This window comes from Pseudoalteromonas holothuriae (genome assembly GCF_945859825.1).
Taxonomy (GTDB): Bacteria; Pseudomonadota; Gammaproteobacteria; order Enterobacterales; family Alteromonadaceae; genus Pseudoalteromonas; species Pseudoalteromonas holothuriae.
In genome coordinates this window covers 1-42,859 of the sequence record NZ_CAMAPC010000027.1, presented here as the reverse complement: position 1 = coordinate 42,859, position 42,859 = coordinate 1, and the positions used below count along the sequence as shown (strand labels likewise).

The window sequence follows — 42,859 nt, the reverse complement described above, 5'->3', positions numbered from 1 at the left end:
TACTGACATATCCTTCATATCTGTGTGCTTCCTCCCTTTGTGAGGAGTTAAGCACCTTCATCATCGGCAGTGCTCCCTGTAACGCATTTTGCGTGTACATCGACAACTCACACCCCCATACTTGCACCTGTTTTGTGCTTGCATCATGTGAGGCTATATTTTCTGCTGGCTGCCAAAGGCTACTATAACATTGTAACGTGTTCGCACTTCCCAAAGGACGCGTTTGCAAGCCCGACAACATCACACTCAGCTGACCCTGCTCATTAAACATACAGAGCGTAAATACCCCCGTATGTCCTTCTTCTTGACGAACCCACACCCACATTTTGGCACTAAGGGGCTGCCATTGATTTAAGTGCTGTAGATAAAATGGCACCAAAGCACCCGTTCCCCCTTGTTGCAAGTGCAAACACAAACAGCTTTGTAATGCACTGTCTAGCAAACCCGGTGGCAAGGTATACCCGACTGTATCCGAAACCTCTGCATATGCACTTAAATCTAGCTGGGTTAGTACTTCTGACACGCCGTGCCACACCTTTACTATCCCTTGATGAGATGGCCCATATTCAAATCCTAACTGCGCAAATTGACTATAATATTGCGCACCATTACTGGGCTCTGCGCTACATCGCGCTTGTATCTGATGGAGTGTATCGGTTATTGGAGCTCTCGTAGGTGAGTGTATCTGCAACATTCCGTGGCATAACGTTTCATCAGTATCATTCAATACTGTGAAACCATAGTGCGGCCCATCCGGTTGCAACGTCAGCTTTAATTGTGCTGTGCTATTGGCTACAACCACAAATGGGGTTTGCCATACCACCTCATGCAACGTGAGTTGTTGTTGCTCTGTAGCAGACAAGCTCAATGCATCGGCTAAGGCAACTCGTGCCATTTCTAAATAGGCTGCGCCTGGCAAGATACGTTTCCCAAGTATTGTATGATCTGCCAATACTGGCTGCTGCGCAGATAAGGTAGAGCTGTACATCTGCATGGTCATAGTTGAGCAATTTTTATGTACTAGTGGGTGTAATAATGTGCCATTAGCAGCCAAAGCTGAAGATCCGATAGCACTGTAATTGTGATCTACAAAAAATAATTGTTGCTCAAAAGGCTGGCATGGCATAGGTAGACGACGATAAAAACCACCTTTGCTCAACATATGAAAAGGCAGCGAAACACCACTAATATACAATTTAGCAAGCTGTTGAACGTCATCTTTACTCCACAACCAAAGTGGTTGTTCATTACAGATCAAATACCAAGAAAGTATCTCATCTTCCGCGCTATGCTCTTCCTGAACATGAGCATAAAGCAGATTGTTTGAATCATATTCATTTGACTCATTAAGCCACCTCTGAAGATACTTAATTAATCCCTCCATATCTTCCACAAGGCATGCAAGCCTCTGCGAGTGATGAACTCGTCCAGCTAATAATGTAAAACTAACATCCGTCAATTCATACTCTGGACTACGTGTTAGCTTATCCACTACTTTGCCAACGTACTTAGTCAGTTGTTGCTCACTATGAGCTGACAACACAATTAAGTAATATCCTTTCTGGTCTGTTTTATTGGTACCCAAAGCATCTGGTGCTTGTTCTAATATCGCATGTGCGTTTGTGCCACTAAAACCAAATGAACTAATAGCAGCTCTGCAAATGCCCCCCTCTTTTACAGGCCAAGGAGCTACTTGAGTGTTTACTTCAAAACAACTATCGTTCAGCACAATATGACGATTTAGCTTATTAATACCAATCGTTGGTGGAATAACCTTATGCTTAAGCGAAAGAATTACCTTAATCAACCCCGTCATGCCTGCCGCGGTTATTGTGTGCCCAATATTTGGTTTATGCGACCCTATAATACAGGTCCCTGTTACCCCTGAGAAAGCATTCTGTAACGCTTTGACTTCAATTGGATCACCCAATTTTGTACCAGTACCATGAAGCTCAATATACCCAACACTATGTTTTGAAATATCGGCTTTTTCATACAGTGAATTGATCAGTTCGGTTTGTGAGCGACTACTCGGGGCCGTAATCCCTTTGGTTTTACCATCTTGGTTAACAGCCGTTCCTCTGATCTGGGCATAGATATAGTCACCATCCGCAAACGCTTTGCTGGTTGGCTTTAACAGTACACAAGCAACTGATTCACCGGGAACAATCCCATCCGCCTCATCATCAAAAGTGCGACATACACCTCTGTCGGAAAGCATATTGGTTTTTGACGCCATGATGTAGAACTCTGGTGATGTTAACGTAAATACACCGCCAGCCAACGCTAATTCTGACTCTCCTTGCTGTAAGCTTTGACATGCTAAATGCACAGCAACAAGTGCAGAAGAACAAGCAGTATCTACCGCAAGACTTGGCCCTTTTAAATTCAGGTAATACGAAATCCGAGCGGCTAAAATTGCAGAATCATTGCCAAGAAAAGAATGCGAGTTATATTGTTTTATATTATCTAGATAACTGGATTGGCGACATCCGACATACACACCGACTGACTTTCCAGAAAAAGACGCTGGCGAATAACCAGAATCAGCAACACATTTATATGTTTCTTCTAAGAATAACCGTTGCTGAGGGTCCATCCTTGTTGCTTCTTTTGGGGATATATTAAAAAACAATGGATCGAAACCATATATTTCATCTAAAAACCCTCCCCATTTACTTACAGAAGTATTTTCAAGCTCATTATCTTGAGCATAATACGATGATTCTTGCCAGTTTCTTCGGTCGATTGGGTGAATACTGCTTTTTCCCGCAAGCAAATTATCCCAATATGCATCAACGCTATTGGCATCGGGAAAACGCCCAGCCATACCAATTATCGCAATCCCGTCAGAAAACTCCAGTTGCTCTGTATGCGATTCGCTTGTGCTTAAATTGGCATTAGTATCTTTTTGAGTAGTTATTAAAGCGTCTATGTAGGCCAATAACTCAGCTAAATTATCATGGTCAAAAATAGCTTCAACACCCATATTTAAATCAAATTGGTCATTGATATTTTCTATAAATTCTACAGACAAGTATGAGTTAATACCCAACTCTGCAAAACTGGTATTAGGAAGAATGTCTTCATCAACGGACAATAAAGATTTTAGTAGTCCTTTCAAAGCATTTATATCGGGATGTATAGAACGATTAAGTTGCGCAGGGCGTTTTTGGGCTTTACCTGTATTGATAGGGTTATCTTGGTCAGCATCTATAGGTTTAAGCTCGCGAAACTTTAACGTTTCACTGCCTATTAGCATATTAACGTTCTTTTTACCCCAACACATGAACAACTGTCGAAAAATAATTCTATCTTGATGCTTAAGCAACTTACTCCAATCCTTAGCTATAGTACTAAGGGTAGAACTAGGTAAATAACCAGCATTAACAAGCTTTGCAGGTATACCAATACCTTCGGATTTTAAAAATTGCTCCTCACCAATCAAACGACTGTGCGCATGTACCATATGCAGCTGTACATCATCATAGCCCGCACTTTGTAACACCATAGGCAATTGCCTACCTATTCTAGGGTGTCCGCCTTCATCTTCTCTTTGCTGGCAATATGCTTTATACAGATCCGAAAGGCCCGATACATAGGGGTATGTGGTCAAATGCAAGCCAAAATCATTGTCGATAAAAACCGCAATTCCACCTTCTTTAAGTATTCTTAAAACTTCCCATGCTGCTGAAATTGGCTCAGGCACATGCTCTAAAACTAGTCGACAAAATGCAAAATCAAAGCGATTACCCTCAAAGCCGGTATCTAACATTGATCGGTTTACTTGAGAAAAGTTTTTTAAGCCAAGGCTCTGTAGGTATTGTTTAGAGAACTTAAGTAAGTAGTCATCAATTTCGATCTGAGTAACGTGACAATTAGGGAAGTAAGTCAGTATTTTGGATGTTATATAACCAGGTCCACTACCTATTTCAACGATAGACATACCATCTTTTAGCCCGGCATCAAGCATCAGGTTGAATTCTTGCTCCCAAAACAAGTCTACCTGTGCATTTAACCTATCTACTTCATTGTCTACATTTTTTGCGATTTTATGAATATCGTAAGAGCGTTTATTTTTATTAGAGCCTTCCATTACTACAAACATCCAATTTATTATTGTTTTATGACATTAAAACTCATGTCTACTTTGTAACAAAACCTGTTGATTGTGGGCTGCTGCTCATACAAGCAACACAGATAAAAATGCGTATGTTTTTTATTGTTGCAAGTAATGTGAAAAAAAACGTTATCCACATTACTCACCATCATTAGTAACGAGCCTATAAAAATCAGCCAGTTAATTTGAATCTGTTAAAAAAAAACAAACGTAAATAAAGCAATGACCTACCCCATTGTGAACTTTTTTAAAACCCATGTCACTATCTTCACACCAAAAATGAGACTTAATATACTCTTTCTAATTAATTGGTATTTAGACCACCCAAACGAGTCGTTTATTGGAGGCAAAATAACAAAATCAAACATGCTTATCTCGGTTATAGGTAAGCTGATTCTGCGTGCACTTTTAGATACTGACTTACTCTGTATGAGTCACATAACTTAAAAAGTATAAGCAACTGTAAAATATATTAAAAATTAATAAATGGCAAAATTAGAGAACATATTTAAATAGTGTAATTGTGATCTGAATCGACCATATACATGGCCTAATAGGCCTAAATATATATAGACATATGCTTTTTGAAATACACCATTTTGCAATGCGAATTGATGACTTGAAATAGAGACTCACCGTTACAAGGATAAAGTAGCATACGCTACCCTAATGATGTAAAAAGTCGATATTAAACAACTCGTGCTGATCTTGACTATGTGTTTTTTCAGCAATCATTCGGATGCTTTAGCAAGGCAGAACCTGCGCCGCATAGTTACTCTATGTAAGTTAGGTGAAACGTAGAAAAATATCCGAATGGCACGCACTGACCAAACGGTTAAATCAAAGGCTTACACTATGAGCCAATTCCTAGTATTAACAGCCTTTGATTGAAAAAATCATACTTTAAAGGTCAACACGGCCTAGTTTATTATAGGCAGTGACTGCTTAAAATCTAAATAGTGTAAAATTGATCTGTATTATCGTCGATAATTAGAAAACATAGCTAGATCAATACAATTTACGATAGTCTAAGTGCTAACAATCGAATATTGAAACTTATGTCTAATGAATTTGGCTTGCGTCCACTTTTGCGCGATTTGATTTAAATATTAGCTATATTCTGCAATCCAGCCATAACGTTGAATTGCTTTCAACATATCAGCTCTTCTATGAAAAATTGCATTATCCATAATAATAACAGCCCCTGAGTTGAGTTTTGGCAACAAATTTTGAGTTAACCAAGCATGGAACACATGAGAGTTTACAGAGCAATTAAACAATCTCTTTTCCTTGCACCTCACACTCTTTTATGTGAGAAATAAAGGCATTAGGGTGTTTTAGCATTTTTTATAGCTAATATTGAGTTGTTTCAATGCATAATGAATAGTTGGCTAAGTAGCATTAAAATTATCCCACTGAGAATCATTGAGATAATTTTAATGCTATTTTCCAGCGATGCCATATCTACTTTGCTGGCTAGATTATTTCTTATTAAACAAGAGTCTAATTTATTTTTCCTGCGAAGTAGAGTGAATTTACTGATACTGAAGTGTTTAAAGGTCAGCTTTTATTTAGTACCTTGATAGCTGATATACCACATTAGACTGATTTAACTATAGTGCTTTTTTAATGTGGGAGTTAAGCACATTTACTAAATGGTGCAATACTGATCTGAACTAATAAAAGTGGCACATGGTATCACCTGACTCAAATTAAAACGAAAGCCATTAATAATCAAACATTTAAAATAAAAATGAAGACATAGAACGCCTCTAAAATTAGTCCATTCAAGTTATTAATAGAGGTGTGCTCGCCTCTATTAAATAGTGTAATACTGATCTGCACTCATACATTTGAAATGGTGCGAAACTGATCTACCTCTTCTTACCGGATAAGTTAGTTACCACAACCTTTATAATCCGCTAAAATAAGCTTCTCAGAGAGCAAGGCAGTACCACAAAAATACAAAACTAGGCGCTTTTAGCTTTAACTCGTTACTTTATGCCTTTATACCTGTGCATAAAGGCATAAAGTAATGGTGTAGATCTGATCTATATATAGTGCAGATCAGATCTACACTATAAAAACCGAGAAAAATGACATAATTCTGTGTATAAGATCTCAAATAAAATGGTGTACTTTTGATCTGAGCCCAAAATATGTTAATAACCCTGTTTATATCCTGTGAATAAAGAACCAATCATGAAAACATAAAAGTGTGATCATGATCCAATAAATGGTGAATAATGGATCTATAAATGGTGTAATATAGATCTGCCATAACTTATAATGTTCAATAATATCAGATAGATAAATGGCTATTTAATGATATTACCCTTAATACCTTAATACTTAACCTTAAAGAATTAACCTTGATTACCTTTTATATAACTTCAAGCATACTATGTCTTTACAGTAAAATATCGTTTAAACAAGCTATTGAAAGGAGTACATCAATTTCACTACAACTACATCAAATTAAATAAAAGACATGTTTTTTTGTGATTTTTATTGTAAAACCTGCTTTTCTGACATAGCATAAGGGAAAATATGCTGAGGATAATATAAGAATGAGTGTAGACTTCAATGCAATGGCTTTGCGCGCAAAGGAATCTTTAAGAGAATTAAGCGATGAAGTAGACCTAGTCAAAGCAGAAATTAACTTTGAAGGATTACCAACATACACAAAAGCAGCGGTATATAAGAATTTTCCCAAATTATCAAGAACATCTGTAGATAAGTACATCTCTGAGCTTGAATCAGAAGGTTATCAGTTCAAAACAAAGCAACATGGTTCAATAGGTGTTTTTAAATTAACTATTGAAGACATAGTTAAGATTTATGAACGTAAAGGAGAGCAGAAGTGGCGAGATAAGCACTCTACTGCTCAAGTTATTTTCACTTCTTCTTTAAAAGGAGGTGTGACAAAAACAGTATCTACAGTATCGATCGCTCAAGGTTTTAGGTTAAATCCTGAACTTGTTAAAGAAGATTTACGTATCGCAGTCATAGATATGGACCCACAAGGTTCTGCAACTATGTTCTTAAATCATCATTACACCATTAATAGCTTTGATTACACAGCTGCACAAATATGTATAAATCCACAACTAAGCAAAGAAGAAATTTTAAAAAATGGCTTTGTTGATACCACTGTACCGAACGTAAAACTTATGCCTGCATGTATTGAAGATGGTTTTATTGCAAGTTCATGGATGAAACTGCACGCAGAATTAAAAGATGAAGGTTATTCAACATCAACTTACGATCTTTTAAAAGTTAATTTAATTGATAAAATCAAACATGATTTTGATTTTATCTTTTTAGATACTGGACCGCATTTAGATGCGCTACTTTTAAACTCCTTAGTTGCAACAAACTTTATGATAATGCCAGCACCCCCTGCGCATGTTGACTTACATTCAACTCTAACTTTTGTCGAACGTATTCCATCTTTACTAACGCAAATTAAAGAATATGGCTCTGATGTTGATATTACAGGTTTTTACGGATTTATGACTAAGTTTACTGCTTCTCGTGAAGAGCATAGAACATCACAACGTCATTATATTAAAACCCTTGACGATATGTTGTCAGAATATTTACCAAATTTAGAAGCTTTTAACAAAGTAGGCCAATCATACGAAACTGTTTTAACTATTCAAGGAAAGGACTATCAAGGTTCACAACAAAGTCTTAGTAAAGCGGCTGAGTCGGTCAGAAAAATATCATCTGCACTTTTCATGCAAATAGAACGTGATTTAGAGAAGGTTAAATAATGGCGTTAAAACATAAAGGACGAATGAAAGACTCGCTTCCTGAAACAAAATTACCAGATGGTTCGATTGAAAAGTTAATGCCGAGCGGAAATAAAGTCAGATTCTATCCATTCGAAATTAAAGCTGAAGATTTACCAGAAATTGCGTCTCAGTCTAAGTTTAATCCAAGACGATACGAAGATTTAAAGTTACCAGCTGTTGAAGATATTTTTCCATCTATTAAAGAAAGTAAGCGAAATGCTTATCCCATTTATATTGTAGGGTCTTTAGATAACTTTAAAGTTATTGTTGGTTTGAGACGTTTTTTTGCTGTAAAGAATGTACCTGGTGCAGTCTTGGTTGGCTATCGCGTAAATCATCTAGAAAGCAGTGATGAATGTTACCTAGCCAAATGGTCAGATAAATATGTAGCACCATCTTTTGTTGATATTGGACTGACAATTAAAAAAGAACGCGATTTTTCTGAGTTAAGTGCTAGACAGTTAGCTGAGTTATTTGATGTTTCAAAAGATACTGCAAATATGGGGCAACGAGTTGCTAAATTGCCTAAAAGAATGTTTGAATTATTCCCAGCATATCAATATGTTACATTTAGATTTGTTCAAGAAGTATCTGGGTTAGAGTTACCTGAAGACAAATTAAACAATGTGATTGATATCACATATGAGAAATTTTTATCCGATATTGAAGACTATTCCAAAGAAGTTGAGTCTCCTCAATACGCAAAGCTCTCTAAAAGCATACAAAACTTTATTTTGAAGCAAATTCGAGAGCCTATAGCAAAACCTGAAAATCCTTGGCAAGATTTTGTCAAAGTGAAAAATATAAAAACAAAGGTAGATGCAAAAGGTCGCCTATCAATTACATTAGATGAACATGTTGAGCCTGCACTAATCGAAAAAGTCTTCGATTTACTCAATGAAGGTTTACGTTAATACAACTAAAGTTTTGAGATTGATATACCCTCCCCTACAATGGTGGAAAATGAGATGAGTGAAAGAACTTTTAAAGTTGGCAACTTGCCTGAGAGTATAAGGCAGGAAGTAAAGAAAATTCAAAGCGCTGAGGAAGTGCTTCAGCTCTCTCGCTTTGTAGGGACCGGTGCATTAGGTGAAAAATCTGGAATGGTGGTTTCTAACTCCTTTCAACCCTATGACTTATGGTCTAGGTTCGTAAGAGATAAGCGAAGGCCTATAGCATTTGTTAACGCAGATAAAAGAGTCGTGATCTCTCGACAATTATCCGAAAAGTTTCAACATAAGTTGTACCATGGTAATTTAGAGATCACGCCAGCTATTATTTCAAAAAAAGATACTGACTATATCGCCTACCCTTCCGATAGAGAGGAAAAGGTGGAGCGAGCACTCATTAGGTTAGCGTCAAAAGGAAATATTATCGCCATTAATGGCAAAATGGGACAACAATACGCGGTTTGTTTCACTTTAAAAGAGCTTCAAAATGAAATGAAGTCAGTCAACCAAACATTAAACCTTCCAGATCTAAAAGAGTCTCTGCATATTTTAAAAGGGGCTATGTTACGGATGACTTTGGATGTAGAGAATCCAGAAACTGGAACTGTTGAACATTTCGATACTACAACCAATTATCTAGATGCGGTTCATTTTTCTGGTGAACGTGGGCGCTCCAGCGTAAAATGTTTGGCAATTTTGAACAGTGTTGTTGCAGCAAAAATAGAAAATGTAGAGTATAGAGGCTATCTATTTGAGAGAACTCAAATTTTTAGCCGCTCTTTGTCAAGGTGGTTAGCGCTGCGGTTATACACCGTTTTTCGGTATGCTGCGCCAGGTAAAAATTATCATTTCCTGTTAGTTGATTTAATGATTCGCTTTGGAGCTATCGAAAATAAAGAGTTGTCTTGTAATAGGCTTGTTGCTATTCGGCGTGATATGACACAAACAATGCGTGATTTTATCGATGCTGAAATTATACTTAACTATGAAGTAGAAAACCGTAAGGATGATGACGGCCGGATTATTGATTATTTATATAAAATTTATCCAAGCGACCGATTTTCTCAAGAGGTATTAAACTTAAATAAGCAGGCTAAAACTATCGAAATGACCTTTGTGAATGAAGACGAGATAGAAAAGCTGATGGAGTAGATGCCATCTTTTGGCATCATTCTACTCTGTTGTGATTTAGTGTGTTTTTGTTGGGACGTTGTTAGCTGATGCAACCTCACCAAGCTATAATACTTTATATATTCAGCAAAATCATTTCTCATGTAATCGTCAGTAGTGCGTAGATCACCTCAAGCATTGACTTAGCATTGTGCAAACATATCTTTTACCTGCTTCCTAAAGTTATAAGCCTTAATTATGGTTCTAACGACTAAGTTAACTTAGCTAAAGCGACTGTTTTTTCTTAAATTCAGTTGTATATTTTTAGTTTTTTCATTTTACACCTCAATATTGGACTTTTCCCTGAACAATTACGGTGCTTTCAAGGTTGTTATCGCTTTGGCTGTTAAGCTGCTTCTTTTTGTTCTCTGGGTTTAACTCCATATTACTGATTTCATCCCATTCTAATGTTCATTGACCGGCGCTTAGGATGCTTTTCTTTTGCTTCGCTATATAGCTCACTGTGTTTTGCCAGTATCGCTTTATCTTCACCATTGTGGCGTTACGAATTTGATTCCATTATGTCTGTGCTCATTGTTGTACCACTTGCTAAAGTCTTTCACCCACGACCTTACATCTTCCAGGCTTTTAAAGCCTTCGATTGGCCTGCGGTGACAGTATTTAACTGTGCGAAACAGCGATTGTGAGTACGGGTTGTCATTACTGACACCCGGACGGCGACGAGAACCAATCACCCCCATATCAATCATTTTAGTTTGCATCAATAAGCACTTCATTGGGCTGCCGTTATTTGAGTGCAATACGACGTCTTTTTTTATGCACTTCTCTGCCCAAAGGCTGCGCTCAAGTAATTCAACTGCATACTCCCCAGACTCACTTTCATAAACTTCCCAGCCGACTATTTTTTGACTGAAAATGTCGATTATCATAGAGAGATAAAGAACCGGCGGTAATCCTCCCGAAAAATTGTTGACGCACAGTGGCTTATGCCCCTAGTCCACATTTGGTTTGTTGCTGTTGTTGTATACCCCTTAGGTTTAGTTCGACTACCTTTAGGTTTTGCTTTACCTCGATGGGTTAGCTGGCCATTGGCTTTCAACACACGATAAAAGCTCGATATTGCCCTTTATTTGCCTGCATTGGTACGATTTGGCTCGGTCCTAAATTGGCGTATTCTTCTTGGTTACAGGTATCTAATACCGCTTGCTGTTCTTCCTTTGTGAGCTTATTGCTCGGCTCTGGCCTATCCGCTGTTACTCTTTTATCAACACTGATTTTACCACTTTCCTGCCAGCGCTGTAACGTGCGTATCGACAAGTCAATTTCTTCACAGGCTTTCTCTTTTCTTGTTCCAGAGACAACGGCTTCATCAATCAAGGTTGCATAATGCTGCCTACCTGTGAGTGAGATTAATTGTCCTCGTCTTCCTCCCAGTAGGCATTTAACTTTTTTCTTAGCACCAACAAGGCCGCTGTTTCAGCAAGCGCAGCCTTTAGTTCTCTTTCTAACTCATTAATCCGTTTTCGGTCAGCTTTTCGCTCTTGAGTTAATTGCTTACGCTGCTGGGTTTTAGTTTGGTTTCCTGCAATGTAGCTTTGCTTCCACTTTTTAACTTGTTCAGGGTAAAGACCTTTGTTGCGGCAATACTCACTTAACTCAATTTCACTTTATGATTCGGTTTCTAAAACAATTGAGAATTTTTGCTCGGGTGACCAGCCACCTTAACTATTACTATCTGTCAAACTAGAACCTACTTTAAATACCTATCTCGCCATGAATACAAAGTAGATAAGTTGAGGCTTGCTAGCTTTGTGAATTGACGTAATGAAAAACCACTTTCAATCAGCTTTCTTATGATCTTCAGGATAATGTTTCACTCATAACTAACTTACCGCTCCCTGTTTTATTTTTATGAAAACTGAGGCGATAATTATCCTGACACAGAGGTTAGGAAGCCCTCGTTTTCATATTTATATCGAATTGGTCAATATAATGAGGTTGTAAATGATGTTTTCGACGCCCTGACTTAATCGGTACACTACTCTGCTTGGTTATAAACTCGATATTTATATCTGTTTGCATATTGATGTTGCCGTTGCGGTGATATTACTGTGAAATTTATATAGGTTATTTCAGATCGTACTGTTTCTCATTTTATTTCTTTATGTGAATAACATGAAGCTATGACTTTGCTATGTTTTCATCCATGAACTAGGTGTCGAGCGCTAGACACTCTAGGCGATGTTTTTTATCAAGATAAAACCAAAACTGACAAAGTTTATTTGATACGCTGTCGTAAAGATGAATATGATAAATGAGTAACTATCAACGAAGTTATTTTTTATATTCTGATCAGTTTTAATGGTAATTTAATTTTGAATAATCCAAAAGAACTGTTGACTTTTGAACATATAGTGCTCAACAGAGAAGTCATGAAGGTGCGAATACATCCGAGGCCAGAGGTAGATCAGCAATTTTAGCCCGTATATAAGCTAGCATCTAATTTCTTTTTGACATTTACAGGGAGTCCATATAAGCCGCTAGTGCTTGCTGCCATTTAATCCCGACGTTTGCTTTGCCGTTCAGTGTATTCTTAATATGTTGTATCTTCAGGAGAAGAAACAACTTGTGCGTTGGCCGTATCAGTATTAAGCGTGAGTCCGGTCTGTTTTGGTAACGCTATTTGCTTAGTAATAAAACTGTGTTTGAAATAACCATTAAAACGCTCCACTTTACTTTTCGATTTAGTATGGCCTTTACCCGCAATTGGATGTACGGGTGATGTTTCTTAAATCACAACTTACAGTGCTTCGAGCTATCGAGCTGTCACTAATAGTTCGGATACTTTGACTTTGTTTATGTTACACATGAATATCCATTAGTTCCTCATGATTTAACAATTACATCTCGACCACCATTTTTCATAGTGGGTGATCATTGTGCATCAGGTGGATCAATTTTAAATTGTCGTGAGTGGATTAGTTTTACGCTATCGATAACAGATATGAAATATAAACGGCGTGGTGTAACTTAATCCCAAACAGAATACCAAGTTTATATAATGTCATTAAAATGCTGTTATAAATGAACAAGCCTATCTTAGGTTGACATATTCAAAGCATTAGTCTAAATTCGGACTATTAGTCTAAATTCGGACTATTAGTCTAAATTCGGACTATTAGTCTGAATTCAGACTGATTTTATCTTTAACCAAAAAATAAACAGCAGCTAGCGAGGTTGTTATGAGAACGATAGCAAACATAAGTGATATGAAAGCGAGGGCTGCTAGCCTTCATGATGAACTGGGTTTTCAGCCCTTATTTGTTACGCAAAATGGACGAGAGTCTTTAGTTATTCAAACCCATGAGGCTTATCTATATCAGCAGGAAAAAATCGCTTTTATGGAGTTGTTATTAAGATCTAAAAAGGATGTAGAACAATGTAAAGTTGCGCCTCTTGATGATTTTTTAGATTCACTATAAGTCACATTGATGAAAGTAAATATTGTTATTTCGGCGTCAGCGCAAGCACAAATTAGAAATGTTATTGAGTGGAGTAGTAGGCATCAACCTGTAGAGCGTGTCAAAGAAAAGATTAAAACGGTCATTCTGCAATGGAAAAAGCAAATTGAAAAATTTCCACAAAGTGGTATACGCTGTCAATATTTAGAAGATTTGAGTTATCAAGAGATGCTTAAGGACGATTATCGCTTTATCTATGAAATCAATCAAACGGATACCGAACATTGCTTTGTATATCTGCACATCTTTTGTCATCAAAGAATGGACTACAAGACATTAATTGAAACGTCGTTAGTTGTCTAGCGCTAGACACTAAAATGCTTTTTAAAATCATTTCATGCCATAACCACCTTTAGGCCCGCAAAGAGACATGTGGGCTGCAACTCTCTAATATCCCATTTTACGTCCATTGATATAGAACATACTCTCTGATATAAATTTCCCTTATATTTTTGTTCTAAATAGCGGTATTATCAAGGGGGACAAGCAGGCCTATTACAGTATATTATAATTCGCACCTGTTAGGCTAAAAACCAATACAAAAGTAGTTAGTAAGAGAATAAAGATATCATAAAGGAAACGACCTAATAATAACGAGGAATGTATTTTGAATGTAGGTATAGAGTCATTCAACTTCTATAGTGGAGTTGCTTATCTTGATGTAATGAAACTGGCTGAATATAGAAATTTAGATGCATATCGCTTTGAAAATTTGATGATGCGAGAAAAATCTGTAGCGTTACCTTTCGAGGATCCGGTTACCTATGGCGTGAATGCCGCAAAGCCGATTCTAGATAGAATGTCTGCTGCTGAGAAAGAACAAATTGAAATGGTGATCACTTGTTCAGAATCAGGAATAGACTTTGGTAAGTCTATGAGTACTTATATTCACCATTATCTTGGTTTAAATAGAAACTGTAGGCTATTTGAAATTAAACAAGCTTGTTATTCTGGTACCGCCGGGCTACAAATGGCAATTAACTTTGTACTGAGCCAAACATCTCCTGGTGCTAAAGCACTCGTAATCGCTACAGATATTTCTCGTTTTGTTGCAGCTGAAGCGGGTACGTCACTATCAAGTGACTGGTCTTACGCTGAGCCAAGTAGTGGTGCAGGAGCTATTGCTATGCTTGTTAGTGATAACCCAAAAATCTTTCAAGTGGATATAGGGGCAAATGGTTATTATGGCTATGAAGTTATGGATACATGTCGCCCTGAGCCTGACATGGAAGCTGGAGACTCTGACTTATCACTTATGTCATATTTAGACTGCTGTGAGCAAGCATATTTAGAATATGAAAAAAGAGTAGAAGGTGTTGACTATAAACATTCCTTTGACTATCTAGCATTTCATACTCCTTTTGGCGGTATGGTTAAAGGTGCGCATCGAACGATGATGCGTAAACTTGTTAAGCTCCCTCCCCCTGAAATTGAGGAAGATTTTGAGAAACGTGTATTACCAAGTATTGGCTTTTGTCAACGTGTAGGAAACGTAATGGGTGCAACACTGTACCTAGCGCTAATTGGTCTCATCAACAATGGTAACTTTGATCGACCTAAAAGAATTGGCTGCTTTTCTTATGGTTCTGGGTGTTGCTCAGAGTTTTTTAGTGGCGTAGTTTTTGAAGACTCTCCGAGCATTGTAAGAGGTATGGGCATTGAAGCTCACCTTAATGGTCGTTACGAATTAAAAATGGATGAGTACATAACCATTATTGAGAATAATGTGAATATCAAGTTTGGCACCAGAAACACAACCGTTGAACATTTGTCGCTACCTGAAGCTTGGAAAGTGATTGACGGCAAGGAAAAACTATATTTACACCAAATAAATGAGTTTCATCGCGAATATAAGTGGAGCTAGAGGAAGAGAATTTCATGGTTAATGAAGTAACACTAGTAGAGGTAACGCCCGAAATTGCGCTGATAACACTTAAAGATGTTAAGCATAAAAACACCTTCACAAAGGAGTTGATAGAAGGGTTGCTTTATGCATTTGCCCAGATCAAAGCAAACACACAGTATAAAGTTGTGATCCTTACTGGCTACGAGAGCTACTTTGTATCTGGTGGAACACAAGAGTCTTTGATGGCTATCTATAATAAAGAATTACAATTTAATGCAGTGAACATTTATAGTTTAGCACTGGATTGTGAACTCCCCGTCATATCTGCAATGCAAGGTCATGGTATTGGGGGTGGGTTTGTATTTGGGTTATTTTCCGATTTTGTTGTACTGAGTAAAGAAAGTATCTATACCGCTAACTTTATGAAATACGGCTTTACTCCTGGTATGGGCGCAACCTATATTTTACCTAAAAAACTTGGAGTTAGCTTAGGGCATGAGATGCTTCTCCTAGGTCGAACATATCGAGGTATTGAACTGGAGCAACGCGGTATTCCATTTATGGTCGTTAGACGTGCAGAGGTCATGAATAAAGCCATGGAACTTGCTGAAGAACTCGCGGAGAAACCAAGGTGTTCTCTTATAACGTTAAAGGCTCATTTGGTTTCAGGTATGCGTAATGAGCTGGATGGCTTTATAGAGAAGGAGCTCAAAATGCATGATGAAACCTTCCATCAAGAAGAGGTTAAAGAGAAAATAGCAACGCTATTTGGGCAATAAGTTGATTAATGGGCTTGAATGAACTTTCCCAAGCCCAATTTTACATAATATGGCAGCGTAGTATTTGGGATTGATCAACTTCATAATTGCTCTTTGCTGCTAAAGTTTGCTTTGCAAAATGTTATTGTAGTGTGATTTTTTAATTACATGGAAATATGTTCAGATATGAAATGTACTATACGATTGATGAGCTATTTACTCAATTTTTAGACTATCGAAAATTATTATAATCCAGCTGTACATTAAAAATTGAGAGGTATCTTTAGCAACATAATTTAATCTAGTATTCTTATATGATTTCATTGTAATACGTTATTTTTTAATATTATCAAATAGTTGAATAGAGAATGTGGAGGCATATTTATTTCAGGTAAATGTTGCATTTTTTAAATTAGTAAGAGACTATCTATGATACATAAGAGGTACATGTGGCTGTTCAAGAACCTTTAAATTAATTTTAATTTTCTAGGTCTACAATTGATAAATATATGTTACGCTAAGAGGAACTACGTTGCCCGTCAAAGACTTATTTGCCAAGTTCAAAACAGATGGAAATATGTTGTTAGTAACAGGAAGGAAAGTTAAGTGAGTTTTAGCACTGTCAGAAATAATCATTCTTTAAATGAGGAGTTCAAGAGAAGCCCAACAATATTTATGTTTTCAGGACAAGGCTCTCAATTTTACCAAATGGGAAGAGGGTTATATGAAAGCAACGCTACTTTTAAGCATAGGCTGCAATCCCTAGATAGTTTGTTTTACCTAGAAGCTGGATACTCAATTGTTGAATATCTCTATGATGATAAAAAGCTGCGCTCAGAACCTTTTGAAAAAATATCCTTAACGCATCCCGCTATTTTTATGATTGAGCTTGCGCTTGCAAATACACTGATTGATGAAGGTATTAAACCTGATGGTGTTATGGGGGCCAGCTTGGGAGAGCTTTGTGCCGCTGTAGTTGCTGGCATCATTAGTGCCCATGAAGCGATAAAAATAGTTATTAAACAAGCTACTATATTTGAAAAATTAGACAGTGGTGCGATGCTAGCCGTTTTATATGATTTGGAACTTTACTATCTTACACCTGCGATCAATCAGACGTGTGATATAGCGGCGGTTAATTCACAAAAAAACTTCGTAATTGCTGGAACCCGTGAAAATATAGCAGAGGTTACAGCACTTCTTAAAGACAAAGGTATTGTGTATCAGTATCTTCCCGTAAAACAAGCATTCCATTCGTCTTGTATTGACCATATAAAAGAGCACTTCAATGAGGAAATGCGTTCTTTCACAACCTTTGCCGCTAAGCTTCCTTATTATTCTTGTTTAAGTGCAAGTAAAGTAACGCATATTGACACATCGTATTTCTTTAACGTTATTCGAGATCCGATAAGAGTGAGCGACACGATAAGATATTTAGAAGCTAGAGGACCGTTCAATTATGTTGATCTTGGTCCATCAGGCACTTTGGCTAACTCGGTAAAATATAATATTTCACAGAGTGGAGGCTCAAAACCACTGAGTGTAATGAGTCCTTTTGGCGACGATACAACGAGACTTAATAACGTATTATCAACTTTAAAAATATAATATAACAATACTAAAGCAGGATGTTTACAATGAAAGTATTCGGTTTTCCAGGACAGGGCTCACAGTTTAGGGGAATGGGTCGAGATTTATTCAAGCAATTTAAAGAACATACAGAGATAGCTGATCACATTCTTGGATACTCAATTGAGGACTTATGTGTTTCAGACCCAAATAGATGTTTGACCAAAACCGAATACACTCAGCCTGCACTATATACGGTAAATATACTTTCTTACTTGGCAGCCTCGAAGTCTGGGAGTGTGTTGCCGGATTATTTCTTAGGCCATAGTTTAGGTGAATATTGTGCCTTATATGCCGCAGGTGCATTCTCTTTTGAAGATGGACTGCGTATGGTTCAAAAACGTGGCCAGCTAATGAGCTGCGCTCCAGAAGGTGCGATGGCTGCTTGTTTGGGGATCAATGCTGAAACCATCAATGGTATTTTGAAGAGCAATGGTTTTAACAATATTGAGGTTGCTAACTTCAATGCACCCGAACAAATCGTGCTGTCAGGAACAAAAGATGACATTTTTGCTGCAGCTAAATTATTCGAAAATGCAGGGGCTCGGTATATTCCTTTGAATGTCAGCGCTGCATTTCACTCAAAGTTGATGGACCCTGTTACAGAAGAGTTTGTTCAGTTTTTAAATCAGTTTACATACTCACCTTTGAAAGTACCTGTTATTGCCAATGTCACAGCGAGAATGTATCCCGATGGGCAGATCCCGACATTATTACAAAAACAAATATCAGGTTCGGTGCAATGGACAGATAGTATTCGGTATCTTATGGGTAAAGGCGAATTTGAGTTTCAGGAGTTTGGCCCAGGAGACGTGCTGAGTAAACTAGTCAAGCAAATCAATAGTTCATGCACACCGTTACGAGATGAATCGAGTTTGCGTGAAGGCATTGTATTGACACCTCGTCACAGTGAAATAACCAACGTTGATGCCGTTAAGTCAACACCAATATCATCGGGTAAGTTACACAATAGCGGGCAACAATTAGGTAGCGCCTCATTTCGTAAAGATTACAACCTAAAATATGCTTATTTGGCTGGCGCTATGTACAAAGGCATTGCCTCAGCAGATCTGGTGATCAGAATGGGAAAAGCTGGCTTGATGGGCTTTTTAGGTACTGGTGGATTAACAAACGATACAATCGAAGCAGCGTTGATGCAAATTCAACGCAGTTTACCAAATGGTGAGTCGTATGGTGTCAACCTATTACACCAGCCGGGCAATGCTACTGGTGAATTGGCACTGATAGATTTATATGTGAAATACGGCGTTAAGTTTATTGAAGCCTCTGCATTTATGCAAATAACCCCAGCACTGGTTAAATTTAGGCTGTCAGGTATTTATCAAGATGCCAATGGGAAGGTGGATTCAAAACATAAGATCATAGCTAAATTGTCGCGCCCTGAGATGGCTAAAGCTTTTTTAAGTCCAGCTCCTGATAGGATAGTAAAACAACTCTTAGCTGAAGGTTTGATCACTGAGGAGCAAGCTAGGCTTGCTAGCGCTTTACCTGTTGCTGAAGACATTTGCGCGGAGTCGGACTCAGGAGGGCATACTGACTCAGCTGTTGCTTCTATTTTGTTGCCAACGATCAAACGTATCAGAGATGAGCTACACACCAAGTTTAATTACCAAAAGCCTATCCGAGTTGGAGCCGCTGGCGGAGTTGGCACACCAGAGTCGGTAGCTGCTATGTTTGTGCTAGGCGCTGATTTTGTTGTGACTGGGTCTATTAACCAGTGTACCGTTGAAGCTGGTACTAGCGATTTAGTGAAAGACATGCTTCAGTGTATGGACATTCAAGATACCGACTATGCGCCTGCAGGAGACATGTTTGAACTCGGGGCAAAAGTACAAGTACTCAGAAGAGGTGTATTTTTCCCTGGTCGAGCGAAGAAACTGCATGAGCTTTGGAGTCGACTTAACTCACTAGATGAAATAGATGCGAATACAAGAAAGCTTATAGAAGAAAAATATTTTAGACGCTCATTTAACGATGTATACGCAGAAACCAAACAGTTCTATCTGAAAGTAAATCCAGCCGAAATAGATAAAGCGGAAACCAATCCAAAGCATAAGATGGCGCTTATTTTCAAATGGTATTTTGTTAATTCAACTAGGCTTGCTTTATCTGGTGGAGAAACACAAAAAGTTGATTTTCAAATACATACAGGACCTGCTATGGGAGCGTTCAACCACTGGGCGAAAGGGACTGATTTTGAACAGTGGCGTAATCGGCACGTAGATCACATCGGCGTTAAATTAATGGATGAAGCTGCAGATTATTTAAACAATTTTAGTTCTGCAAGCTAGCGGTTGGTTGCCCTTTCCGCTGAGAAATTGATTCTCGGACATCAATTAATTTAAAGGAACGAGTTTAGTGAATAATATTAGGGTTACTATTATCGGCAGTTCAATAGCAGGAACTGCAGCAGCGTTATTTTTTAGCCGTTTGGGGCATGATGTTACGATACTAGAGCGAGAAGAGGCTCACTATTCATCAGCTACTGAACTGGATTGGGCAGCTTGGTCACGTGCTGGGGTGCCTCATGCGGTGCATTCGCACACTTTTTTACCTAAATTAGTTAATATGCTTCAGGAGCATGCTCCTGAAGCTCTTAATACTCTGTTAAATAAAGGCTGTGAGCAAGCTGAGTTCAAAGATTATGCGAAGCTCAAATTTGGCGATTTTTTGGCAAGACCTGATGATACGAAAATGACTCTGCTAAAATGCCGCCGCTATATTTTTGAGAATGAAGCGAGAAATTTAGTAGTACAAAGTGGTGTTAAAGTTATTCACAGCGCTAATGTGTTAGGAATTGTCTGTGATCAGCCTGGTAAGGTGTCCGGTGTTAAAGTTCGTATTGGTAACGACGATACCAACATTAATGCCGACTTAGTAGTTGACGCCTCTGGACGGCGTAGCCAATGTGTCAAATGGCTTGCGGAACATGGCATTACCAGTACTACACAAATAGATGAAAGCTGCGGTATTTTCTACACAACACAATGGTTTAAACTTAAAGACACACCATATGATGAAAGTTTGATAGAAACGTATAAAAAGCAAATAACCGGATGCTCTTACTACGAGTCCAGCTTCTTGGGAGCGGCAATGGTCTTTGCTGATAATGGTTATTTCTCTATTACTTTAACGGCGCAGAAAGACGACTTATCTTTACGGAAACTTACACGCTTAGCTTCTTGGATGGCAGTAGTTAAACATTTACCTGGGTTTGCCCCATGGGTGGACGAACGGAATGTCATTGCACAAGGAAACTTAAAGTCCTTTGGCAATATGGACAACATTTATCATCCTTTAATTGATAATAACCAGCCTCTTCTTAATGGGTTGGTAAATATTGGTGATGCACTGTGTACCTTGAATCCCGCAGCTGGACGAGGCTGTACTATTGCCTGGATAACCGCTTATGAAATTGCCAAGGCTGTGAGTGAAAACAGTTCTATTACAAAAGCAATTACCGAATATTATCAGCGTATTTCCGTTGAACTCGAGTCAACAATTCAAGCTTCAGTTAGGAAGGATAGAAACAATATATCCAATTCAAAGGATATTCGTGACGGCATCGACCCGTTTAATTTCAGTGGAACTGGTAAGATTATTGATAATGGTCACTATATAGGGACGGTTATGGATCGAGGGCTTAGTCAGGCGTCTGAGACCGATATAGATCTGTATCGTAAGTTATTTCAGGTTTGGTTTTTGTTGGAAAAACCTGATGTGCTGGTTGGCTCAGAAAATTTTGAAAAAGCCAAAGCAGGCTATGAAATCTGGTATGAAGAACACGGCAAGCACCAAATCCGACAATGGAAACATATTGTTGCCTTGTTAGATCAGCACTAAAGGATTGAAAGAATGAACATTGAAAATACGACACCGATCAAAGTTATCTCTGCTGATTCACATGTTGCAGAACGAGAGTTTGTGTTCGCCGATACTACAAGTAAGTACCGTGAATCTATGCCATTTGAAATCTACAATGAACGGCATGGTGGTGCGATTTTGGTCGTTCCTGGTATCGAACAACAATTGCCGATGGCGTTACTTTGTACCGCAGGAAGACCATCAAGCGAAATTATAAAAAAACCAGTGGGGTGGCATGAGTTGCATCCGGGTGCTATCGATCCCAAAGCGCGTTTAAAGGTACAAGATCAAGAAAATGTCCTTGCAGAAGTTATCTTTCCCAGCGTGGGTATGTTGATTTGTAATCATCCTGATATGGATTATCGTAAGGTATGTTTTGAGGCGTACAATCGTTGGATTTTTGAATTTTCTTCGCACAGTCCTGAGCGTCTTCTTGGGGTGCCATTAATTTCAATAAGGACGATAGCGGAAGGTTTAAATGCTATACAGCATGCCAAAGATAATGGTGCTCGTGCAGTTATGTTCCCCGGAAATGCGGTGTTTGATGATTATGACCACGTCAATTATGACCCTATTTGGGAATTGTGTGCTGCGCTTAACTTACCTGTTTGTTTTCATATTTTAGCTAGTAGCTCAGATTTGGCCTCTAGTACTCGCGGCAGCAACCCAAAAGCAGGAGCCATGGTTCGTCAATTACATATCCTAAGAGGGAATCAGGATATTATGGCAATGTTGATTTTTGGCGGGGTTTTTACACGCCATCCAACGCTTAAAGTGGTATGTGTTGAAGCAGATGGTGGCTGGGTCCCTCACTTTTTATGGCGCTTAAATCATGCTTATGAAATTCATAGGCATTACTTAGGTCTTGATATTGGTAAAGGTCCAAGCGAATACTTTTTTGATAATATCTATCTTACGTTCCAAGACGATTTAAGTGTTGCTATGACGATGGAAGGGCAGAATCCAAATCGATTGATGTTTGCCACTGACTTTCCCCATGCTGATGGCACGTTCCCTCATTCGCAATCTGCTCTAAACAAGTTATGTACCAACATGTCGCTAGAGGTCAAAGAAAAAATTGCCTATAAAAATGCGGCAGAGCTTTTCTCGATAGTGTGTTAGGTGGGTGAAAGGATGAACGATAACAACGCAATAGTGATGAATTTGCAAGCTGGGGTGTCTTTTCCGCGCTACCAAAATAAGCACGAAGAGCGAGAAGACAAGAAAAAAAGACTTGTTGCAGGTTTTAGAGTATTCGCCGAAAAGGGATTTGACATGGGAGGTGCTGGTCACATTTCTCTGCGAGATCCTATTTTGACCGATCACTTTTGGGTTAACCCGCTATTGGTCAGTTTTTCACAGCTCACAACACATGACTTACTATTGGTCAATTCGGCGGGTCAGGTTGTACAAGGAGAAGGTTTGTTAAATGGGGCTGCCTTCACAATTCATTCTAAAATACATGAGCTTAGACCAGAGGTCGAGGCGGCGGCTCATGCACACTCTGTTTATGGTAGAACATGGTCTACTTTAGGCAGAGCGTTGGATCCAATCACACAAGATGCCTGTGCATTTTATCAAGATCATGTTGTTTTTAACCGATATAGCGGTGTTGTTTTAGATGACGATGAGAGCGAACGTATAGCTCGGCTACTGGGGGAGAAAAAAGCATGTATTTTGCAAAATCACGGTCTTTTGACAGTCGGTACTTCGCTAGATGCAGCCGTTTGGTGGTTCATACTGATGGAAAGCTGTTGTCAAACTCAACTAATGGCTGAAGCGGTTGCCAAACCAATATTAATACCAGAACAAGATGCCTTAAATACAAGAAAAGTAATAGGTAATGAAATTGCTGGGTGGTTTAGTTTTCAAAATTACTATAAACAGATCATCGAAAAACAGGACATTTGACGGGTCTAGCGTCATTTAATAACTTACAACGAGAATAAAAAATATGGTTATTAGTGGTAAAAGGGAAGAGATAGTTGTCTCTGGTATAGGAATAACCTCATCTGTGGGTATAGGCAAAAGGGAATTCTCTGATGCGTTACTCAAAGGGAAAAGTAATTTCGGTATGTTAAATCGAGAAGGAAGGCAGCATGAAGGTAAATCTTTTGTTGGCGCCGAAATAGGTCAGCTTCCTGAGTTGCCAAATTTTCCAATGAGGTTCGCTAGGACCTGCTCGTTATCAACGCTCTGTGCCTTAAATGCGATTAATGAGGCTTGGCATGAAGCAAAACTTGCGGATCAGGATCCCAAACGAATTGGCCTATTTATTGGTGGTTCAAATTTTCAAGCTAGACACCTTATGACCTTGCAAGCACAGGCGTCAGATCCTTCCTTTATCAATCCAAATTATGGTTTGTCAGTGTTTGATACAGATTTAGGTGGTGTGTGTACCGAATACTTTGGCATATCGGGCATGAGTTGCACAGTAGGTGGGGCTAGTGCCAGTGGTCAGCTAGTTATCTTACATGCGATTAATGCAATATTGGCGGGACAAGTCGACACATGCATCGTTCTAGGTGCACTGACAGATCTATCATATTGGGAACTGCAGGCATTTCAATCTCTCGGTGCTATGGCGTCGGAGGGAGATGTAGAGCATCCTCATTTAGCTTGCCGTCCTTTTGATGCAGCAACGAAAGGATTTGTATTTGGCGAATCCTCAGGTGCTTTAGTTATTGAACGAGCTTCTACAGCACAGTTCAGAGGAAGCTTGCCTTATGTGGTAATAAAAGGCATTGAGACCGTGAGTGATGGTCATCGCAATCCTGATCCTTCGTTTGAAGGTGAATGTGCAGTTATCAAAAAACTATTAAAAAATACAGGTCTATCCGCTTCACAAATTAACTATGTCAACCCTCATGGCACAGGTTCTAAAGTGGGTGACGCTGTAGAACTTGCTGCGTTAGCACATTGTGGACTACGCCACGCCAGCATTAATACGACTAAATCTATTACGGGCCATGGGTTAACAGCGGCGGGGATGATCGAGTTAATAGCGACGATTTTGCAAATGAAACAGGGACAACTACACCCCAGTTTGAATTTGGAAAGTCCCATTGACGAAGACTTTAACTGGGTAAGAACACAAGCTCAAAACCACAAGGTGGACTATGCCATCAATATGAGTATTGGTTTTGGGGGAGTAAATACCGCCCTTTGCTTACAAAATATCTAAGGAACCATGATTGTGCTACAAGTTGGTATTGAAGATTTAAACGTATTTGGTGGATCAACATATCTTGATGCAGATGAGCTGGCATCTTATCGAAACTTAGATAAAGAACGTTTCTCTAGTTTGCTAATTAAAGGGAAATCGGTCGCGCTACACTATGAAGATCCGATCACGTATGCAGTGAACGCAGCAAAACCCATTATAGATAGATTATCTGAAGAAGATAAAAACAGTATTGAATTGGTTATTACTTGTACCGAGTCGGGTATCGATTTTGGAAAGTCACTCAGTACGTATGTGCATGAATATCTAGGTTTATCTAGAGTATGTCGTATGTTTGAAATTAAACAGGCTTGTTATTCTGGCGTTGCGGGTCTTCAAACTGCTGTTAGCTATATTTTGTCACAGGCCTCACCAAATGCCAAAGCGCTGGTAATTGCCAGCGATATAACGCGTTTTATGTTGCATGAAGAAGGTGAAACAAGTCAGGACTGGTCATTCGCAGAGCCTTCCGGAGGATCTGGTGCTGTTGCTATGTTGATCAGCAACAAACCGTATGTCTTTCAAATGGATGTCGGCGCAAGTGGATTCTATGGATATGAAGTTATGGATACCTGCCGCCCGCAGCCTGAAAGTGGGGCCGGTGACGCGGATCTTTCGTTGTTATCATACCTTGATTGTTGTGAACAAACCTTTTTGGAATATTGCCGAAGGGTCGGGGAGGCGGATTATCTATCAACATTCGACTATCTGGCTTATCACACGCCTTTTGGTGGGATGGTTAAAGGAGCACATCGAACCATGATGCGAAAAATGACAAAGTCAGATGCAAAAACAATAGAGTCTGACTTTGTCGCACGTGTTATGCCCGGCTTAGATTACTGTCAAAAGGTTGGCAACATCATGGGGGCATCAATGCTGTTGTCCTTGGCCAGTACCATTGAGCTAGGTGAGTTTGACACTGCAAAGCGTATAGGCTGCTTTTCATATGGTTCGGGGTGTAGCTCTGAGTTTTTTAGTGGTATTGTTCGACCTCAAGCTAAAAAAATCCTTAAAGATCATGGTATTGCTGAGGATTTGAATGCTCGTTACCAACTGAATATGGATGAATATCACAACCTATTACGCGTGAGTAATTGCGTAAAGTTTGGTACGCAAAATATCGACGTTGATCTGAATTACATCCCTTCCATATATCAGTCTGTGTCAGGGAAGGGGCGGCTTTACTTGACCGCGATCAGAGACTTTAAGCGCATATATGAATGGGTGTAAGCAATGGATTATAAAACAATAAAGGTGACGCGAGAGGGGAATGTTTGCACACTACAAATTCATCGCCCACAGAATAATAATACCATTGACAATTTGCTGATTGATGAGATGAGTGTTGCACTTGAAGCCTGTTTGGAAGATGTTACGGTCGTTATTCTTAAGGGATTGCCGCATGTGTTTTGCTTCGGGGCGGATTTTAATTTTGCTAAAAATCAGGTAAATGATGGGCAACAGCAAGATCCAGAGCCGCTATATGATTTATGGTATTTACTAGCAACAGGATCCTTTATCTCTATTGCCTGCGTTGAAGGGAAAGCCAATGCTGGAGGGATTGGATTTGTTGCTGCATGTGACATTGTGTTAAGTAGTGAGCAGGCGGTTTATAGCTTATCAGAAATGTTATTCGGTTTGTTTCCCGCATGTGTAATGCCTTATTTGATGAGAAAAATTGGTTACCAAAAAGCGAACCATATGACTTTGATGACAAAGCCTGTTAATGCAAAAGCGGCACAGGAAATAGGCTTAGTGGATGAAGTCAGTAGTGCTTTAGAACAAACCCTGAGGGCATGTTTAATGCGAGTTAAATGTTTGTCAAAAGCAGCAATTACTCGACATAAGCGATACATGCATGAATTTAATCCAGTTTTACAACAAATGAAGCCTACTTCTCTAAAGGCCAACTTGGAAGTCTTCTCTGACGTGGACAACATTAAGCTAATTATGAGATACGTAGAAACTGGGCAAATGCCTTGGGAATAAAAATATCTCGCTGAACGACTTGAAACTATACGGCTGAACGATGTGCTTGGCTGTCTTTAAATGTGGCATGTATTTATGGATAAAAATTATAACGAAGTAAAACACTATATATCTTGTGACAACCCAATCATCACGGATCATAAGATTCATGGGGTAAAGACGCTGCCAGGTGTCGTGTTGATTGATATAGTCTGTCGAACATTACGAAAACTGTATAGTACTGAGTGGTTTGAGTTTAATAATGTTGTTTTCAAAAGACCTGTGGTTGCAGCGCAAGAAAACCATCAATATGTTGTGGTCGCAATTGTTAAACATGATATGCAATATGACATTACTGTCACCAGTTACGATAAAGACAACCCAGAAGTTATCCGTGAGAATATGTCTTGTCAGGTGCTGCTAGTAGATAAACATAAGGCCACTAAGGTACTTGACGTTGATTCTTTTATCGCGCAGAGCGAAAGCGTGATTGATTTAGCAGATGTGTATGCTTTAGCGCACAGTAATGGTATTGAGCATGATGCATTCATGAAAACCAGCGGTAAAGTATATCTGACAGAACAACAGGAGTTGATGGAGATAAGCCTTAGCACGGCTGCCGAAGTGTTTCGGGATAAATTCTATATCCATCCCGCATTTTTAGACAGTGCAACATTTGCCGGCACTGCTTTGCTGTTAAGTGCGCTTAGCCAAAATAAAAATGAAGAGCGTACGCCCTATATTCCATTTGTGATAGAGAAAATTCGGCTCAATGGATCGTTTCCAGATACCATTTATGTGCATACCAATTTGGCACAACAGAGCGAAAATAAATCAGATAAGAGTGATATTCATTATAAAGATATTTGTATCGTAGACGCCTCTGGTGTTGAAATAGCGAAAATTACCAGATTAACCACGAAGCGGATTCGCTCTCCCAAAGACATACAACAACCCTTAGAAGCGACAAGCAGTCACAACAACGTTGATACAAAAAGTAGTGAAGATACGAGTATTGAAGCTTTTATTCGTCATCATATTGGTACTTTGCTTCAAGCAGATCCTCAGGCATTAAATGGGACGACTGGATTTTATGATCTGGGGCTCGATTCGGCTCAATTGTTGTTGGTCGTTCAGTTGTTAGAGCAAGCAAGCGGCAAACAGTTTTATCCAACGTTATTATTTGAATTCAACACCATTAATAGCCTAGTTGCACATTTGCAGGATGAGTTGGGAAGTGCATTCAGACTTGAGTCAGCAACAGTGCAAGTTGACGTTGTATCTTCACAATTGTTGGATGAGAACAGCCTCGCCACATTTGAGGGGCGCAATGCGCTGGTAAGACAATTTTGGAAACAGACTGAGTTACCACTTACTGGCATTATCTCTGTCGATAAAAAGCGTTTTATCGTCATTGATGAAGATGACTTAATTTTGGTGCCGCTTACAGCGCAATATTTTGATTGTGAAGAGCTGTTTATATTGCGCTCAAGTGCCCCTGAACCGCTGAGCATAGTGCAAGATAAATATGGCCAATTGCTAAAGATCACTCAGCAATTGATGAAGAATAAGTCATTAGGACATTTTGCTCTGCAGGTTGTTGCTTCAACTGCAATCAATGATACCTTAATAAGTATGTTGTCTAGCTTGCTCAAAACAGTCATGCAAGAGCATGCCGGTTGTACGACACAGTTAGTACGGTTTGATGTGGAAGCGTTTGAATCGTTGCACAAAAAGCTCAGTGATGAAATTCAGTATTTTTCAAGTGATGCACAAGAAGTACTTTATAATACACCGTTAGCGACACGGTATGTTCGAGCCTTGACAGAGTGTCAGGTTGAACAATCTGAAACACCTTATAAAGCTGGGGGTGTATATGTGATAACTGGTGGAATGGGAGGAATTGGTCAGCTACTTACTCGACATCTGTGTGATCAAGTTCCCTGCACAGTAGTGGTACTTTCTCGGTCTGTAGTTGAAAAAGTTAGTCAGCGTATTGGTGACAATACAGATATCCATTATATGCAGACTGATGTTACCGATCAGGCAAACTTGAGTGCATGCTTTCATCATATTCGAGAGACTTTTGGGGCCATTAATGGTGTATTCCATTGTGCAGCAGTACTTAACGACCAGCTCATTGTGAGTAAACAACATGATGTTTCAAGTGCAGTTTTTGCGCCAAAACTGCAAGGTACGGTCAATCTGGATACTGTAACGCAGCAAGATAAGCTAGACTTTTTTGTACTGTTTTCATCGTTGGCAGCGCTCAGTGGTAACGTGGGTCAGTCGGACTATGCTGCTGCAAATGCATTTTTGGGGGCATTTTCCCGCAGTAGAAACAGGCTAGTAAAACATTCAGAGCGTGGAGGTTATACGGTTGCAATAGATTGGCCATATTGGTCTGAAGGGGGAATGAGCATCTCCCAAGATAAGTTGCAGAACATTTTTGAAAACAGTGGGATGCTCCCACTACCAAGCTCACAGGGGTGGGAAACGTTACAGCGTATTATTGCTGATGCTAGCCACAGTCAAATTGGAGTGTTTTACGCCAGTGATGAAAGCTTACAGCGCATTCTTCATCCTTATAATGAAGCTGTCGATTGCTTGGAAACTATTCCTGATATAACACAGAACCGTTCTACGACGTCTAATCTTGAGCCTGCCGTTTGTCGTGATATTGCGGTGGTGGGCATGGCGGGTCGCTTTCCTCAATCTCCCACCATTAAGGATTTTGCAGATAACCTCCAAGTGGGCAGAGATTGTATCACTGGAACACCACATGAGCGTTGGCAAAACTACGACTTCTCATTTGCAATGGATGATTATTGCGATCAAGGAGGATATATTGATGATATTGAGCAATTTGACCCCGTTTTTTTCCGACTATCGCCGAAACATGCTATTTCATTAGACCCACAAGCAAGATTATTTTTAGAAACTGCATGGCAAGCATGTCAAGATGCTGGTTTACCACTTACAGTGAGCCAACCAAATGGCCACCAAGAGAAGCCCAACGTCGGCGTTTTCGTAGGGGTTTTTTGGAGCCATTATGAATTGTTTAGTGCGGAACTTGCTGAACGTGGTTCCCAATTTGCCTTGGGAACCAGTGCCTCGTCTGTCGCTAATTTGGTCTCGTATTGCTTGAATTTAAAAGGGCCATCTGTAGCACTTGATAGTATGTGCTCCTCTTCTTTAAGTAGTGTTCACTTTGCTGTTGAAAGTTTGCGTCGTGGCGAATGTCAATATGCGCTTGCTGGTGGCGTTAATTTGGTGTGCCATCCGCATAAATTCAAGTTCTTAAGAGAAGCTGGTTTTTTGTCTTCTGATTTGAGATGTCGTGCATTCGGTTCAGACGGTGACGGTTACGTACCTGGAGAGGGGGTTGGTGCTGTCTTATTAATGGGCAAACAAGATGCACTACAGTTGGATTATCCCATTCATGGGGTAATCAAAGGAAGTGCTTTGAATCATAGTGGCCGCACAGCAGGTTTATCAGTTCCTGAACCCAACGCACAGGCAGACGTAATCACTCGTGCGTTACAAGATGCAGATGTGTCAGCACAAACCATTAGTTATGTTGAAGCTCATGGTACAGGGACTTCATTGGGAGACCCTGTAGAAATAGAAGGCTTGAGCAAAGCGTATCGACAGTGGACAGATAAAAAGCAGTTTTGTGCGATTGGGTCAGTTAAATCAAATATTGGTCACTTGGAAGCCGCGGCGGGTATCGCCGGACTCATCAAAGTGTTATTACAACTAAAATCTGATGAGATCTTTCCATCGCTTTATACCGAAACATTGAACCCACTTATTGCATTTGCTAACAGTCCATTTTACGTTGCCCAGTCGACACAAGCTTGGGGAGAATCAAAAGAAAATCGCAGTCAAATTCCGAGAAGGGCCGCGGTCAGTGCATTTGGAGCCAGTGGTAGTAACGCACATCTTATTGTTGAAGCCCATGATGTCAATGTGGAACCAAGTAGCTATCTTGCTAAACACATACCAGACACTCATTTGGTGGTAATGTCTGCTAGAGATGAAGAGAGTCTACTTCACTATGTGCACGCAGTACTTGAGTCGCTAGACGAACAACACGCGATTACAGAACAAGAATTATTGCTAAGTATAATGTACACGCTACAGGTCGGCCGAGAACCAATGGCTTGTCGTGTGGCATTTTGTGTGGATACGTTGTCGCAGTTGCGTAATGAGCTGCGTAGTTTCTTGGATAATGGCGAGCACGATGCTAAATGTTACTTTCACATTAATGATATCGCTGAGTTAGACGGTAAAAAACAGATCAAACTTGACAACTTCATAGCCACTACTGATAGCTTACAAACACTAGCAAGCCAGTGGGTTAAAGGCGCATTTGTTCCTTGGCAGGTATTATATCAAAACGAGCATATATACAAACTTAGCCTGCCTTTTCCTCAGTTGAAACGTCAGTCATATTGGTTACCCAACGCTATCGCAAGCCAACAATCTCAGTATCCGATAGCAGCAAATAGTGTTATGCCAGCTCCCCCCCCTGTAGTGAAAAATGAAATTTCAAAGATGGAACCGTTATATGTTGAATCGTCAGAAACTTTGAGGGGAGAGCAAGTTTCTCTAGAAAATATTACGAATAAACTCATAGGTAGCTTTGCTCAGGTTATGTTCTTAGATGAGCAAGACATCAATCCAAACCTAAGCTTTGCGGATATGAATTTAGACTCTGTAGTTGGGGTTGAATGGGTGAAAGAAATAAATCAGACATTCAACACGCAACTGAAGGCATCCGTGTTATACGATAATCCAAACGTTGTTGAATTAAGTCTGCATATTTATGAGCAACTTGGGATGTATGATAATGCGTCTGATTCGTATCAAGAGCCCCAAGTGTCTAGCACTATCGATAATGTACAGGCGCTCGCAGCAACGGATACTGTTGATACTGAGAAGTTGGCTTTCGCAGATAAGTCAAATATAGCACTCCAGTTAAAAGCAAGCTTTGCTGAGATTATGATGATGAGCTCTGATGAGGTTAATGTGAACATCTCTTTTTCAGATATTGGTTTAGACTCGGTGATTGGTGTTGAGTGGATCAAAACCTTAAATGAGCTGTTTGGTTTAGATTTAAAAGCATCATGTATTTATGATCACCCAACCATACATCAATTGAGTGAGCACATTGCTACTAACATTCAAACGCCAGAAAAAGGGTTTGACATAGAGCCTGTGTATGAAGTGCCAGAGCCGCAAGTAAAGGCAGTCACCCCATCAACGGCATTGGGCAAAGTTGCACTCATCTCTACGGATATAGTCGCGGATTTAGATAACAAAAAGGAAAATGCGAAAGATTACCATAGTCAAACCAACAGTCATGACTTTGGCACGATTGATTCGATCAGGCAAGGCTTGATAGAGAGTTTCTGTACCACTATGTATATGCCTGCTGAAGAAGTGCTTTTGGATGTACCATTCTCAGAGATGGGCTTAGACTCTGTTGTTGGCGTAGAGTGGGTAAAGCAAATTAATGTTCTGTATAATGCACAGTTTAAAGCTTCATGTTTGTATGATTTTCCTACTATAAACACCTTGTGCGACTATATTGCCAGTGAACTTGGAACACTAACTCCTACTTGCAATCAATCATTGAGCAACCCACAAATAAGTGTAAAACCAAGTATTTCGCTCATACCAACGCAAAGTATTCAGTCTCTAACAGCGCGTGTGCAAAGTTCACATGTTGAAGTGCCTGCCATATCGCAATCTGTGCCTAAAGCAGCTCAGCCTGAACCGGATAGTCAGCTAAATGACCAGATTGCAGTGATAGGCATGGCTGGCCGTTATCCTGGCGCTGAGAACTTAGAGTTGTTCTGGCAAAACTTAAGCGCTGGGGTTAATTCAATCCAACAAGTGCCTAGTTGGCGATGGGATGTAGAGCGTTTTTACGATCCGAAACCAACGCCAGGTAAAGTGTATAGTAAATGGTTGGGAGCAGTAGATGATGTAGAGTGTTTCGATCCTCTATTTTTCAATATCACACCAGCCGAAGCAGAGGAAATGGATCCACAACAGCGGATTTTCCTACAGCTTAGCTACCATGCATTTGAGGATGCTGGTTATTCACCTCAGTCATTAAGTAATTCTTTGTGTGGTGTATATCTAGGTATTATGAACTGTGACTACACGGTGATCACATCAAAAAGTGGAGGCGGATTAAATACTACGGCGAATAATAATGCGATAGCTGCTGCACGGATAGCTTATTTCTTTAATTTGAAGGGACCAGCTATCCCGATTGATACAGCGTGTTCATCATCACTGGTTGCCATCCACTTGGCTTGCCAGGCATTAAAAAATCATGAAATTGATTTAGCGCTTGCAGGTGGTGTCACTTTGTATTTAGTGCCTGAATCCTTTTTGGGGATGTGTGCCGCTGGTATGTTGGCCAAAGATGGGCAATGTAAAACGTTTGATAATGCTGCTGATGGGTTTGTACCTGGTGAGGGGGCGGGTGCGGTTGTTTTGAAACGTTTAGCACAAGCACAAACTGACCGTGACAATATACAGGGTATTATACTCGCATCTGCGATAAACCAAGATGGCAAAACAAACGGCATTACATCACCGAGTGTAAAGAGCCAGACTGAGCTGACATTTCAGCTGTATAAACGATATAACATTGATCCCAGTACTATTACCTATGCTGAAATGCATGGTACGGGAACACGGCTAGGTGATCCTATAGAGTTAGAGGCTCTATGCAGTGCGTTTAATAAATATACAGAGAAACAAAATTATTGCGCCATTGGTTCAGTTAAAACTAATATAGGCCACACTTCTGGTGCTGCAGGGGTTGCTAGTATTCACAAAGTGCTTATGTCGATGCGTTATAAGCAGCTTGCTCCAAGCCTGAATTTTAATGAACCCAATGATCACTTTGATTTTGCCAACTCTCCATTCTACGTAAATACACAGCTGCGAAAGTGGCAAGTAAATGAAGGTAGCAAACGACGTGCCTGTGTTAGCTCATTCGGATTCAGTGGTACTAATGCGCATATTGTATTGCAAGAGCCACCACAGACTGACGGTGCTGTTCAACACTTAAGCAAACCATCGCTTATTGTATTATCGGCACAACACCCTGAACAGTTGATAACCATTGCCAATAACTTAATTGCATGGTTAGGTAATCGTGCAAATATTAGCTTGGGTGATGTCGCCCATACTCTGCAAGTGGGCAGAAATGCCATGGCGTGCAGAGTGGCGATTGTTGCTAACTCCATCACTCAGCTACTGGAGCGCTTAGCGCTATATGTGAGTCTTAAAGATAATATTCGCTTGCAGCAAAACGATATTTTTACTGGAAAAGGTATAAAAAATCAGGTTGTAAAGGTCGTTCAGTACAGCACAACCGATATACGTGACGTTGCAAAATCATGGGTACAAGGCAACTCAGTTATCTGGCCGACGCTTAATGATAGTGGCGCGACACAAAAGATAAGTTTACCGGGTTTCCCATTTTTACGTGACAAATACTGGTTGAATGTCGACTTTGACTCTTCAGTTGAAAGTTCGGCAAATCAACAAGTCGTGCCAGTAAATCCTCCAAAAGGATTATCATTGTCTCAGTTGCAATGGCACACTTTGTCGGAATTCAAAGCTGACCTTAGTTATTCTAAACAACGTCACATTATATTAATAGACGTTGGACAAGATCCGGTGATTAAGCAACTTACCACTATCCATGACCCTAAGGTTAGTGTGCATGTAATTAAAATCAACGCCGGGGAATGTCCGCACACATGGGGTCGAGAATACGCAGAATTGATAGATCAGCTTCTGAACCACTTCCAATCATTCGTGGTAAATCGCAGCGTAAATACTGAAGTATTATTACAAGTTGTTTTGCCAGAATTAGCATCGGCATGGTGTTTGTCGGGCATATCGGCGGCATTGAAATCGTTGGCGTTAGAAGTGCCTGAGTTTAGTGCGCAAACAATTGTCTTGTCTGAAGGCGAAGAGGCACCATTTTGGCTGCAACAACTCCATGAAGTGGCACATTACCCAGAAGCTCTGTGTGTTAAATATGAAGAAAAGCAGCCACTGGTACGTCGAATAACATGCCTTCGAGATTCAATAACTGTGGAAAATACTCTTGCACAAGCGCCGTGGCAACATCAGGGTGTTTACTGGATTTTCGGCGGCTTGGGAGGGTTGGGCTTAATATTCGCACGAGACATATTGGATAAGACGGATGGCACAGCAGTGGTTATCCTAAGTGGCCGTTCTAACTTTAATGATGATATAAAAAATAGCTTGTCTGAATTTGGCGGTCAGGTTATCTACCGAGCTGTTGACATCGTTGAACAGACCTCTGTACAAGGGGGGGTCGATTGGATCACGGCCAAGTTTGGCAAACTAAACGGTGTACTACATAGTGCAGGTTTCAACCAAGATGCATTGTTAGTCAACAAAACTCGCCAGACATGGCAACAATTACTTGAGCCCAAAGTAGAGGGGCTTATAAATCTGGATCAATGTACTGCAAAGCTTAATTTAGATCTGTTTGTTGCATTCTCCTCCATCGCTGCTGTAAGCGGAAACGCAGGACAAATAGATTATGCTTCAGCTAACGCTTTCATGGATAGCTATATAGCAATTCGCCAGCAAAAGGTGCGAGTGGGAGAGCGAACAGGGTTAAGCATAAGTATTAATTGGCCATATTGGCAACATGGTGGCATGACACTCAATGATGAGTATTTAAAAAACTCGGGTTTATCTGCGTTATCAACCCGTCAAGGTTTGATTGTTTTTTACGATATCGTGTCACGTGGTCTTGAACAAGGGATTGTACTCAATTTGGCTAAAAGTGATCTACCAGACTCTTTGGACGAAAATGCTGTTCATTCGCCCAGCGAGCGACTTGTGAATGAAATAGACTCAGCTAACTTAATAATTTCATCTGAACAGATGAAATACCAGTTAGAGCAAAACCTTAAAGAGCTTTTTATGCAGGTCACAAAGCTGAAAAGAGCCCAAATTGATACTCGAGAATCATTTGAGTCTTATGGTATAGATTCTATCATGATAACTAAGCTTAATAGCTTATTAGAACAACACTTCACGCAATTACCAAAAACACTTTTCTTCGAATTTGACAGTATCAGTAAGTTGACGGAATATTTTGCTGAGCATCACTATGATGCATGTTTGAACTGGGTTGGTATCGGATCTGTAACAGCCCATCAAGCTACTAAACCTGATCTATTGCCTGAAAAATTACATAGTAAAACTGCACAGCAAGGTGCAGTAGCATGTGAACCAGTGGCGATTGTAGGTATGCATGCAAAGTACCCACAAGCTGCTAACATTCATGAGTTTTGGCAAAACCTGCGCAGTGGTATAGATTGTGTGAAAGAAATTTCGCCATCTCGATGGGATATCGACGTATTTTATACACCAAATCAACGTGAAGCTGCTTTTGAGGGGAAAAGTTATAGTAAGTGGGGGGGATTTTTAGAAGACTTTGATCAGTTTGATGCCCAGTTCTTCAAAATTTCGCCTAAAGAAGCGTTAAATATGGACCCGCAGGAACGTTTGTTTTTATCTGGTAGCTGGGGCGTATTAGAAGATGCTGGTTACAGTAGCAAGATATTGCAGGATAATTATGCTGGCAATGTGGGTGTGTTCGCTGGTATTACCAAAACAGGGTTTGACTTATACGGTCCAGTTTTATGGGCCAATGGTGGGCAAGCTTTCCCTCATACTTCATTTAGTTCGGTTGCCAACAGGGTTTCTTATTGGTTCAATTTAAACGGGCCAAGCATAGCAGTTGATACCATGTGTTCATCTTCTTTGACAGCGATTCACTTAGCGTGTGAGTCATTACGCCGAAAAGAATGTCAGTTTGCCTTAGCTGGGGGAGTAAATATCTATGCCCATCCCTCAAGTTATGTTGCTTTATCTGGTCAGCAAATGCTTTCTAATGATGGCAAATGTAAAAGTTTTGCTGCTGGTGGTAATGGCTTTGTGCCAGGTGAAGGGGTAGGTATTGTACTCCTGAAGTTGTTATCAAACGCTATCGAGGATGGCGATAATGTGTATGCATCAATACGAGGCACCGTAGTTAATCATGGTGGGCGTACCAATGGGTACACCGTACCTAACCCAGTAGCGCAAGGTAAACTGATCGCAGAGGCGGTCGCTAAATCGGGTGTTGACCCCCAGCATATCAGCTATATAGAAGCACATGGAACTGGCACTGAGCTGGGTGACCCTATAGAAGTAAGTGGTCTGTGCAAAGCATTTGGTAACGCAGCTGTGGATTGCCGTATTGGTTCTATCAAATCAAATATTGGTCATTTAGAAGCTGCGGCTGGTGTTGCAGGGTTGATGAAAGTTGTTCTTCAAATGCAGCACAGAACTTTGGTGCCGACGTTGCATGTTAAACAGCCAAACCCTGCCATTGATTTTGATAAAATACCTTTTACCTTACAAACAGAATTGGCTCCATGGGATATAGCACAAGAGCAAAATGATATATCCGCAAAACGTTTGGCTGGGTTGTCATCATTTGGAGCAGGAGGCTCAAATGCACATGCAATCATTGAAGAATTTGAAGCGATAGATGAACCAGATACTGAGTCGTCATCTGGACCATTTTTGGTGTTGTTATCTGGGCGAGATGAACAGGGACTAAAATGGCGAGCGGAAGATCTCTTGATTTACTTAGAGTCTGATGCTTGCAAACTCAATGATAGGGATTTATATGCCATAGCTAGTACTTTGCAGCTTGGTCGTGACGAGATGGAGCATCGCTGGGCAACCGCTGTATCGGATTTATCGCAACTGAAACATAACCTACGCGCATTGTTAACAGATCAGTCAGATGTTGCTGAGTGTTACCTTGGTCAAATTGGCACTGAACTTACGCAGCAACTCAATGATGATGAGGATACCGAGCAAATGGTCAAATCTTGGTTGCGTAAAGGAAAGTACTGGAGGGTATTGAAGCTCTGGGTCTGTGGAATGAGCATTGATTGGTCATTGCTCTATTTAAACCAAAAGCCACAGCGTATCAGTTTACCAACATATCGCTTCAAAGAAAAAAGCATTTGGTTTGAAAAAGCTCAGTTGCGTAATGTTGCTCTTAAAGGTACTGTTCAAGCTGGAAACCAAGCTGCTCCTAGCTTATTGCACCCCTTAGTGCATGAAAACATATCGAACTTTTTTTCACAGCAGTTCAAAAGCCGTTTTAATGGTGAGGAGCCTTACTTTAAAGATCATGTTATTGGGGAGCAATCCATTTTACCTGCCGTAGCATATTTAGAAATGGCCCTGTTTAGCGCAATAAGGGCAAGCAACAAAGAGCAGAGTGAACTTGCTGGGATGCGATTTAATAACGTGGTTTGGATGAGTCCAATTTTGTTTGATAAAGAGCCGTTAGAAATAACTACCGCGTTAATCCCACAGGGGGAGAATATGGTTTATTTTGAAGTTTCAAGTCCCGTTAATAATCATCCTCACTGTCGTGGTAAGGTCTCTTGGCATAATATCAAACCTGAATTAATAGATATAAAAGCTAAAGAGCAACAAAGCCATACCCAAATGTCACAACAGCAATGCTACTCGATGTTTACTGCGATGGGTGTGCATTATGGTCCGGCCCACCAGGCAATTGGCAACTTACAGATAGGTGCGGATTATGTGTTAGCACATGTTAAGTTACCGCAAGTGGTCACCACTGATGCACAGCGATATACGCTACACCCAAGTATTCTGGACGCGGCATTTCAAGCCATTATAGGGTTCTCTGTTGAGCGAGGTCCGGGAGCTAATGTGCAGGGTCAAGTGCAAGGTTCAGCAGTCGTACCTTTCTCACTTGATGCGTTGACGGTATACGCACCGTGTACTGAAGAAGCTAGGATATTAGTGCAACGACAAGCATCATCAGCACAATCCCAGCTTGAAAAATTCAATATTTCAATCGCAAATGTTAAGGGTGAGCTGCTGGTCAGTCTCACAGGGTTTAACGCCAGGCCCATATCAGGGAACGGTAACAATCAACTTTCCAGTGGTAAAACGCTCTACTTTCAACCAAACAAAGTAAGAGCTGACATTCTAGATGAAAGTAGTAATAGGAATTGATGATTTTATGTTTGATGTACATTCAGTATTAGTATTCGATGAAGGAACCGTTGCTTCTCAGTCACTTGAAAAAGCAGCTGATCGTATCGAGTTAAAAACTATAACAAAAAATGATAACAGCTTATCTACTAGCTACGATGAGTACGTTGTACATGCATTTGAGTACGTAAAAAATCTATTCAATGAGCACCCAAGTGCCACTGTATTTTGTCAAATAGTCATCAACGGTGACTCTGTTACTGCTGGCTTAAGTAAGGGGTTGGCTGCATTGTTAAAAAGTGCCCAGATGGAAGGGCGAAATTTTAATGGCCAGTTGATCAAACTTGGACAACCTTGTGATGCCGATGAACTTGTTACATTGATCAGAGATAACAAACGTCATTATTGGGAAGAGGAAGTTGAGTACATAAAAGGTGAGCGATGGATCACTCATTGGCAAAATGTCACACCAGATGCAGAGTTGAATGTGCAATTAGCTCCTCAGCAAGTTTGGCGAGATGAGGGGATATATATCCTCACTGGTGGCTATGGAAAGTTAGCTCTTTTGTTTGCCAATGAAATTGCGTCACATGCAAAAAAAACCTATATCTATTTGTTTGATTTAGGCGAGCCTAATGAGCCGCAATTAGAAAATATTGAGCAGCTAAGAGTGCTTGGAGCACACATTAGTACTATAGCTGTAGATATTTGTGACCGTGATGCGTTGGGTTGTGAAGTTGATAAGATTCTTGGCGTCCATGGCATTGTGCATGGCATCATTCATAGTGCAGGTGTGTTAAACACCAGCGCAATAGTGGATAAAGAGCGCACTGGAATTCGAAAGGTCTTACAGCCAAAAGTTGCTGGATTAGTCAATTTGGATGAACTGACCAGCACGACTAACCTTGACTTTATCGTTGCTTTTTCGTCTTTGGCTGGAGCTGTTGGTACGCCAATGCAATCAGAGTATGCCGTAGCAAACTCTTTTGTGGATAAATACATCGAACATCGACGCGTACTCAGTGCAAAAGATGAGCGGTATGGCAAGAGTTTGTCAATCAACTGGCCTTTGTGGAAACAAGGAGGGTTGCAGATCAATGATGACTTAAGTGAAAAAATCCTTGAGAAGAGCTACGGTATGTTGCCGTTACAAAACGCCAGTGGTTTAAACGCGTTTTACCGATGCTTCAGTTTAGATCTGTCACAGGTTTTGGTCATAGAAGGGCAGCAAGATAAAGTACAATCTAGTTTGTTGGCCGAAAAACGTAAACCCTCAGTGCAGCCACCCTTAGTGGCACCTAAAAAGGTCGAAAGCACTTTGAAAACAAGCGATTTGAGAACCCAAACTATCATACTGTTAAGTGAAAAGGTTACCGAACATTTAGGTATCTTAAACGAAGATATAGATATCTCTTGTGAGTTTAGTGAATTTGGGTTTGATTCAGTTACTCTGACAAATTACTGCACGGATGTTGGGCAAGTCCTGGGGATTGAATTTGAGCCAACGATCATCTTTGAGTACCCATCGATAGAAAAACTGTGCGGATATTTATTAGAAGAACGCTTGGCATTGTTGCAGAATGTTTTCGCTCCCTCCCCTCGTCCTCAACAAAATGTGGCTGTTGCGCGAACACAAGGTTCAGGTTTTCAGCCTGATTGGATCAGCAGGATCACTACAATAGCGTGTGAAACTCTGAGCATTGAGGTCGATGATATAGACTTAGCTATCGAGTTTTCTGAACTAGGCTTTGATTCTGTCACCTTGACTCAAATGGGCAAGCAGTTGAGTGAACAGTTTGATGTAGATATTTTACCCACGGTCTTTTTTGAGTATCCGACTATTGCGTCATTAGGGGTATATCTACAGCAGCTCTATTCGCTGTCAGAACCTTTGGCTACGTCAATTACAGGACATGCAGACACTGCAAAATCGATGATGAAAGAATACTCGAGAATGCAAACCTTGCAACAAACTCCAGTATTGGTGCAAGTAAGTGATGGTGTGCATAGTACAACAAAACGAATTGCAGTGATCGGTATGAGTGGTAGCTTCCCTATGGCCACTGATGTTGCGCAGTTTTGGACTAACCTGCAGCAAGGAAAAGATTGCATCAGTGAGATTCCCGCAAGTCGATGGGATTTTGAAGCAATGGAAAAAGCAGGGTTGAGCGCCGTAAAATGGGGCGGGTTTATGTCGGATGTTGAGATGTTCGATCCGCTATTTTTTGGAATTTCGCCTCGAGAAGCACAATTGATGGATCCGCAACAAAGATTGTTGCTAACCCATGCTTGGCAAGCTTTGGAAGATGCAGGCTATTCGCCTCAGAGTTTGTCTGGTTCTGATACCGCATTATTCATTGGTACGTCAAATACCGGTTATTCAGATTTAATTGGCATGTCTGGTGCGTCTATTGAAGGTTACTCTTCAACGGGAATGGTGGCATCTGTTGGTCCGAATAGAGTTAGTTATTTATTAAATTTGCATGGTCCTAGTGAACCGGTAGAAACAGCTTGCTCAAGTGCTTTAGTGGCCATACACCGAGCCGTTTGTACCATTCAAGCTGGTACATCTAAGATGGCTATTGCTGGTGGTATAAACACTCTGCTATCACCTGCTGTACATATTTCGTTTGATAAAGCAGGTATGCTATCTCAAGATGGTCGTTGTAAGTCTTTCTCTAAGCTAGCTAATGGGTATGTTCGTGGCGAAGGGGTTGGCTTGTTTGTGCTAAAAGAGCTGTCAATTGCTGAGACAGATGGAGATCATATATATGGTGTCATCTGCGCGAGTGAAGTTAACCATGGTGGTAAAGCAAATTCGCTGACCGCTCCTAACCCGAAAGCACAAGCAGCACTTATAGAAACGGTGTACAAAAAGGCGGGCATTGACCCTCGTACAGTTGGCTATATTGAAGCGCATGCTACAGGAACTGAGCTTGGTGACCCGGTTGAAGTAAATGGTTTGAAGCTTGCTTTCGAGGCGTTATACAAACAAACACAAGAACAAATGAGTGTGGCACAAGAACAGCCATATCACTGTGGTATTGGTTCGGTTAAATCTAACATAGGTCACTTAGAGTTAGCTGCGGGTGCAGCTGGGTTGATGAAGGTACTGTTACAACTGAAACATCGAACATTGACCAAAACACTGCACTGTAAAGAAGTTAATGATTATATTCGATTGCAAAATAGCCCATTTTTTATTGTTGATGAACTGCAACCATGGCAAGCGGTCATAGACAAGAATGGCGAAGAGTTACCACGCAGAGCTAGTCTGAGTTCATTTGGTTTTGGTGGTGTGAACGCTCATCTTCTGCTTGAAGGGTATCATAATAAGATATCTCAACAAGACGATGCGAATGAGCAACTTATTATACTTTCCGCTAAGACAGAAAAGGCCTTACAACAATACCTAGTTAGGTTTAGTCAGTTTATTGGTAATAATAAAGAGACATTATCATTGTCTGATCTCGCTCATACTTTACAAGTGGGCCGAGATGCTATGAAGTGGCGCTGGGCAACTACCGCGATGTCTTTGACAGAGTTGCAGGATAAGCTGCGTCAAGCAGCTGCAGGTCAGTTACACCGTGAAGGATGTTACGTTGGTCACAGCAGTCAAAAGAAAACAATTGATAGTAGCGATGAGATATCATTGGAACTACAAGGTGCGATTCAACAATGGCGTAACGATAAGTCAGCTGAACATTTGCTAACACTGTGGGTTAAAGGGGAGAATGGGATTGAGTGGTCTGAGCTGAACGATGCTAAGCAGCCACGACGTATCAGCTTACCGACCTACCCATTTGCACAGCAACGTTGTTGGGTAGATATAGACTCAAGTGTGTCGCGTCAAGGCTCGCAGGGCGAACCGGGTAAACAACAGGGTGCCACACAGATACATCCATTGC

At 40.2% G+C, this 42,859-nt stretch carries 19 protein-coding genes and 1 pseudogene; 17 read left to right on the top strand and 3 right to left on the bottom strand.

The window, feature by feature from the left end:
* On the bottom strand, positions 1-4,096 hold a 4,096-nt coding region (locus OCI93_RS19915; protein WP_261627133.1), incomplete at its 3' end, for a beta-ketoacyl synthase N-terminal-like domain-containing protein.
* A gap of 1,133 nt (positions 4,097-5,229) precedes the next feature.
* Positions 5,230-5,400 carry a transposase gene (locus OCI93_RS19910; protein ID WP_261595318.1) on the bottom strand — a complete coding sequence of 57 codons (171 nt, stop codon included), beginning with the start codon at positions 5,398-5,400 and terminating at the stop codon, positions 5,230-5,232.
* Positions 5,401-6,690: 1,290 nt separating this feature from the next.
* Here OCI93_RS19910 and OCI93_RS19905 point away from each other — a divergent pair.
* From OCI93_RS19905 to OCI93_RS19895, 3 genes are read left to right on the top strand one after another with little or no spacing between them, the layout of a single operon-like run.
* Positions 6,691-7,899, top strand: a complete 1,209-nt coding sequence (locus OCI93_RS19905) for an AAA family ATPase (RefSeq protein ID WP_261595317.1) — start codon at positions 6,691-6,693, stop codon at positions 7,897-7,899.
* Positions 7,899-8,834, top strand: a complete 936-nt coding sequence (locus tag OCI93_RS19900; protein ID WP_261627132.1) for a ParB N-terminal domain-containing protein — start codon at positions 7,899-7,901, stop codon at positions 8,832-8,834. Before OCI93_RS19905 ends, OCI93_RS19900 begins: the two co-directional genes overlap by 1 nt.
* Positions 8,835-8,888: 54 nt before the next feature.
* On the top strand, positions 8,889-10,022 hold the full coding sequence (locus tag OCI93_RS19895) for a replication protein A (protein WP_261595315.1): 1,134 nt from the start codon (positions 8,889-8,891) through the stop codon (positions 10,020-10,022).
* Positions 10,023-10,394: 372 nt separating this feature from the next.
* Here the strand turns inward: OCI93_RS19895 and OCI93_RS19890 are convergent.
* Positions 10,395-11,871: pseudogene (locus tag OCI93_RS19890) on the bottom strand (IS3 family transposase); the annotation flags it as partial.
* Between the two features lie 1,372 nt (positions 11,872-13,243).
* On the opposite strand from OCI93_RS19890, the gene OCI93_RS19885 reads away from it, so the two are divergent.
* The 14 genes from OCI93_RS19885 to OCI93_RS19820 form a co-directional block, all read left to right on the top strand.
* A complete protein-coding gene (locus OCI93_RS19885; RefSeq protein WP_261595314.1) occupies positions 13,244-13,483 on the top strand; it encodes a prevent-host-death protein in 240 nt (79 codons plus the stop codon).
* A gap of 9 nt (positions 13,484-13,492) precedes the next feature.
* Positions 13,493-13,825: a type II toxin-antitoxin system RelE/ParE family toxin gene (locus tag OCI93_RS19880; protein WP_261595313.1), complete on the top strand. Its 333-nt coding sequence runs from the start codon at positions 13,493-13,495 to the stop codon at positions 13,823-13,825.
* A 304-nt stretch (positions 13,826-14,129) separates the two neighbouring features.
* Positions 14,130-15,386 carry a hydroxymethylglutaryl-CoA synthase family protein gene (locus OCI93_RS19875; protein ID WP_315942741.1) on the top strand — a complete coding sequence of 419 codons (1,257 nt, stop codon included), beginning with the start codon at positions 14,130-14,132 and terminating at the stop codon, positions 15,384-15,386.
* Between the two features lie 14 nt (positions 15,387-15,400).
* A complete protein-coding gene (locus OCI93_RS19870; protein WP_261595312.1) occupies positions 15,401-16,147 on the top strand; it encodes a polyketide synthase in 747 nt (248 codons plus the stop codon).
* 585 nt (positions 16,148-16,732) lie between these two features.
* Positions 16,733-17,734, top strand: a complete 1,002-nt coding sequence (locus tag OCI93_RS19865; RefSeq protein WP_261627131.1) for an acyltransferase domain-containing protein — start codon at positions 16,733-16,735, stop codon at positions 17,732-17,734.
* Positions 17,735-17,763: 29 nt separating this feature from the next.
* Positions 17,764-20,067 (top strand): ACP S-malonyltransferase, encoded by a 2,304-nt coding sequence (gene fabD / locus OCI93_RS19860; RefSeq protein ID WP_261595310.1) that lies wholly within the window; start codon positions 17,764-17,766, stop codon positions 20,065-20,067.
* A 67-nt stretch (positions 20,068-20,134) separates the two neighbouring features.
* Positions 20,135-21,619 carry an FAD-dependent oxidoreductase gene (locus tag OCI93_RS19855; RefSeq protein ID WP_261595309.1) on the top strand — a complete coding sequence of 495 codons (1,485 nt, stop codon included), beginning with the start codon at positions 20,135-20,137 and terminating at the stop codon, positions 21,617-21,619.
* Between the two features lie 12 nt (positions 21,620-21,631).
* Positions 21,632-22,762 (top strand): amidohydrolase family protein, encoded by a 1,131-nt coding sequence (locus OCI93_RS19850; protein ID WP_261627130.1) that lies wholly within the window; start codon positions 21,632-21,634, stop codon positions 22,760-22,762.
* A 12-nt stretch (positions 22,763-22,774) separates the two neighbouring features.
* Positions 22,775-23,551 carry a class II aldolase/adducin family protein gene (locus OCI93_RS19845; RefSeq protein ID WP_261595307.1) on the top strand — a complete coding sequence of 259 codons (777 nt, stop codon included), beginning with the start codon at positions 22,775-22,777 and terminating at the stop codon, positions 23,549-23,551.
* Positions 23,552-23,594: 43 nt separating this feature from the next.
* On the top strand, positions 23,595-24,824 hold the full coding sequence (locus OCI93_RS19840) for a beta-ketoacyl synthase N-terminal-like domain-containing protein (RefSeq protein ID WP_261595306.1): 1,230 nt from the start codon (positions 23,595-23,597) through the stop codon (positions 24,822-24,824).
* A gap of 6 nt (positions 24,825-24,830) precedes the next feature.
* The gene (locus OCI93_RS19835) at positions 24,831-26,093 is read left to right on the top strand and encodes a hydroxymethylglutaryl-CoA synthase family protein (RefSeq protein WP_315942824.1); all 1,263 of its coding nucleotides are present in this window, start codon (positions 24,831-24,833) and stop codon (positions 26,091-26,093) included.
* A gap of 3 nt (positions 26,094-26,096) precedes the next feature.
* Positions 26,097-26,852: an enoyl-CoA hydratase/isomerase gene (locus OCI93_RS19830; RefSeq protein WP_261627129.1), complete on the top strand. Its 756-nt coding sequence runs from the start codon at positions 26,097-26,099 to the stop codon at positions 26,850-26,852.
* 75 nt (positions 26,853-26,927) lie between these two features.
* Complete coding sequence (locus tag OCI93_RS19825) at positions 26,928-38,972, top strand: SDR family NAD(P)-dependent oxidoreductase (protein WP_261627128.1); 12,045 nt, start codon at positions 26,928-26,930, stop codon at positions 38,970-38,972.
* On the top strand, positions 38,950-42,859 hold a 3,910-nt coding region (locus tag OCI93_RS19820), incomplete at its 3' end, for a beta-ketoacyl synthase N-terminal-like domain-containing protein (protein ID WP_261627127.1). The genes OCI93_RS19825 and OCI93_RS19820, both read left to right, overlap by 23 nt.

Excerpts from the sequence above, each read along its gene's own strand:
- OCI93_RS19895 (WP_261595315.1), top strand. The coding sequence starts at position 8,889 with ATGAGTGAAAGAACTTTTAAAGTTGGCAACTTGCCTGAGAGTATAAGG.
- OCI93_RS19880 (WP_261595313.1), top strand. The coding sequence starts at position 13,493 with ATGAAAGTAAATATTGTTATTTCGGCGTCAGCGCAAGCACAAATTAGA.
- OCI93_RS19900 (WP_261627132.1), top strand. The coding sequence starts at position 7,899 with ATGGCGTTAAAACATAAAGGACGAATGAAAGACTCGCTTCCTGAAACA.
- fabD (WP_261595310.1), top strand. The coding sequence starts at position 17,764 with ATGAAAGTATTCGGTTTTCCAGGACAGGGCTCACAGTTTAGGGGAATG.
- OCI93_RS19830 (WP_261627129.1), top strand. The coding sequence starts at position 26,097 with ATGGATTATAAAACAATAAAGGTGACGCGAGAGGGGAATGTTTGCACA.
- OCI93_RS19870 (WP_261595312.1), top strand. The coding sequence starts at position 15,401 with ATGGTTAATGAAGTAACACTAGTAGAGGTAACGCCCGAAATTGCGCTG.
- OCI93_RS19835 (WP_315942824.1), top strand. The coding sequence starts at position 24,831 with ATGATTGTGCTACAAGTTGGTATTGAAGATTTAAACGTATTTGGTGGA.
- OCI93_RS19885 (WP_261595314.1), top strand. The coding sequence starts at position 13,244 with ATGAGAACGATAGCAAACATAAGTGATATGAAAGCGAGGGCTGCTAGC.
- OCI93_RS19905 (WP_261595317.1), top strand. The coding sequence starts at position 6,691 with ATGAGTGTAGACTTCAATGCAATGGCTTTGCGCGCAAAGGAATCTTTA.
- OCI93_RS19840 (WP_261595306.1), top strand. The coding sequence starts at position 23,595 with ATGGTTATTAGTGGTAAAAGGGAAGAGATAGTTGTCTCTGGTATAGGA.
- OCI93_RS19845 (WP_261595307.1), top strand. The coding sequence starts at position 22,775 with ATGAACGATAACAACGCAATAGTGATGAATTTGCAAGCTGGGGTGTCT.
- OCI93_RS19825 (WP_261627128.1), top strand. The coding sequence starts at position 26,928 with ATGGATAAAAATTATAACGAAGTAAAACACTATATATCTTGTGACAAC.
- OCI93_RS19850 (WP_261627130.1), top strand. The coding sequence starts at position 21,632 with ATGAACATTGAAAATACGACACCGATCAAAGTTATCTCTGCTGATTCA.